The sequence below is a fragment of the Bradyrhizobium sp. CB3481 genome (assembly GCF_029714305.1).
Classification (GTDB): domain Bacteria; phylum Pseudomonadota; class Alphaproteobacteria; order Rhizobiales; family Xanthobacteraceae; genus Bradyrhizobium.
Window position 1 is genome coordinate 959350 of record NZ_CP121647.1, and the last position, 50651, is coordinate 1010000.

The following is a 50651-nucleotide window of genomic DNA, read 5'->3' on the forward strand; positions in this document are numbered from 1 at the left end:
CCCGTGAAAGAGATCAATGCCGCCACCCGTTTTCCGATTTGCCCCCAGTCCGAATGGCTACCTTCATCTCGGCCATGCCTATTCGGCGCTGCTCAACTTCGACCTCGCGCGCCAAACGGGCGGCCGTTTCCTGCTGCGGATCGAGGATATCGACGGCACAAGGTGCCGGCCGGAATTCGAGGCGGCGATTTACGAGGACCTCGCCTGGCTTGGGATCTCCTGGGAGATGCCGGTGCGGCGGCAATCGGAGCATTTTGCGCGCTACCGCGAGGCCGTCGAACAATTGTCCGCCATGGGCCTGGTCTATCCGAGTTTTGAGAGCCGCGCGGAAATCGCCCGCCTGATCGCGGCGCGCGAGACCGGCGCGCCCTGGCCGCGCGACCCTGACGGCGCGCCCCTCTATCCGGGCGCCGCGAAATCGCTGCCGGCGGAGGAGCGCAGCCGGCTGATCGGGCAGGGCGCGCCTTACGCGCTGCGGCTCGATATGGCGGCGGTCCTGGCCCGTGCGAATCACTTCACCTGGACCGAGCATGGCGAAGGCCCCGAAGGCGAGACCGGCGTGGTGAGTGCGCAGCCCGAGGCCTGGGGCGACGTCATCCTCGCCCGCAAGGAGACGCCGACGAGCTATCACCTCTCGGTCGTGATCGACGATGCCCTGCAGGGCGTCACCGATGTGGTGCGGGGCAGGGACCTGTTCTGGTCGACCAGCGTACATATCCTGTTGCAACATCTACTTGGTATCCCGCAACCGGTGTATCGGCATCACCGGCTCGTCGCGGATGCGTCGGGGCAGAAGCTGTCGAAGTCGACAAAGGCGGCGGGCTTGCGTGAACTGCGCAAGCAAGGCGTCCCGCCAGCGGGAATTCGCCGGCTCGTCGGCCTATCCGACTAATCGACCAATCCCGTAATTCTACTGGGAGTTGTTGAAAACGACTCCGTGACACCGGCCGCCATCGCGTGTCATGCTGGCGCGGCAGCGGAAGGGGATCAATGGCGGCGAAGCGTTCACGGCGCGTCACACGCCCAACAAAGAAGCGGCGAGCGAAGAAGCGCGTATCCAGCGCTTCGGCGACGGCGCGCGCCGCGCGCAAGTCTGCGGTCTCAGCCTCTGACACGGTCGAGGCCGCGCTGGCGGCCTTTGCGCACGAGGTTCGCACCCCGCTCACGGGCATTCTGGCGATCAGCAACCTCCTGGCGACATCCGAACTCAAGGAGCGCGAACGGCGCTGGGTCGACACCATCAAGGCCGGCGCGGAGCATCTGGCCAGCCTTGCCACGTTGTTCGTCGATGCGGCGCGCAGCAGCGGGCCGGGACTCGACGTGCGACAGGATTTCTTCGATCTGCGCACGCTCGCCCGCAATGCCGGTGATTCGCTGACCGGCCGCGCGGCGGCGAAGGGGCTGCAATCATCGGTGACCATTTCGGACAAGCTGCCCGGATTTGCGGTCGGTGATCCCGTCCGTCTGCGCGCGGCGGTGGAGAACCTGATCGACAATGCCGTGAAATTCACCGACCAGGGCAGTGTCGCGCTGCAGGTCACGCCGGTCCGCGGCACGAAGGACAAGGTCGGCGTCGCATTCGCGGTCTCCGACAGCGGCATCGGCCTGACATTGAGTGAGATCAAGCGGCTGTTCCGACCGTTCTCGCAGGCCAATGTCTCGATCGCATCGCGTTTCGGTGGCGCCGGGCTCGGCCTGTCATCGGTCAGGCAATTGGCGCGCGCGATGGGCGGCGACGTCACCGTGATGCCGCGGCGCGGCGGCGGCACCACCTTTACCCTCACCGTCGTGATGTCTTCCGCCCAAGGCCCGGTCGCCGCGCCGTCCGGCGCCGACGGCGAGGTCTCGACCGGGGCGCTGCGGTCCTTGCGCCTGCTTAGTGTCGAGGACAATCCGTTCGGCCGCGTCGTGCTCAATACGATCCTGACCGAACTCGGCCATCAGGCCGAATTCATCGGTCAGGGCGAGGCGGCGCCGGAGCGGCTCGCGCACGGCGCCTTCGACGCCGTGCTGATGGACATGGTGCTGCCGGGCATCGACGGCGTGGAGGCGATCAGGCGCATTCGCGCGCTGGAGGCGCCGCTCGGCGGCATTCCGATCATCGGCATCTCCGGCCGGAGCGAGGACGAGGCGGCCTCGCGGGCCGCCGGCGCCGATATCTTCCTGGTTAAGCCCGTGTCTCCCCGCGCTTTAGCGACTGCGCTGCATGAAGCGACAGCCCCTTCGGCAACTGCGACTTCATGATGGCCGCATTCAATTCGCCGCCATAGACGAAGATCGCGGAGATGAAATACAGGAACACCAGCGCGATGATGACCGAGGCGAGCCCCGCATACATCGTCACGTAATTGCTGGCGAAGCGCGCCAGATACTGGCCGAATACGATGCCCGAAATCAAAGATGCCACCATCGTGAAGACGATGCCGGGCAGGATCTGCAGGAAGCTTCGCCGTCCGCAGGGTAGCCATGCATGCAGCACGAACAGCGCCACGATCATCGCGCTGATGGTGATGCCGTAGCGGGCGAAAAACAGCACTCTTTCGTTGCTCTCGACGAAGAACGGAATATGGCGGCGCGCCGTTTCCAGGATCAGCGGGCCGAGCACGATCAGGAACGCCATCAGGAGCGACGTGATGGCGGCCACCAGCGTGTAGCCGATCGATTCCAGCCGCAGCCAGTACCAGGCCCGCGGCTCGACCACCGAATAGGCGCGGTTCAAGGCGACCCGCAGCGCCTCGACCCCGTTGGAGGCGAAATAGACCGCGAGCACTGCGCCGACCGTCAGGATATCGCCGCGCGTGGTGGTCAGGACGTCGTGGATTTCGCCCGACAGCGCGTCCGCGACCTGCTGCGGCCAGGTCTGCAGCAGCAGCCCGACGGCGCCGTCGGCGAGCTCCTTGGAGCCGAAAAAGCCGGCCAGCGAGGTCAGCACGATCAGGAACGGAAACAACGCCATCAACGTCGATAGCGCGATATGGCTCGCGATCGCCCAGCCGTCATCGGCGAGGAACGTGTAGAACGCCTCCATCACGACGAGGTAGACAAAGCGAATGAGCCTCACATCTCACCTCGATCAGGGCGATGGCGGTCGGTCCAAAGATATGGCCTCAAGACTTCGTCTCAAGACTCAAGATTTCGTCTCAAGATAGGGGCTAGCATCTGATATTACTGGCCTAAAAGCCAGATCGTCGAGCGGTTACGCGAGGGGTGTGAACGTGTGGAAGTCGGCGCTTCCCGGTGTTATGTAGCGCCAATGACATCTTTTCTGAGTTCAATCGTTCTTCCCATCGCGGTTGCGGCGGTGGCTATCGTGCTGCTGCTTGGCCTCGTCAACATGATGCGGGGCGGCTCGCCGAGCCGCTCGCAGAATTTGATGCGGCTTCGGGTATTGCTGCAGTTCATCGCCATCGTGATCACCATGGTGGTGGTTTGGGCGATCGGCCGCTGAAGGCAAGATCAAGATAGAGAGGGACGCGCCGATGGTCGTGCTCAACCGCATCTATACCAAAACCGGTGATGACGGCACCACCGCGCTCGGCAGTGGCGAGCGCCGTCCGAAATACGATCTGCGCATCAGCGCCTACGGCACCGTGGACGAGACCAACGCCGCCATCGGCGTGGTGCGGCTGCATCTTGGCGAAGCGCGCGACCTCGATGCGATGCTCGGCCGGATCCAGAACGATTTGTTCGATCTCGGGGCCGATCTCGCGGTGCCCCAGCGCGAGGGCAAGGCGGAACGCTTGCGGGTGCTGTCGAGCCAGGTCGAACGTCTCGAGCGCGACATCGATGCACTCAACGAGCACCTCGCGCCGCTGACCTCGTTTGTGCTGCCCGGCGGCACCCCTGCTGCCGCATACCTGCATCTCGCCCGCACCGTATGCCGCCGGGCGGAACGGATTATGGTGGAACTCGCGGCCAGCCCCGAGGAGCCGGTCAGCGGGGCTGCCATTCAATATATGAACCGCCTGTCGGATTTTCTGTTCGTCGCCAGCCGCGCCATGAACGATAATGGGGCGGCAGATGTGTTGTGGGTGCCGGGTCAGAACCGCTAAAGTAAGGCGTTTCCCGGGGCTGATTTTTGGCTTTCGCGCGTTGACCGGCGATAGCGGGGCCTTTAGGTTCCGCGCCCAAAGTCAATATAAGCTGATACCAAGCCAATTAACCCCAGAATTCAAGCGAAAGAGGATCGATGAAGGTTCTTGTGCCGGTAAAGCGGGTGGTCGATTACAACGTCAAGGTCCGCGTCAAGAGCGACGGAACGGGCGTGGAACTGGCCAACGTCAAGATGTCGATGAATCCGTTCGACGAAATCGCGGTCGAGGAAGCGCTGCGGCTGAAGGAGGCCGGCAAGGCGACCGAGGTCGTGGTGGTTTCGATCGGTCCGGCGCAGGCCTCCGAGACGATCCGGACCGGGCTTGCGATGGGCGCCGACCGCGGCATCCTCGTCAAGGCCGAAGGCAACGTCGAGCCCTTGGCGGTCGCCAAGCTTCTGAAGGGCGTGGCCGAGGCGGAGAAGCCCGGCCTGATCATTCTCGGCAAGCAAGCGATCGATGACGACTCTAACCAGACCGGCCAGATGCTGGCGGCGCTGCTCGGATGGTCGCAGGCGACCTTCGCCTCCAAGCTCGAAGTCGACGGTTCTGACTTCAAGGTCACGCGCGAGGTCGACGGCGGCCTGCAGACCGTGCAGCTCAAGGGACCAGCGATCGTCACCACGGACCTGCGCCTCAACGAGCCGCGCTATGCGTCGCTGCCCAATATCATGAAGGCGAAGAAGAAGCCGATCGACGACAAGAGCGCCGCCGACTACGGCGTCGATCTTTCGCCGCGTCTCGAAGTTCTTAGGACTGCCGAACCGGCGGGCCGCAAGGCAGGCGTCAAGGTCAAGGACGTCGCCGAGCTGGTATCCAAACTCAAGACCGAAGCCGGGGTGCTCTGATGACGACGCTTCTGATTGCCGAACACGACAATGCGTCGATCAAGGACGCCACCAACAAGGCGCTGACGGCAGCCGCTGCGCTCGGCGCCGACGTGCATGTGCTTGTCGCCGGCGGGAATGCCAAGGCGGCGGCCGATGCCGCTTCCAAGCTGGCCGGCGTCACAAAGGTGCTGCTTGCCGACAACGCGGCCTATGCGCATGACCTCGCCGAGCCGCTGGCCGCGCTGATTGTGTCGCTGGCTTCCGGCTATGACGCCTTCGTCGCGCCCGCGACCTCGCGCTTCAAGAACGTGATGCCGCGCGTCGCGGCCCTGCTCGACGTGATGCAGGTGTCCGAGATCACCAAGGTGGTCTCGCCTGACACGTTCGAGCGGCCGATCTATGCCGGCAACGCGATCCAGACAGTGAAGTCCAAGGATGCCAAGAAGGTCATCACGGTGCGCACCTCGACTTTCGCCGCGGCTGGCGAGGGCGGCAGTGCGCCGGTGGAGAATGCCGCCGCTGCGGCCGATCCGGGCCTTTCCAGCTTCGTCGGTGAGGAGGTCGCCAAGAGCGACCGTCCGGAGCTGACCTCGGCGAAGATCATCGTCTCTGGCGGGCGCGCGATGCAGAGCCGCGAGAATTTTGCCAAATATATCGAGCCGCTCGCCGACAAGCTCGGCGCAGGCGTCGGCGCCTCGCGCGCCGCGGTCGATGCCGGCTACGCGCCGAACGATTGGCAAGTTGGTCAGACCGGCAAGGTGGTCGCTCCGGAACTTTATGTCGCCATCGGCATATCGGGCGCAATCCAGCATCTCGCCGGCATGAAGGATTCCAAGGTGATCGTTGCGATCAACAAGGATGAAGACGCGCCGATCTTCCAGGTTGCCGATTATGGCTTGGTCGCCGACCTCTATCAGGCGGTTCCGGAGCTGACCGAGGCACTCGGCAAGCTCGGGAAATAAAAAGTCAGATCGGCCGGACGCGCAACGTCCGGCCGATTATTTACCTTAAGCGGTTGCGGGCGAAGTGGATTAAGCTTCGCGTGAAGATTACGTGCCAATGGTGGGACCGAAACCTCGGGTTCGATGGTATCGTATCTCAGGTTTGGAGATGAACAGGCGCGATATGCGCGCCGTTCCGGTGGATGACAAAATGGCGGTGACAATCAAGAAGGTCGGCGTGATCGGCTCGGGCCAGATGGGCAACGGGATCGCGCATGTGGCGGCGCTCGCCGGCTTCGACGTGGTGCTCAACGACGTCTCCGACGAACGGCTGAAGTCGGCGATGGCAACCATTAACGGTCATCTGTCGCGCCAGGTCGCCAAGCAGACCATTACCGACGACGCCCGCAAGCAGGCGCTGGCTCGGATCTCCTCGACCGAGTCGCTGGATGGCCTCGCCGATTGCGATCTCGTGATCGAGACCGCGGTCGAGAAGGAAGAGGTCAAGCGCAAGATCTTTCACGAACTCTGTACGGTGCTGAAGCCGGAGGCGATCGTCGCCACCAACTCGTCGTCGATCTCGATCACGCGCCTCGCCGCCTCGACCGATCGTCCCGAGCGCTTCATCGGTATTCATTTCATGAATCCGGTGCCGGCAATGGAACTGGTCGAACTGATCCGCGGCATCGCCACCGACGACACCACCTTCGACACATCAAAGGAGTTTGTCGGCAAGCTCGGCAAGCAGGTCGCGGTATCCGAGGATTTCCCGGCCTTCATCGTCAACCGCATCCTGCTGCCGATGATCAACGAGGCGATCTACACGCTCTATGAGGGCGTCGGAAACGTTGAGGCGATCGATGCGGCGATGAAGCTCGGCGCGCATCACCCGATGGGGCCGCTGGAACTGGCCGACTTCATCGGCCTCGACACCTGTCTCTCCATCATGCAGGTGCTGCATGAGGGGCTCGCCGATTCGAAATACCGGCCGTGCCCGCTGCTGGTGAAATACGTCGAGGCCGGCTGGCTCGGCCGCAAGACGCAGCGCGGTTTCTACGATTATCGCGGCGACAAGCCGGTTCCGACGCGCTAACGGCGGCGCTCCCCGGATGCTGCGCAGCACGAAGTGATGCGCTGCTGATCCGGGGTCCGCCACATATTTTATTTCCATCCAGCCGCATATGGATCCCGGCTCAGCGGAGCAGCGTTGCACGCTGCTCCGCGTCCGGGACACGATGGAAGACGCACCGCGGCTCCACGAGTTTTTGGTTGTACTTGGTCCGCCTCTCTACCGCGCACTACCGCGCACGATCTCCAAGCATTCGTTAACCGGTGCCGGGGTAGGGTGCACTCGCGTTTAAGGAGTGCTGCGTATGGATATGATGGCTATGGTTTCAAGCATGCTCGCCATGCAATCGGCGGGCACGCAGCAGCAGATCCAGACCTCGATCATCAAGCAGAATGCGGACGCGGAGAAAGCCGCGGTCCAGACGCTGCTCGGCATCCCCTCGACCGCCAATCTCGCCCCCGGCGTCGGCGGCAATCTGAACGTTACGGCCTGAAATTCCTGTTCGACCCTCATGGTGAGGAGGCGCAAAGCGCCGTCTCGAACCATGCGGCCCGGCTCGTGCCATTCATCCTGCGAGACGCGCGAAGACGCGCTCCTCAGGACGAGGTCTGACGGTCGGGATTCGATAAGGGCGGGGCGATCGACCCGCGGTCGCTATGACCCCGCCTTCATCGGCTGCATCGCGGCCTTGATCAGCTTGATCGCATCGTCGCTGGCCCATTCGGCGGGACCGGCGAGGTTGGCGATCTCGCAGCCCTGGGCGTCGACCAGCACCGAGGTCGGCATGCCCAGCGCCTTGCCTATGCTTTTAAGGTCCTGAAAAACCTTGGCTTTTGAGTCGGCGAAGTAGCCGAGCCGGGTCAGGTTGGCCTCTTTCAGGAAGTTTTTCGGCTTCTCGGGGTCGCGGGTGTCGATATTGATGGCGATCACTTCGAAATCCTTAGCCCCGAGCTTGGCCTGAAGAGCATCCAGCGCCGGCATCTCCTTGCGGCACGGCACGCACCAGGTGGCCCAGAGGTTCACCAGCACGGTCTTGCCGCGCCATTCCGACAGTTTCCGCGGCTTGCCCTCGGCATCCTCGAAGGCGAGGTCGGGCAGCTTCAGTGGGCTTGTCGCCATGGTCAGCGCCGCCACCTCGCCGTGGGCCAGCGGCGATATCTTGCGGGCCAGTTCGACCGCGGCCGTGCAGGAGGGATCGCCACCCGTGCCGCGCTTGAGGCCGCCGAGCCCGTAAAATGCGCCGAGGCCGACGACGCCCGCGGCCACCACCGCGCCGATGGCGATCGGGAGCCGGCGCGAGGCCGGGCGGGGCGGGGGTATTTCGGGCATATCGTTTGTCATCCTGGGTCAGATATGGCTATGCAGGGCGCAAGATTACGGTGGAGTTACGGTCGAAACCGGCGCGGCGTTTCGCCGGGGCGATGTACGGCCGGACGATATAGATGACAGGGCTTGGGAAGTCATGAGCAACAAGATGTGGGGCGGCCGGTTCACCGAACGCCCCGATGCGATCATGGAGGAAATCAACGTCTCGATCGACGTCGACCGTCACCTCTTTGCCCAGGACATCACCGCGTCCAAGGCCCACGCGGCCATGCTGGCCGCACAAGGCATTATCACCGCGAGTGATGCGAAAAATATCGGCAAGGGTCTAGACACGATTTTGTCAGAAATCGGCAAAGGCTCGTTCGATTTCAAGAGCGCGCTCGAAGACATCCATATGAACGTCGAGAGCCGGCTGTCCGAGCTGATCGGGCCGGCGGCAGGCCGGCTGCACACCGCGCGCTCGCGCAACGACCAGGTGGCGACCGATTTCCGCCTCTTCGTCCGCGACACGATCGACGAAACGGACGCCGCGCTCGCCGCCTTCCAGCATGCGCTGGCTAGCCGTGCGCTGGAACATGCCGCAACCGTGATGCCCGGCTTCACCCATCTGCAGACCGCCCAGCCGGTGACGTTCGGCCACCATCTGCTCGCCTATGTCGAGATGGCCGCGCGCGACCGCGGCCGGTTTGCTGACGCGCGCAAGCGGCTGAACGAATCGCCGCTCGGGGCCGCGGCGCTGGCCGGAACCTCGTTTCCGATCGATCGCCATGCGACCGCCAAGGCGCTCGGCTTCGACCGACCGATGGCCAATTCGCTGGATGCGGTCTCGGACCGCGATTTCGTGCTGGAGACCCTGTCGGCGGCGTCGATCGCGGCCGTGCACATGTCGCGCTTTGCCGAGGAGATCGTGATCTGGACCTCGCCCTTGGTCGGCCTCGTGCGGCTCTCCGACAAGTTCACCACCGGCTCTTCGATCATGCCACAAAAGCGCAATCCGGACGCCGCCGAGCTGGTGCGCGCCAAGACCGGCCGGGTGATCGGCGCGCTCAACGGTCTCTTGATCGTGATGAAGGGCCTGCCGCTCGCCTATCAAAAGGACATGCAGGAGGACAAGCAGGGGGCGATGGAGGCGTTTGCCGCGCTCTCGCTGGCGATACGTGCCATGACGGGCATGGTCCTCGACCTCGTGCCCGACGAGGGCAGGATGAAGGCCGCCGCCGGCGAGGGCTATGCCACCGCCACCGACCTCGCCGACTGGCTGGTGCGGACGCTGAAAATGCCCTTCCGCGACGCCCACCACGTCACCGGGCGCATCGTTGGCCTCGCGTCGAAGCAGGGTATCGCCCTGCACGAGCTGCCGCTCAAGGCGATGCAGGAGGTCGAGCCAAAAATCACCGCTGACGCCCTGAGCGTGCTGGCGGTCGAAGCCTCCGTCAAAAGCCGAACCAGCTATGGCGGCACCGCGCCGAAGAACGTCACTTCCCAAGCCAAGGCCTGGCTGAAACGGCTCGAAAAAGAGCAAAAATAGGCCTGACGAGAAAAATTTCGCTGCAATTTCATGGTTGTCCGTGGCGCTTCGGCACTCGCCATACCCTGGCAATCTTTGTATGGTGCGCCGCGCATTGGGGATTTCGTCGTGATCAGTAACTTCCGCCCGTCATCGTCGGGATGGGCCATTATCCTGCTCAGCGTCACCGCGCTCGCGCTTGGCGGCTGCGGACGCAAGGGCGGGCTCGATCTGCCGCCGACCGCGGCGGCGCCGCAGGCCGGGGTCACGTCGGATACCGATACCGAGCGCGCGGCGCAGCCTGGCGTCTTCAACCCGACCTACGGCGCCGACGCAGGCCCGTCTGCCCCCAAGGGCAACAAGAAGAAATTCGTGCTCGATCCGCTGCTGGACTAGAGTCTTATTTTGACGCGTTTTCTTGACGCGAACCGGTATCCATCCCCGGACCAAGTCCGAGGACATGCTTCGCTTGAAAACGCTATGAGCGCGCCATGAATCACTTCGATTATCGCAACGGCGTGCTGCACGCCGAGGCCGTCAACCTGTCCGAACTGGCCGACGCCGTCGGCACGCCGTTCTATTGCTATTCGACCGCGACGCTGGAGCGTCACTACCGCGTCTTCTCCGAGGCCTTTGCCGGCGAGAAGACGCTGGTGTGCTACGCCATGAAGGCGAATTCGAACCAGTCGGTGCTGCGCACGCTGGCCAAGCTCGGCGCCGGGGCGGATGTGGTCTCGGGCGGCGAACTCAAGCGCGCGCTGGCGGCGGGAATCCCGCCGAGCAAGATCTTGTTTTCCGGCGTCGGCAAGACGGAAGCCGAGCTGCGCGCGGCGCTCGCCGCCAACATTCTCTGCATCAACGTCGAATCCGAGCCCGAACTGGAATTGCTGTCGAAGCTCGCGGTCGAAACCGGCCGCACCGCGCGGATTTCGCTGCGCGTCAATCCGGACGTCGACGCCGGCACCCATGCCAAGATCGCCACCGGCAAGTCCGAGAACAAGTTCGGCATTCCGATCGCGCGCGCCCGCGAGGTCTATGCCCGCGCCGCAAAGCTCCCGGGCATCGAGGTGACCGGCACCGATATGCATATCGGCAGCCAGATCACTGATCTCAGCAAGATGGAAGCCGCGTTCCGGATTCTGTCCGATTTCGTGCAGGTGCTGCGCGCCGACGGCCATACCATCGAGCACATCGATTTCGGCGGCGGGCTCGGCATTCCCTACCACGCCGACCGCGAAGCGCCGCCGCTGCCGTCGGTCTATGCGGCGATGGTCAAGCGCGTCACGCACAATCTCGGCTGCACGCTGATGTTCGAGCCGGGCCGCATGATCGTCGGCAATGCCGGCATCCTGGTTTCCCGCGTCATCTACGTGAAGCCGGGCGAGGCCAAGAACTTCGTCATCATCGACGCCGCGATGAACGACCTGATCCGCCCGACGCTCTATGAGGCGCACCACGACATCCTGCCCGTGCGCGAGCCGGCCAAGGGCACGCTGACGATCACCGCCGACGTGGTCGGCCCGGTCTGCGAGACCGGCGACTATCTCGCGCTCGACCGCAACCTGCCCGAGCCGAAGGCCGGCGATCTCCTCGCCATCATGACATCAGGCGCCTATGGCGCGGTGCAGTCCGGCTTCTACAACACAAGGCCGCTGGTGCCGGAAGTCCTGGTCAAGGACGACCAGTACGCCGTGGTCCGCCCGCGCATCGAGGTCGACGAGCTGATCGCGATGGATCGGCCTGCGCCTTGGTTGTGATCAATATGCTGCCCAGTCTCAGGTGGTATCGTAACGTCTGCTTCAAGGCTGAGTCCGCGCTACTTCCATACCGAAAACGTTTTGAGCGGATGTAAACTAATTCATATACGGCACAGCGCCATCGCAGTACGCTTTGATCCGCTACCGCGTCGGTCCCGCAGCGGCTTTTGAAGCCGTGCAATGTACTCAAGCCGGTTCGAACCCGTGCTGCGATGACCCCAGACGCCAATTTTGAATGGCAGGCTTGCCTGCTGTGAAACAGCAGGCGAATCATACTGAAGCAATTGTCGGATCGCCTTGGCGCGCGCAATCGCATGCGCAGGTAGGTCGCTATGGACCGAACTGCTGACAAGGAAAGCGGGTACGCCATATCGCATCGCTCGATGCGAAGACAAAGTGGCGATTCTTTCATTGCGATGCTCTTCACCGCATGCATCGTCTTCTTCGCGAGCGAAGCCGGTGCTCAATGCACAGCCCGAGCCGTCTTGCAGAACCGTTTGACGTTCAAGGCTGCTCCCTCCGTTACACCGCCGGCTCCGATCAAATCCGTCTTCGCGGTTCCGGTATGGCGAACGATTACAGTCGGGACCTTTGCAAATTCTTTTGCGCTGCTTAACGCGTTGGACGCAGCGGGCTGTGGCATCGGCGGCCTCGCTGAGGAAATTCTCGCTCGGCCGGCCTTTAATGTCGGCACTAAGAAAACCAGCGTGGAATTATTTGCGGTGTCGGCCGCCGAACTCGGCTTTCCACCCGATACCGTTCGGCTGGCGGACGTTTATGCGCGCGCTCAACAATTGGGTTTCGGACTGGCGGCGGCAGAGGTCGGTCCGCAACTGAGGCTGCAATACTTCGATCAGCCGATGGGCGAATTTCTCATTGCAATGGAGCCGATCAAAACGTGGAAGGGAGAGCCTGTCATTCTCGCCGTAGCTAATGGCGGAGCGGGATTGGTCCTCCTCGGCCGAGATGGCAGTGCCGATGCAGAAATATCTGCAGCGTCTCGCTTCCTGTTCGTGCGGTCCAACGAAGCCGCATTGGCCAAGGCGGTCCGCGGGATTGAGGAGGCTGCAGGGCTCGGCCGTCGCTGAGTTTCTGAACCGAACGCCCCGGGGCGACAGTTCCTGATCTGAAGAGCAACCGAGCGTCCGCGGGACGACAGACGAGGAGCAGCGATCATGGAATCAATTCCGCGTAAGCCACTCCGAACGGCTTGTCTTTGCGGCTTGGCGCTTCTGAGCGTGACGTGCTCGCCAGGCCCGGCCCATGCTCGTCCGATGCTGTTGCCATCGGAGCAGTTTCCCGGCCCCTGGCTGGAAATTACGCAAGAGATCAGAGACCCCCTTACGCTCAACGGGGTCTCTGCCTGTAGTCAGGCAGCGGGCCGCGAATCGTCGCGCAATCCCGGCGAATATCTCTTGTACTGCACATCGGACGAGAAGCTTTGGACAAGCTGGCGCGTCCAACCTGCGGCGCGCATTGTTCGCGGTCCGGGTCGGCTCTTCCGGGGCATCGGACCGCCGGACGGATACTAAGACCAGCCAAGCGGGGGGTAGGGCGCAGAAACGGGTTCACCAGCTCTGAAAAGGACCGCCAAAAGGCGAGCGCCAGAAAGGTGTGCCGCGTGGGTAGGGATAGCGGAATTCGCTTGGCGTACTGCGCCGCCGCTTCTTGATGCCGCCTTGCGGCTCGCCGCTGAGCAGCACCACGAATTCCGTCCCTTTTCCGGTTTCAGCGCTCAACGGTTCGTCTGTGACGATCAGGGAGGATCGCGGCGCGATGGCCGTGATGCGATCCAGCGCGTCCTGCGCAATGGTGATGCGGTCGAGCGCGGCCTTTGCAGCGTTCAAATCCGTCGGTGCTGGCTCGAGGTCTCGGCTGCTGCTTGCGCGCGCCCGGTCGTGCGCCGCGGCAGTCTCCGCATGCTTGCTGCTCAATAACGACACCACGTTCCAGCGCAAGTGGTCGTCGGACGTACGCTCTGCGGCGGTAAAGACATGTGTTCCGATGGGACGATCGGGATCGGCGATCGTGACGGGACTTTCAAAGACCGCCTCGAATGCTTGCCGGACATAAAGCTTCTGAGTCTTGCGGCTGATCAGCACCGACATCGGCTGCAGTTCGCGCGCGATCTTGCGGGCGGCCTCGGCGGCCAGGTATCGCGCGGCCTCCGCTGCTGCGGCGGCTTCACGCGCCGACGCGACAGCGTCCAGCTTCTGTTGCAGATCGGCTTTGGCGGCCTCCCATTGCGTCTGCATCTCCGCGAGCTTGGCGGCAGCCTGCGCCTTGGCGCTTTCGGCCTGCTCCTTTTCCTCCGCTGACTTGGCAGAGCCGAGCGCAGCCTCGGCGGCGGCCAATTGCGCCGCGGCCTTGAGCTTCAGATTTTCTACCGTGCGCATCGGCGCCGTGGCCGCCGTGACCTCCCGCGACGCCGTCGCCACGGCGAGCTTCACATTGGCCGCTTTCTTCGCCGCCTCTTGCGCCTCGGCCGCGCGGGCGGCGGCGAGGGCAACGGCGCCGGGCTTGGGCTGGAACAGAAGCGGATGGGCGATCTCGACCGGCGCCACGTCGGTCGGCGCCACGATCACCCGCATGCCTATCTTGGTCTCGCCGAACAGGCGTTCGGCGAAGTCGTAGGGCAGGCGCACGCAGCCGTGCGACGCCGGACGTCCCGGCAGGACCCCGCCATGAAGAGCGATGCCCGACCAGGTGATCCGCTGCATGTGCGGCATGAAGGCATCGTCATAGAGGTTGGAGTAGTGCTCCTCCACCTTCTGGATGATGCTGAAGATGCCCGCGGGCGTCTCGCGTCCCTTGGTGCCGCTCGACACCGGCGCCCGCAGGATCCATCCCTTGGCGTCGTAGACGGTGATGCGCTGGTTGTGGAGCGAGACGATGGCCATGATCGGATCGCCGGCGCTGCGCGACTGAACGGTCTCGACCGGGCGTTCGCTCCGGCCGCTTCTGGCGGCGGCATCGTTTCCCGCTGCGACAAGGGCGAGAAGACCGGCAACAGCAGCACAGGCGGCCTGTAGCCGCCTTCGCCAAAACTTCGAACTCACGCAACGAGACGGCATGCGCGTCCCACTGATCAATCGAATCAACGGCCAGCTTTGCACTCAAATATGTTGCAAACCTAGCGCCACTCGGTCGCGTTTGCCAACCTGGAACTGCGCTACTTCGCCGCGTGGCCGCCCTTCGCCCCGCCGACCACGACGCCCGCCGCCTTCTCGATCGGCTTGATGGCGACCGTAAAGTCCGACTCGGCGCCCTCGTCGCGGATGATGACTTCCCAGAGCCGGCCGACCGCTTCGGCGACCTCCATCGACAGTCCCAGCGATTTCATCTCTTCCAGCGCGAGCCGCACATCCTTCACCATCAATCCGGTGGCGAAGCCGAAATCGAAGCTGCGCGGCAAGACCGAGCGCGGAAACTTGTCACGGCTCGCCGTGTTGAGCCCGGAGCCGGCATTGATGACGTCGATCATCACGGACGGATCGAGCCCGGCCTTGACGCCCATCACAACCGCTTCGGACGTTGCGACCATCGCGGTGGCCGAGAGGAAATTATTGGCCAGCTTCATCGTCTGCGCCGCGCCGGGTTTTTCGCCGATGAAGAACAGTTTTCCGATCAGGCCGAGCGCCGGCTTGATTGTCTCGTAATCGGCGCGCGGGCCGGAGACCATCACCGCCAGCGTGCCCTTTTCGGCGCCGCCGACGCCGCCGCTGACCGGGCTGTCGATCTGCACGATGTTCTGCTTGGCCAGCAGGCCGTGAATCTTCGCAGCCATCTGCGAGCCGACGGTGGAGAGATCGACGAAGCGCCTGACGCGCTTGCCCTCGATCACGCCGCCTGAACCGGTCGCAACCTCGAGCGAAGCCTGCAGCGACGGCAGGCTCGCCAGCACGGTCTCGCAGCGGTCGGCGACGTCCTTCGGCGAGGATGCGGCCTGCGCCCCGAGCGCGATCAGTTTGTCGGTGGCTTCCTTGCGCGCATCGAATACGGTGAGCTGATGCCCGGCCTCGATCAGCCGGCGCGCCATCGGAAAACCCATGTTCCCGAGGCCGATGAATCCGATTTCCACGGTGTCTCCTCAAATTTTCATGTCGCGTGAAGCGGCTCGTCCGCCGAAGCCCGGCGAAGGCGGAAAGCAATCCACGCCACCTCGTATTTTTACGGTTCGGCGCAGAAATTACGGGCTCAAGGCGGCATAGTCACGCCTTCGTGTTATGCGTATTTCCGGGTGTGGGTTACCCGCGGAACAGGTGCCTCATTGCCGCCGTTGTGCTAGGCTGACTTGTCGGCAACCCGGAGAGATTGTTGAACGGCGTTTTCCCTGACCCCGCTAATAACCCCGCGCGCGAGCCGGATAGCGCTGCGCGGCTGCAGCTGACGCAGGCCCTGCAACGGGCTCAGTATGCGATCGCGTGGGAACGCGCCTGGCCGGGGTTTGCCCGGCTTTTGAGCGTCATCGGATTGTTTCTGGTGGTGTCGTGGGCTGGCCTGTGGCTGGCGCTGCCGTTCGTTGCGCGCGCCATCGGCATCGCTCTGTTCGTCGTGCTGGCGCTCGCGGCCGCGCTGCCCCTGCTGCGGTTTCGCTGGCCGACCCGTGAAGAGAGTTTGAGCCGGCTCGATCGCGGCACCGGCATCCGCCATCGCCCGGCCACCGCGCTCACCGATACGCTGCAATCCAAGGACCCGATCGCGCAGGCTTTGTGGCGCGAGCAGCGCGAGCGCACGCTGGCCTCGATCAAGCGCATCCGCGCTGGCCTGCCGTCGCCACGGCTCGCGATCCACGATCCCCGGGCGCTGCGTGCGCTGGTTGTGGTGATGCTGGTGGCCGCCTATGTCGCCGCTGGCGACGAGCGCGCGCTGCGTATTGCTGCGGCGTTCGACTGGAACGGCGTGCTGGCGCCTGCCAACGTCCGGGTCGATGCCTGGGTGACGCCGCCGAACTACACCGGCAAGCCGCCGATCATTCTGTCCGCTGCCAACAAGGACGCGGCCTCGCCCGAGAGCGGGCCGCTGTCGGTTCCCTCGGGCAGCACGCTCCTGGTGCGTTCCAGCGGCGGCACCATCGACGTCGTGGTCGGCGGCGGGGTAACCGAGATCGCGCCGAGCGAACAGGCGCCGAAGGGCACCAACGAACGGCATTTCAAGATCGCATCCGACGGCACCGCGCATGTCCGTGCGCCCTCCGGCCAGCCGCTGTGGCGTTTCGCCGCGACGGCCGACCGGGCGCCGACCATCTCGCTGGCCAAGGATCCGGAACGGCAGGCCCGCGGCTCGCTGCAGATGTCCTACAAGCTCGAGGACGATTACGGCGTCACCGAAGCCCGCGCGCAATTTGCCGCCCGCGCGCCGGATGCGGCGAAGGAAGGCAATAAGGACAGTAACAAGGAAGCCAGCAAGGACGGCGACAAGGCTGGGCCGCGGCCGCTGTTCGAGCCGCCGCAGTTTCCGCTGGTGCTGCCCAATGCGCGCACCCGCAACGGTGTCGGGCAGACGGTGAAGGACCTCAGCGAGGACCCCTATGCCGGCGCCGACGTCACGCTGACGCTGACGGCCAAGGACGAGGCCGGCAATGAGGGCAAGAGCGAGCCGCACAACATGCGGCTGCCGGAGCGGCTGTTCACCAAGCCGCTCGCCCGCGCGCTAATCGAGCAGCGCCGTATCCTGGCGCTCGACGCCAACCAGAATTCGCAGGTCTATACCGCGCTCGATGCGCTGATGATCGCGCCTGAGCTGTTCACGCCGGAGGCCGGCCACTATCTCGGTCTCTACAGCGTGGCGCGGCAGCTCGAAGCGGCGCGCACCGACGATGCGCTGCGCGAAGTCGTCGCCAGCCTGTGGGCACTCGCCGTCACCATCGAGGACGGCAATATCACCGATGTCGACAAGGCCCTGCGCGCGGCGCAGGAGGCGCTCAAGCAGGCGCTGGAGCGCGGCGCCAGCGATGAGGAGATCAAGAAGCTCACCGACAATCTGCGCGCCGCGCTGGATAATTTCCTGCGTCAGCTCGCCGAGCAGTTCCGCAACAATCCCCAGCAACGGGATCGCCCGCTCGATCCCAACACCAAGATGCTGAGCCAGCAGGATCTCAAGAGCATGCTCGACCGGCTGGAGCGGATGTCGCGCTCCGGCGACAAGGAGGCTGCCAGGCAGCTTCTGGAACAGTTGCAGCAGATGCTGGAAAACCTGCAGATGGCGCAGCCCGGCCAGGGCGACTCCGAGATGGAGCAGGCGCTCAACGAGCTCGGCGACATGATCCGCAAGCAGCAGCAGCTCCGCGACAAGACCTACAAGCAGGGTCAGGACCAGCGCCGCGACCGCTCGCGCGGCAAGCAGGGCGACCAGAGCATGGGCGACCTGCAGCAGGACCAGCAAGGCCTGCGCGACCGGCTGAAGAAATTGCAGGAAGAGCTCGCCAAGCGCGGCATGGGCCCGGGACAGCGCGGCCAGCAGGGCCAGCGCGGCGACCAGCAAGGACAACAAGGCCAACAAGGTCAGGGCCAGCAGGGCCAGGGCGGCGATCAGGGTGACGGCGAGGATGGGCTCGATCAGGCCGATTCGGCGATGGGCGACGCCACCGGCCGCCTCGGCGAAGGCAATGCCGATGGTGCCGTCGATTCGCAGGGGCGGGCGCTGGAGGCGCTGCGCAAGGGCGCCCAGAGTCTTGCCGAAGCGATGCAGCAGGGCGACGGCGACCAGCCGGGTGACGGCCCCGGCAATCCCCGGGGCCGCCAGCAGGGCGCGGCCAACTCGACCGATCCGCTCGGACGGCCGATGCGCCACAACGAGTTCACTGACGATTATACGGTGAAGATCCCCGGCGAGATCGACGTGCAGCGCGTGCGTCGCATCCTCGAAGAACTGCGCCGCCGCCTCGCCGATCCGTCCCGCCCGCAGATCGAACTCGATTACATCGAGCGGCTGTTGAAGGATTATTGATTTCGCTCGATGCCGTAGGGTGGGCAAAGCGCAGCGTGCCCACCATTCAAGCCAACACGTGCGGAAAGATGGTGGGCACGCTTCGCGCTGCCCACCCTACGCCTCCTCATCGCTCAACTGTCGTCACCCGCGAAGGCGCGAAGGTGGGTGACCCAGTATTCCAGAGACGTCAGTAGTTGAATCGAGAAGCCGCGGCGTACTGGGTCCCCCGCTTTCGCGGAGGACGACAACGGTGAATGTGGTTTCAACCGTTCTTCCTCGCCGCCAGCGCATCCGCCACCGCGGTGCGGATGTCGTGCACCGAAAACGGCTTCGTCACCACGTCGTGCACGATGGCGTTGAGGCCGGAGGCGCGTTCGCGCTGATCGGCAAAGCCGGTCATCAAGAGAATCTTCAGGTCAGGAAAATCGCGCGCCGCCGTCAGCGCCAGTGCGATGCCGTCCATGACAGGCATCTGGATGTCGGTCAGCAGCAGGTCGAACGCGCCCTGTTCGCGGGTCAGGATATCGAGCGCTTCGGCGCCGTCCTCGGCGGTGAGGATCTCGTGGCCGTCCATCGCGATGGCGCGTGCGACCAGCGTGCGCATGGAATCTTCGTCGTCGGCGATCAGCACGCGTGGCATGAAGTCGTGTCTCTTGAGCCTTGGTAGGACAAGGCGGCCCGTTCAGGCGTGGCCGGCCAGGTCCCGCTTGTGGAAAAAGCGTACGTCGATATTGCGGCCTTCGGGCGGCGGCGAGGCCAGGCGCGACTTGAAATAGGCGCGCTCGCCGGGCTTGAGCACCGGCTGCTCGAGCACCGCATTCCAGGCGTAGATCTCCGCGCCCTGCGCGTCGCGAACGGAGAAGCGCAGGCGCGGCAGTTCGACCGCTTTCATGGTTTCGCCGATGATCACGCCCTCGATGACCAGCACCGGCTTGCCGTCGACGGTCTCGTTGGTGATCTTGATGTCCTTGAACGCCAGTCCGCGCAGGTTCACTTCCAGCCCGACCAGCTTGTAGAAGGTCGCGGTCTGCGGTAGCAGCCGCACGACGTCGGCCCGCCAGATCGTCAGCGCCAGAATCAGCGCGCCCATGGCGGCGCAGGCGGTCGGCAGGCCAATGGACGGCATAAAGGGAATGCGGGGCAGGGAAGGCAGCCGGAACAGGCGGGCCAGCCGCTGGCGGTGTGTGGTGACCGGCATTTCCTCATGATCTTCTGCCGCCTGTCGGGCGGCCGACGGCCAGTCGCTGTCGCCGCCAGTCTGCGAAGCCTCGCCCTCGGCCGGCCAGCCGGCCGAAATCGAGGGGCTGTCGACCACGGGGGTATCCTGCTCCGCTTCGGCGCGCGCCATTGCCTCCCATTCGGCGGCGGCATCATCGGCGGCCGGCGGGCTCGATGGCGCCTGATTTGGCATGGCTGCCGGCGCGGCGGCGGCCAGTTCGATCGCGTCCTCGGGCCGGGCCAGCCAGGTTTCCTTGCAGCGGGAGCAGCGGACGGTGCGTCCGGTGGTGCCCAAGGTACCCGGATTGATGGCGTAAGATGTTGTACAATGGGGGCAAATGATATGCATGGAGCCCAGCTCACCAGTGTCGTCGTCCGGATGCTACATAGCGACCGTTAACGAATCGGAAACCATAACGGTCGCACAACCGTTTTGTCCGGTTAGTACCCAAACCAACGGGGCCGGCGTCCCGGGTTCGGGCTCGTCCCCCGGTTCAGGTTCAAGGCCGGGATTTCGGGTCGCGGCTCATGTCGAGCGGAGCTGAGCTTTGGTTCGGTTCGAAAATGTCGGTTTGCGGTACGGGCTCGGCCCGGAGATTCTGCGCGACCTCTCCTTCATGATTCCGGCCCATTCGTTCCAATTCCTCACCGGACCCTCGGGCGCGGGCAAGACCTCGCTGCTGCGGCTGTTGTTCCTGTCGCTGCGGCCGACCCGCGGTCTCGTCAATATTTTCGGCCAGGATGTCTCGTTGGCCGGCAAGGACCAGATCGCCGACATGCGCCAGAAGATCGGCATCGTGCTGCAGGATTTCCGCCTGCTCGATCACATGACCACCTACGAGAACGTGGCGCTGCCGTTCCGCGTGATGGGCCGCGAGGAATCCAGCTATCGCCGCGAGGTGATCGACCTCCTGAAATGGGTGGGGCTCGGCGAGCGCATGGATGCGCTGCCGCCGATCCTGTCGGGCGGTGAGAAGCAGCGAGCGGCCATCGCGCGCGCGGTGATCTCGCGGCCGCAATTGCTGCTGGCGGACGAGCCGACCGGCAGCGTCGATCCGACGCTCGGCCGGCGCCTGCTGCGGCTGTTCATCGAACTGAACCGGCTCGGCACCGCCGTGATCATCGCAACCCATGACATCACGCTGATGGACCAGTATGAGGCACGGCGGATGGTGCTGCACCAGGGACGGTTGCATATCTATGAGTAGGGTCGGTGACGAGCATGGGCCGCTGGTGGACCTCGGCACCGAACGCCCGCAGGTGCCGGCCCGCGCGCGCAACATGTCGCCGATCGTGCCGCGGGCCTCGATCTCCGGCCGCGCGCTGGTCGCCGTCGTGGCCATCATGACGTTCCTCGCCTCGATCACCACGGGCACGGTGTTCCTGGTCAGCGCCTCGGCGGCCGAATGGCAGTCGGAAGTCGCGAGCGAAATCACCGTCCAGGTGCGCCCCGCGGCCGGGCGAGATCTCGAGCGCGACGTGACCGCGGCGGCAGAGGCGATGCGGACCCAGCCCGGCATTGTTCAGGTCAAGCCGTTCAGCAAGGATGATTCGGCGAAACTCCTGGAGCCGTGGCTCGGCAGCGGGCTGTCGATCGAGCAGCTGCCGGTACCGCGCGTCGTCGTCGCGCGGGTCCAGCCTGGCACGACGCTGGATCTGGCTGCCCTGCGCCGCGCCGTCACGCAGGCGGCGCCGTCGGCGAGCGTCGACGACCATCGCGCCTGGATTGAGCGCATGCGCTCGATGACCGGGGCGACCGTGTTCGCCGGCATCGGCATCCTCGTGCTGGTGATCGCGGCGACCATCATTTCGGTGTCATTTGCGACCCGCGGCGCGATGGCGGCGAACCGCCCGATCGTCGAGGTCCTGCACTTCGTCGGCGCCGGCGACCGCTATATCGCCAACCATTTCCTGCGGCATTTCCTCCGGCTCGGCCTCGAGGGCGGGGTGATCGGCGGCGGCGCCGCGATGCTGGGATTCGGCTTCTCCGAATCGATCGCCGGCTGGTTTTCGGGCACCCCGGTCGGCGATCAGTTCGCCGCGCTGCTCGGCACGTTTTCGCTGCCGCCCTCGGGCTATCTGGCGCTCGCGGTGCAGGCGGTGGCGATTGCGGCCATTACCGCCTGGGCCTCGCGGCGCACGCTGTTCGCCACGCTGGATGACATCGATTGACGGTGGCGGCGTGTTGCCGTGAAGCAAGTCACGGACCAGGACTCCACTTCGCGTCAAAACGTTCTAGAATTGTACAGGAAACGGACAGCCGGATCAGATGGACTTGCAGGACGACGATAGCACGCCGAGAACGCGGGCCAGGCCGCCGCGCGGATGGCTGCGCGCGACCATCGTCGGCGGCATGGCAGTCCTGTTCGTCGGCGCGGCGGTCGGCTTCATCGCGTTTCTCTCGCAACTACGCGGCGTCGAGATCAAGCCGGCGCGCAACGCCGACGGCATCGTGGTGTTCACCGGCGGCTCGTCGCGGGTGTCGGATGCGATGGAATTGCTGGCCGCCGGCTACGGCAAGCGGCTGTTGATCTCGGGCGTGCATCCGACCAACGCGGTCAGCGACATCTCGCGCTCGCTGCCGGACAACCATGCGCTGCTGCGCTGTTGCGTCGATCTCGACCGTTCCGCCGCCAACACGCGCGGCAATGCTGCGGAGACCCGGCGCTGGGCCCGCGAGCGCGGCTTCACGTCGCTGATCGTGGTGACGTCGAACTACCACATGCCGCGCGCCATCCTGGAATTGTCGCATGCGATGCCTGACGTGACGCTGATTCCGTTCGCCGTGATCGGCGACCGCTGGCGCGACGAGCCGTGGTGGACCAGCGGCGCGACGCTGCGCCTTCTGTTGTCGGAATACGCGAAATATGTCGCCGCCGAAGTGCGCGTGCGGCTGGCCGATGTCGGCATCGAGGTGATGCCGGAAGCCTCCGACCAGCCTGTTCAGGCGCCGCGCCGTCCGGCGACCGCGCAGGCTAATTAGGGCGCGTACATCAACAGCGAAAGGTGCGTCCGGCTTTATTTCGGCTTCGTCCGCAAAGCGGACATCAGTCAAAGGCGTCGGGCCAAAGGTGGAATCGGCTTCTCAACGCGTCTGGCTTCCAAATATCCTGCCGAGGACATCGTTGGCGTGACATTCGAAACACCGGCCATGGCTGAGCACAATGTGCTCCGGTTGCCAAGAATGGATCTTTGCGAATGCTGCTTTAGCCCTTCGCGGCTGCAGCAATAGCGCCAGCCGCATGCCAAAGAATATTTGCCCATAGGGATGGTACATCCCGCTTAGCTTTGTCGCCGTTCGGCACGGCTCCGGCATCTTATCGAGCTCGATGTTGATAATCGTGTCCGTGAGGACCAGCGTCTTCGATTTCTTGTGAAAGAAAATGAACTCTTTGAAGTACCCACCGGGAAATAGCGTTTGGTCGATGTCTTGCCGCCATTCTTCTGGCGGAACGAAGCCGAGGTCTCGCGCAAACGATACATCGACGCGCCGAGCGCGCGCTCTTTGCCGCACACGCGGTGAAGCCCATGTAATCGCGTGGGGAAAGGCTCTCGACCACTCCCCGATATGGGCATAATGAAACTGGTTAGGTGAAACCAGATGTCGGATTGCTCCAATCCGCTGCAGCTCACTCGCTAGCGACTGATCAAATTTGATCGGCGAGTGCAGGAATAGATCACCATTCGAAAGACGCACGACCGTCATCCGTGTAGTGAACGGCAGTGGCAACCTGACGCCTCCCGCAGTCAAGTACTCGAGTGGCCCATCGACTATGCCGATGTCCGGCCCCATCGGCTTGAGTACGTTGATTGGCTCGTAGAGCGAGGCTCGCAAGGATCACATTCTCGATAGCTTGTTGCAGAAGTATCGCTGATCGCAAGAACTCTGCAACGGGTTAAAGGCGGTCCCCATGGTAGGACAAGCGCTGCGTCGGGAAGCCATCTGATCGCGCCATGACGCAGTGCGCATCACCCGGTCGATCCCATCGTTCGATGAGCAGTTCGTTTGCGCGGCTGTCGATAGTGGGCGCAAGAGCAAGGGAGGCTGCCATGTAAGGCAGCCTCTTTCTAGCTTGATGATATTTCCGCACTCCGTCGCGAGCCCGTCATGGGGACACATCCCAACGTGGAGATGAGGCAAGGCTCACGCCGATCTCGGCGTCGCGTGTGGGCTTCCGATCAGTCTCGAACAACCATTGTGAGGCCTCGATATTCGTGGCGCAGCGTTCGAGCCAGCGAGCCACGAGAAAATCAACCCGTGTGGCAAATCGCACTCGGACTGCTTTCAGCCTCGCATGCAGGCTGTGATCGAATGGTTTCTTGACATCATTGCGGGCGCTCATCTTGCCCTCCTGCCGGTCCGGCGGAGGGGAGACCCTGCGCCGGGAGTTATGCGCTTGCTTTGCGGATCAGCCCCGCCTGGAGCTGAAAATTCGGACCCTGTGCCACCACAGACATGCACGACCCATCGGCCGGCCAAATAAGCGGCCGGACACGGGCGGCAGTTTCCGCGATGTCTGTGCGTGCGTTGCGCATTAGGGTCCTCAAGCGTACAGGCATTTCACCCGCGGCGAATGTCATGATCTAAACGCAGAGAAAATTCAGCGCGTCAATATCCAGCTTCACAAGGCGCGGGGATTTGTTGAGTGCCAGTAATTTTAGAACACGGGCGCGGCCGGCCGTGTTCGAAAATTTCAGGTAGCAGGGCTGGGTTTTATATCAGCTTGACGCAGGTCAATATGCCCCTAGGTCACCGGTCCCTGTCCTCCGGGGAAGCAGCACCGCATGCTGGTCGTGCAGCATCGCCGCGAGCCGGTGAAGTTGCGAGTCTCGAAAGCCTTCGGCCTCGATCGCCTTCACGGTGGCGAGCACATAATCGCGATTGACGCCGGATTGGCCGTGGCCTTGCAGCACGTGGCGCAGTTGTTCGGCAAGCGACAGCCGTCCAGCATATTGCACATGGCCGCGGTCGACCACGTAGACCAGCGCGCTGACGCGTTCACGCGCCTCGTTCTCCAGCCATACCGATCGTTTCACCTCGCGATAGACCGAGGTGACCTGCTCGCGCTCGCGCAAATAGGCGACGGTGGCGTCGCGATTCTTTTCCGCGACACGGAACGCGATGCCGCGGCAGGCGCCTCCGCGATCGAGCCCGAGCACCAGGCCGGGCTTTTCGGGCGTGCCGCGATGGACGAAGGAATAGACGCAGAGCGCGCGGTGTTCGCCGATCAGCCGCGCCGGCAACCGTTCGGTGAATTCAAAGCCGGGCCGCCACATCAGGGAGCCGTAGCCGAACACCCAGAGGTCGTCCGCGGAGAATTTCGTATCGTTCAGCGTATTTGCCGCCATGCTGACCGCAGCGCTAGCAGAACGGAACGGCAAAGCGAAGCGAATTCAATGCCTTTCGTTGTGGAAAGCGGATGCTTACATTCGCCCCAATCGCTAGCCAAAGGACGCCGCATGCCTGACATGACCCCCGCGCCGCGCCGGCGCCCGCTGTGGCGCCTCTTCATCATGCCCGTCTTGCTTGCCGTTGCTGCCGCGGCCTGGAGCGCGTTCTGGTTCTATGCCGCCTCGGAAGTCGACGTGCGTGCCGATGCGTGGGCTGCACGCGAGGCACAGTCGGGCCGCGTCTATGCGTGCGGCAAGCGCTCGGTGGCCGGCTTCCCGTTCCGCTTCGAAGTCCGCTGCGAAGACGCCAGCGTGTCGCTGGTCTCGCAGACCGCGGGCGGGCAGGAGCGGTTCACCGCGCGGCTCGGCGAGATCATGGTGATCGCGCAAGTTTACCAGCCGAAATTGTTGATCGCCGAATTCAAGGCGCCGGCAACGCTTTCCGACAGCGGCCAGCCGCCCTCGATGAGGGTGAACTGGAGCCTCGGCCAAAGCAGCGTGGTCGGGCTGCCCGACAATCCGCAGCGCGCCTCCATCGTGTTCGACAATCCTTCGATCGATCGCATCAACGGCCCGGTCGCGACGCCGCTCGCCCGCGCCGGCCGCATCGAGCTGCACGGCCGCGTCGCCGACGGCTCGGTGAAGAACAATCCCGTGATCGACGCCGCATTCAAGATATCGGGCGGCAGCCTGCAGGAAGTTCATCCAGTGCTCGCAGCCACGTTCGATGCCGATGTCGAAACCAAGCTCACCGGCCTAAAGGATCTTACGCCAAAGCCGTGGCCCGAACGGTTCAGGGAGCTGCAGGCAGCGGGCGGCCATGTCGAGATCGTGCGTTCGCGGGTTCAGCAGGGCGATCTGGTCTCGGTGGCCGCCGGCACGCTGCGCCTCAACGAGCAGGGCCGGATCGACGGCGAACTGCAGATGACGGTCGCCGGGATCGAGAAGGTCGTTCCGTTGCTCGGCATCGAAAAGATGCTGGAGGAGGGCGTGCCGCAGGCCACCCTTGATCGCGTCGCGCCCGGCGTGAAGAGCAAGGACCTCAACAATCTCTTTGGCGCGCTCGACAGGGCGGTCCCTGGCCTTGGCAAGGTCGTCAAGCAGAATGCCAATGCCGGCGTCACCGCCGGGATCAATGCACTCGGCAAGGAGGCGGAGCTGGAAGGCAAGAAGGCCCGCGCCTTCCCGCTGCGCTTCGTTGACGGGGCGGTGTTTTTAGGGCCGATAAAGGTGGGCCAAGTGCCGCCGCTGTTCTGAAATAGTCGTGACGCGCCGGGATGAATGGCCTTGTCCACCTGTCATCGTCCGCCTTGTGCGCAATTGCGCACTGGGGCGGACGATCCACTATTCCAGAGGCGCTGGTGATCGAACGAAGGGGCTCGGCGTGCTGAATCCCCCGCCTTCGCGGGGGATGACGAGTTGTGCAATCTCGCTATCGCTTCGCTCGCAATGATGGTGATCGGCCTTCGCCCGTCCCAGTCGCACAGACCATCAAGTTCCGGTGCTTGCGGCCTCGTCGGGGGTCGCCGAAGCGTGATCGGTGGCTGCACTGTCACGGGAATGTTGCGGCCGAAATCCCACTCCTGTTCTCCGACGGCCCGCAGCGATGGGTCGATAATGAGGAGAACAAAATGTCTATGATCCGGTTTCTCGGCGCAACCACTGCACTGTCTTTGTTGGCCTTGTCGTCCGCGGCTTCGGCCCAGCCCGTAATCGACGAGCCGGGAATGTTCGCCTTCTTCCATCCCAACGGCGATCTCGGCATCGGAGCGGCGCGACCGCCGATTGAGGCGCAGGCAATGGCGCCGCGGATCGTGATGCGGCACCCGATCCATGCGCGGCCCATGAAGTTGCGGAAATGACTTACTGAGGCTTACTGGTCCGGGTATCCCTCAGCGTCATGTATGGAGCGAAGCGACGAAGCAATCCATCCATCCCCGTGCTGAAGTGTGGATTGCTTCGCGGAGCCTGTCATCGGCGTTCATTCGCGCGACCCGTTGGTTCGCAATGACGGCCGTGAGAGTCAGCCTCTTAATCCGCCTTCTTCAGCGGCGGATGTGGTCGGCCGAAATCGGCGGCGGCGGAATCCTGGCCGATCTCGACGATGCCGCGGCGGATGGCACGGGTGCGGGCGAAGTGGTCGAACAGCGCCGCGCCGTCGCCGCGCCGGATCGCGCGGGTGAGCTTTGACAGATCCTCGTTGAAGGTGCCGAGCATTTCCAGCACGGCCTCCTTGTTGTTCAAGAACACGTCGCGCCACATCGTGGGATCGGACGCCGCGATGCGGGTGAAATCGCGGAAGCCGCCGGCGGAGAATTTGATGACTTCCGACGACGTCACCTGCGCGAGCTCGTCCGCCGTGCCGACGATGGTGTAGGCGATCAGGTGCGGCAGATGGCTGGTGATCGCCAGCACCAGGTCGTGATGGTCCGGCGTCATGGTCTCGACCTTGGCGCCCATGCCGGCCCAGAACGCGCGCAGCGCCTCAACCGCCATCGGATCGGTGCCCTCGGGCGGGGTGAGGATGCACCAACGGTTGATGAAGAGCTCGGCGAAGCCGGAATCCGGCCCCGAATGTTCGGTGCCGGCGACGGGGTGCGCCGGAACGAAGTGGACGTTGGCAGGCAGATGCGGCGCCATCTCGCGGACGATCGCGCCCTTCACCGAACCGACGTCGGAGACGATCGCGCCGGCTTTCAGGTGCGGCGCGATTTCCTGCGCGACCGCGCCGCAGGCGCCGACGGGGATGCAGAGGATCACGAGGTCGGCGTCCTTGACGGCCTCCGCGTTGGTCTCCAGCACATGATCGACAATGCCGAGTTCAACCACCCGCGCGCGCGTCTTTTCCGAGCGCGCGGTGGTGACGATTTCGCTGGCGAGGGCTTGCGCCCGTGCCGCGCGCGCGATCGAGCCGCCGATCAGGCCGAAGCCGATCAGCGCGACGCGCCGAAAGATCGGTGCGGCGTTCATTTGGCCGCCACGAAGTCGCGCAAGGCATCGATAACGAGGCGGTTGGCCTCCTCGGTGCCGATGGTCATGCGCAAAGCGTGCGGCAGGCCGTAATTGTTGAGCGCCCGCAGCACGAGGCCCCGCTTGGTCAGGAACGCGTCGGCGTCGGCCGCGGTCTTACCCTTCTCATTGGGAAAGTGGATCAGCACGAAATTCGCCACGCTCGGCGTCACCTTCAGTCCGAGCTTGCCGATCTCCTCGGTCAGGACGTTGCGCCACTCCTCGGTGAACGCCTTGGATTTCTGGACATGCGCGGTGTCCTCGATCGCGGCGACCGCCGCCAGCATCGCCGGCGTCGAGACGTTGAAGGGGCCGCGGATCCGGTTGACGGCATCGACGATGTGCGCCGGGCCGAACATCCAGCCGATCCGCAGCGCCGCCAGCCCGTGGATCTTGGAGAAGGTGTGCGTCATCACGGTGTTGTCCGTGGTCGCCACCAGCTCCAGGCCGAGTTCGTAATCGTTGCGCGAGACGTAGTCGGAATAGGCGGCGTCGAGCACCAGCAGCACATGCCCCGGCAAACCGGCGCGCAGTCGCTTGACCTCGTCGAACGGCACATAGGTCCCGGTCGGATTGTTCGGGTTGGCCAGCCACACGAGCTTGGTCTTCGGCGTGACGCGCGCCAGGATCGCATCGACGTCGGCGGTGTAATTGGTCTCGGGCGCGACGACGTTCTTGGCGCCGTTGGCCATCGTCGCGATCGGGTACACCAGAAAACCGTGCGCGGTGGAGATCGCCTCATCGCCCTGGCTGAGATAGGTGTGCGCCAGGAGGTTGAGGATTTCATCCGAGCCGGCGCCGCAGATGATGCGGTTGGGGTCGAGCCCATAGGCACGGCCGATCGCCTCGCGCAGTACCCTCGAGGTTCCTTCCGGATAGTCCTCCAGATGCGCCACCGTCTCCTTGTAGACTTCCATCGCCTTCGGCGACGGCCCGAACGGGGTCTCGTTGGCGGACAGCTTGAACACCTTGCGACCCGGCTCCGGCACCGGGGACTTGCCGGGCGTGTAGGGCGCAATATCGAGAATGCCGGGATTCGGCACGGGGCGGTTCATCTTCAACTCCGGAAATGGCGGGGCGGTGACTTAAGGCTTGGCCGACCCATTCGCCGGCACCGTATAGCGCGTTGCGTGGCTGCCGACGAGGGCCGAAGAGCGCACCGAGGCGCCGGCCTGGATCAGGGCAGCCTTGATCTTCTCGAAACCGGTGCCGGCATCCGACACCAGGAGCGCCGCGCCGTCGAAGGCGGTATCGGGCACCGCGACGATCTCGGCGAGCGGCGCCACCGCGCGGGCGATGTCGGCGTTCCATCCGGAGACGCGCACGCTCCAGGTCTGCACTTCCGTCACCATGGCATCGTCGGCGACCCGCGAGATCACGAACACCGGCAGCGCGGCCGGATGATCGGCGCGCTCTAGGAACGGCAGCCGGGCGATGATCTTCGGCGCGCCTTCCGTCTCAAGCAGATTCCACCACGGCGTGCGGCTCGAAATCGCGGAGACCAGCGCCAGATCGCCTTTCGATTTCGCCACCGCCTCGACGGCGGCCTGGGCGCTGAAATGGCCGACATAGGGCACGACAAAGCCGAAGTGAAAGCGCGCCGAATCCCGCATCGCGGACTCGCCGACCGAGACGTCGGCATGCACCGCGAACGGCGCCTGGACATAGGTGAACGTCGAGATGATGACGCGCCAGATGCTCTCGATGGTGTCGAGCGGCAGGATGCCGCGATGACGCCGCACCAGCTCGCGCATCATGCTGGCCTCGCGCGCCGGCCGGAACGCGGAGCCGACCTCCTGGGTCTGCTTGACCTGGATCAGGCGGTCGATGATGTCGCCGCGCGCCATCAGCAGCCGATGGACCTGCTCGTCGATCGCATCGATCTCCTTGCGCAATTCCTGCAGCGAGGGCGGGGCCGGGGGAACGTTGGACATTTCGAAAACCTTCAGTGCCGGATCGATCCAAAATCGCCGGCAAGCCTGCTCATTGCTTAGAAAAGACGGCCACTGAAAGCAAAGAGAAACGGCAGGCCCGGCGCGAGCCGCAACCCGGTTAACCATGGGCGTGCCTTGACGAAAAGCCCGCCAGCGACTAATTTTAGGCTATTCCGTGGTCATTTGAGCCGGCCGGCTTGCAGCCACGTTAAACAACTCGCTAAACAGGCCGGGGACAGAGTTGATCCCGGCCGAACCTTTCGTTCAGGCCGGGTTTTTTATGGCCTGATTTCTGTCTGATAAGGGCCTCCGCGGGGAGGCGGATGGCACGTCATGGCAAACCTGCATTCGATACCAAGCCCGTCGATCCAGAGCGGGGACCGCGCGCACGAGGCCGATCATCCGACGTCGCTGCTGGCGGCGTTCGGCATGGAGCAGCCGCTGCGGCTCGACTGCGGCGTCGACCTTGCGCCGTTCCAGATCGCCTATCAGACCTATGGCGAGCTCAACGCCGACCGCTCCAACGCCATCCTGATCTGCCACGCGCTGACCCTCGATCAGCACGTCGCCAACGTGCATCCGCTGACCGGCAAAGCCGGCTGGTGGGAAATCATGGTCGGCCCCGGCCGCCCGCTCGATACCGAGAAATACTTCATCGTCTGTTCGAACGTGATCGGCGGCTGCATGGGCTCGACCGGCCCGGCCTCGACCAATCCGGCCACCGGCAAGGCGTGGGGGCTGGATTTTCCGCTCATCACAATACCCGACATGGTCCGTGCGCAGGCCATGCTGCTCGATCGTCTCGGCATCGAAACGCTGCTCTGCGTGATCGGCGGCTCGATGGGCGGCATGCAGGTGCTGCAATGGACGGCGGCCTATCCGGAGCGCGTGTTCTCCGCGATGCCGGTCGCCTGTGCGACGCGGCACTCGGCGCAGAACATCGCATTTCACGAGCTGGGCCGGCAGGCCGTGATGGCCGATCCGGACTGGCATCACGGGCGCTATTTCGAGCAGGACACCCAGCCGCATCGCGGACTCGCCGTCGCGCGGATGGCGGGACATATCACCTATCTCTCGGACGCCGCGCTGCATCGCAAGTTCGGCCGGCGCATGCAGGATCGCGAGCTGCCGACCTTTTCGTTCGACGCCGATTTTCAGGTTGAGAGCTATCTGCGGTACCAAGGCTCGTCCTTTGTCGAGCGCTTCGATGCCAACAGCTATCTCTATCTGACACGGGCGATGGATTATTTCGACATCGCCGCCGACCATGATGGTGTGCTGGCGAAGGCGTTTGCCGGCATCAAGACGCGGTTCTGCGTGATCTCGTTCACCTCGGACTGGCTGTTCCCGACCTCGGAATCGCGTGCCCTGGTGCATGCGCTGAACGCGTCCAGCGCGCGGGTGTCGTTTGCCGAGATCGAGACCGACCGTGGCCACGACGCCTTCCTGCTCGACGTGCCCGAATTCTTCGACATTTCGCGCGCCTTTTTGGAATCGGCCGGCACCGCGCGCGGCCTGAAAAACGGTGGTTGATATCATGGCGCTTCAGGACCAGACCCTGCCGCTGCCGGGCATCGTGCCCGACCGCACCGGCAGCGATCGCACCGATCATCTTTTGGTCGCTGGTATGGTTGAGCCAGGCTCGCGCGTGCTCGACGTCGGCTGCGGCGATGGCGAACTGTTGCAGCTCCTGGAAAGTCGCGGCATCGACGGCCGCGGCATCGAATTGTCGCGCGAGGGCGTCAATCGCTGCGTCGCCAAGGGCCTTGCGGTGGTGCAGGGCGACGCCGACACCGACCTCGTCAACTATCCCGACGACGCCTTCGACTACGTGATCCTGTCGCAAACGCTGCAGGCGACGCGGCAGCCGAGGGTGGTGCTGGAGAATCTGCTCCGCATCGGCCGGCGCGCGATCGTCTCGTTCCCGAATTTCGGCTTCTGGAAGATGCGGCTGCAGCTCCTGATCGGCGGCCACATGCCGCGCACGGAGAATCTGCCGGCGACCTGGTACGACACTGCTAACATCCACTTCTGCACCATCAAGGATTTCGTCGAGCTCTGCGACGAGATTAACGTCAAGATGGAGCGCGCGGTTGCGCTCGATCTCTACGGCCGCCCGGTGCCGCTGAACCTGCCCTGGTGGGTCTGGAACATGTTTGGCGAGCAGGGCGTGTTTTTGCTGAGCCGGGGCGGCAAGGGGAAGTAGAGAAAGCGTGCCGCAACGGCAGTCCACTCCCTCTCCCGCTTGCGGGGGAGGGCTGGGGTGGGGGTGCTTCCACATAACGCGCTCGTCGAGTGGAGAGAGCCCCCACCCGCCGCGCGCTTCGCGCGCGTCGACCTCCCCGCAAGCGGGAGAGGTGCACTACCGCTGACGCTAGACCACCGCCTTCACCATCGACCTCGGATCCCGCACAGGCCACCTCCCGGCCTCCACCAGTGCGATGAACCGCTCCACCATCTCGTTGAACAGCGCCGGCTCCTCCAAATTCAGCACGTGCCCTGACTTCGGAAAGAACGACAGCCCCGCCGCGGGGAGATGCTTCTTCAGGAACAGGCTCGGCCCGACGCAATTGTCGTCCTCGTCGCCGCACAGGATCAGCGTCGGCGTCGGCACTCTGCGGATCGCTTCCGTCATCGTGTAGATCGAGGGACGCTTGCCCTGGAAGCTGCGCATCGTGTTGGCCGAGCCTTTGGCGTCGTGCCGCGCCAGCGCGGCGTAGAAATCGGCATGGCCGCGCGGGTCCTTCAGCAGGAACGGAATCCGGCTCGGCGCCTCGCGCGTCACCTTGGCGACCTCGATCGAACCGATCGCCTCATACTGCTCGGCATTGGCGACGCATTGAGCGCGAAAGGCGCTGAGATTTTCCAGATCGGAGCCGGCGCCGACGGCCGCGAGCGTCATCGATAATGACCGCGCCGGCGCGTTGAGCGCGATCTGCAGCGAGGAATAGGAGCCCATCGAGAGGCCGACGAAATGCGCTTTGTTGATGCCGAGGTGATCGAGCACGGCGAGCGCGTCGGTATAGAAATAGTCGTAGGTGTAGACGTCGGCCGTATCAGGCACGTCGGAGGGCGCGTAGCCGCGCGCCGAATAGGCGATGCAGCGATGGCCGCGCGAGAAGTAGCGCATCTGCGGCTCCCAGTTGGTGTGGTCGGCCGCGAACTCGTGCAGGAAGATGATCGGCGTGCCGCTTCCGGCCTCTTCGAAATAGAGACGGACACCATCTTTGGCGATTGCGTGGGGCATTTCGTTTTCCTCATCATTTTCTTGTTTTTGCGCAACTTCATTACGCAGTGAGCGGTTCAAAATCGCAATTAATTTTCGGGGCTGCAATACGGCGGAAGCGATCCCTTTTCGCCATGGAATCCGCGCGGAATCACCTCGAAATTGTTATCCCGCCGCCACACGAAATCTTCCTCTCGTCACATCCCGCAATGCAAAACGCCGCCCGCGTTCGTTCGTAGACGAACGCAAGGGGAAGGTGGGGGTGCTAAAGAGGACCAAGTATGAGTCAGTTGTTTGCGTTTCGCCGGTCGGTTCGTTTCATCGCACTGGCGCTGTGTTCGGCTTCCATCTTCGTATTTGTCTCTCCGGCTTCAGCAAGACCACACCACGCAGGGCGACATGCCCGCGCCCATCACGCCGGCCACTACAAGCATCACGCCTATCGCCACCATCGCCATGCGCACAGGATGTCGCGCTGGGAGCGCGGCGCTGAGCAGAGGCAGGCCGGCGGCTTCGCCGAATTCAATCCGAGCTACATGCCGGGCGGCACCCCGATGACGGCGCCCACCGGCTTCGGTTCGCAAAGCGTCGCCGAGGCGGGCGCTGATCGCGCCAGCCGCCGTGCGAAGGCGCGGCACGAGGCGCGCCCATCGCGCTGGGAGCGCACCGTCGCGCAGATGAATGCGCGCGGGCTTGGCGATGCCAATGCCAGCGTCGCGCCGAATGCAACGGTGACGCCGGCTGGCGGCGCGATGGCCTCCGGCTACGGCGCCTCAGGTCTCGTCTCCGAAGCGCGAAAGTATCTCGGCGGCAATCCGACCGGACGCGGCAGCCTGTGGTGCGCGCGCTTCATGAACATGGTGCTGCAGCATTCCGGCTATCGCGGCACCGGCTCCGATATGGCGAACTCGTTCGCGAAATACGGCCAGCGCGTTTCCGGCCCGCAGGTCGGTGCCATCGCCGTGATGTCGCGCGGCCGCCGCGGCGGCCATGTCGGCATCATCACCGGCATCGACGCCAAGGGCAATCCGATCATGATCTCCGGCAATAACGGCAACCGCGTCCGCGAGGCGCCGGTCTCGCGCGGCCGGATCTACGCCTACGTCATGCCGACGAGCTAAGGCCATTCGATCGCGGGGTGGGCAAAGGCGCGCCAGCGCCGTGCCCACCATCGCCGATGGTTCGCCCGAATGTGCGCCCGATGACAGGTTCTTTGCCCGCGGGACGATGCGAGAGAGGCGCGCCGGCCGTTCGGATGATTCAGTCGGTGTTGGCTTGACCACCCGGCATCGGTTCATCGCGGACGACGTGCAACATGAACGGCTTTGGGGCGGGTCCATATCCACTGTCGGCTGCCATCAGTTTCCGTCGGCTCACCCGCTTTGGTCTCGGCGCAGCCTGGTTCTCGGAGGAACGAAACAGCGCGTAGTCGCGGCTGAACAGCCAGCACGAAATCTGGAAGACGCCGTGGGTGATGAACAACGCGGCCAGCACATCGATCGAATAGTGGTAATGGCCGAGTAGTACGACTGAACCGAAGAAGCCGGTCAGCGCAAGATAGAACATTCGCCAGAGCGGGATGTGCCAGAAGGCCAACGCTGCGAGCAACGGCAGACCCGTGTGGCCTGAGAAAAACAGATCGCTGCCGTAGAAAATCGAGTTGAAGAACGGCGCCGCCTTCTGCGGATCGATCGGCGATGGCGCCATGTGGGTGAGCGCCACGAATACGGCGCGGACCAGCAGGAAAAGCGCCGTGGCCTTCAGTGCGAATGGCAGCCGGTTCGGTCGCCAGGCCAGCAGGCCCGTCGTGATCACGAACGCCGCAAATGTCCCGTAAATGAACAGAAAGCGCACGTTGAAGGGACCAACCCGGCTCAGCACAAAATCGGTTACGTAGTTGCTGGCGTGGACCGTTGCATAGCTGACCGCGGCGAAGATCGCGATGGTGCTGGCGGCGAGAAACACAGTGCCCTCGCACAGCGAACGCACATACGCGCGATTGACGAGCAGCGCTCGGTAGAGCTGTACGGCATTTTCCATGACCGGTGCTTCTCCGTGCGCAGACTTCTGCTGGGGTTAAGCCAATCGTCCAACCGGGAGCGCGCTACTGTAATTCCAAGCGCGATGGCCGCGTGTGAAGCACGCCACAACTGCCTGCCGGGCTCTCAGTTCCGTGAAGATGTTTCATGCGGAGGCGGGGGACGCAGCAGACGAGCGGCGGCAATGAAGTCGTTTCTCAGCTCGACGAAGACGTCCTGAAACAGACCTATGGTTTAATCTCGTCACGCCACAACGGACGGCTGTTTTGAGACGTCATTTTATCAGCGTGATTTATTAGCTGCCGTGCGAGCGCTGTCCGAGCTTCTTGTCGTCGGGATTCAGGCTCACCGGAGATTTGCCTGATTGAGTCACAGGTGTCGTCATGCGCGAGGATATTACTTCTTACAGCTTTCTTGCCGTTATCGTGGTGGGTTTGATTGTCGTTTGTACGGGTCTTCTCGCGCTTGCAATCTGAAATCCAAAGCGAAGCGACCTGGACGGGACGGCCCGGCCGTGAGCGCTTTCTCACGCTTTCGCTGCGCCGACCGTGTCGGCCGTCTCGGCGTTGCGCGCCCCGAGCGGTTTAGGGCCACCTTCGGTCGTATCCTCGGCGGTCTGATGCTCGATCTCGGCGTTGAGTTCGGCGCCGAGCAGGATGACGATCGTCGACATCCACATCCACATCATCAGGCCGATCGCCGCGCCGAGCGAGCCGTACGTCGCGTCGTAGTGCGCGTAATTGGCGAGGTAGAACGAGAGCAGGGCGGAGCCGGCGAGCCAGGCTACCGTTGCGAATAGACTGCCGACGGTGATCCATTTCCACTGCGGCGCGCGGCGGCTGGGCGCGAAGCGATAGAGCACGGCCAGCGCCAGCAGCGTCAGGACGACGAGCAGCGGCCAGCGTCCATAGCGGATGATCGCGTCAGTCACGGCGCTGAGGCCGATCGCCGACAGGATGAGCGGCAGCGCGACGATGGCGCCGATCGCGACCAGCACCGCGACGAGGCCGCCGATGGTAAAGGTCAGCGAGACGGCGTTGAGCCTGAAGAAGCCGCGCTCCTCCTTCTCCTCATAGGCGACGTTGAGCGCATCGATCATCGCCTTCATGCCACCGTTGGCGCTCCAGAGCGCCAGCAGGAAGCTGAGGGCGAACGCGGCTCCGAGCTTGATGTCGCCCTTGGAAAGCACGCGATCGACCTGCTCCTTGACGATGTCCATCGCGCCGCCGGGCAACATCGACCCGAGCGAGGCGAGATGCTGGTTGACGGTACTGGCATCGGCAAGCAGCGCATAGCAGGAGACCAGGGCGGTGATCGCGGGGAACAGCGCCAGCAAGCCATAGAACACGACGCCGGCCGCCACTGCCAGCAGCCGGTCCTCGTTCATCTCCTGATAGGTGCGCAGCAGGATATCCTTCCATCCCTTCCACGGGATCTGCCAGGGCGTGAGGGCGTGCCGTCCGCGGTGGACAGCTTCCTGGTCACTTTCGGGGTGAATGGCCGTGGCAGGCTCGGACCCGGAAGCGTTGCGGGGATCTCGTCTTGGATCGATGTATCTCACATTGGGCATGGCGCCGCTCAGGATGTCATCGGTCAATCCGCACGGCCCGCTCCTGTTCCTCGACGAGAGATCTTCTTCGCCGCTTGGGCCCTGAAGGTATCAGCTTCCATCCACCCAGCTCTGTAGAGTGGGCAAAGGAGCACAAGCGACGTGCCCACCATCGATCACAGAGTGCGCCGCTTAATGGTGGGCACGCTGTCGCTTTGCCCACCCTACCGCATCTGCGCTCTGCGACTGCCCGACGGGCAAATCACTTCTGGTTTTCAGAAACAACGTCAAGTCGATAATTGCTGAAAATCAGAAATATTCCGCTTTCGTTTTCACCCAAATCAGCGGCATAAATACCGCCGTCTTACCGCGAGATGAGGGGCGTTGGCCATCGTCACTGACGCGCGGGGAGATGCGATGGACGCCGATGCCATGACAGACGAGTATGGCTGAGGCGTACGGCGAAGTCGTGTGGTTCTGGCGCCGTGGTGCTGGCGTTAAGCCCGAAGGTAGCGAAAGCCGCTCGCGGGCGACGGAGGCAAAAGAGCCGTTCTCCGGGAAGAGCACGAAGTAAGCCGTAGAGCCATTGCGCAGGGAAGGCCGGGATGCTTCCGCCGAACCTGTATGCTCGTGTGCACCTCTTGCTATGCGCATATTGGCACACGAGACCGCGGGTGCGGCGCGCACCCGGTCTTCCCTGCGCCCTCACAATGGAGGGGGCGGAAAGTTTCAGCAAAACCTCGGACAATTCATGTCGCGAGATCGTGGCCTCATATTCAGTTGTCATTCCCGCGAAAGCGGGGATCCAGTATCCCAGAGACGCCAGTGATTGAACCGAGAAGCCGCGGCGTACTGGATCCCCGCATGCGCGGGGATGACAGTCGTTGCGCCTACACCTACAACAGCGCCGCCTGTTCCGCTGCGATCGTGTCGCCCGCAGCAATCGTGCCGCCCGTCACCACCTCGGCGTAGATGCCGCAGTCGCCATGACCGAACCGGCGCTGCAGCGCCGGCGGGATGGCGAGGTCGCGCTGGGCCGTATCGGGATCGACGTTGACGGCGGCGCAGCGGACGATGCGCTTGACCACTTTCAGGCGGACATCGCCGATCGAAAGCGTCCGGTCGAGCAGGTCGAATTCGTGCCAGGCCGGCCAGCCCTCGACATAGAGGTTGGCGCGGAAGCGCAGCGGATTGACCGGGGCGCCGACGATATCCTCGATGGCGCGGACGCTGGCGAGGTTGATGATAGAAACGACCTTGCGGGCGACGTCCGAAAAACTGTGTCCGGGACTTTCCAGGAGCTTCGGCGGCCCCTTGATCTGGCCGGCAAAGGCGGTGGCAAAGAAGCTCTCGATTGCTGCCCGGCCCTCGGCCGTCGCCAGATTGCCCTGGGCGGCGACTTCGCCATTCCGGCGGATCGTCAGGACCTGGCTGGCGTCGTCATAATGGGTGCGCAGGCCGGCCAGCCATTCGTCCCGCATCAGCATCAGGAAATGCGGTTTCGCCAGCCATTTCGGCATTACAGGGTCGAAGCCGGACGGGCCGTTTTCGATGGCGTAGCGGCGGTCGGCCAGCAGGGTCTGGCCCGGCTTGAGTTCAGCCCGGGTCAGTTGTTCCGGGGTCAGGCCCTTGACGGGGTAGCGGTAGATTTCGGCGATCTTGGCGGGGGAGGTTTCAGGCATGCGGCTTCTTAAGGGATTCCCTAACGCTTCGCTAGCTTCGCGAAATTGCCGCGGCGCCTCTTCCGTTTCGGCCGGCAGTGCCCACATTTGCGTCAAGCCTGAAAACAGGGCGACGACCCGCGGCCGCTTGAGGAAAGTCAATGCGGTCCGCGTACCCCCCAATGAAGATGCCGCAATCATGCCTCAGGGGTGAGGGCGGTAGGCCGAGGGAATCAAAAAGATGAATATTGAAAAGTACACCGAGCGTGCGCGCGGCTTCATCCAGTCTGCGCAGTCGCTCGCGATCCGCGACGGACATCAGCAGTTCTCATCGCTGCATGTCCTCAAGGTTTTGCTTGATGACAGTGAGGGACTGGCCGGAGGTCTGATCGACCGCGCCAGCGGCAACTCCCGCGCCATCCTCAAGGCGACCGAGGACGCGCTGAAGAAATTGCCGAAAGTCTCGGGCAGCGGCGCCGGGCAGATCTATCTCGCCCCCGACATGGCGCGCGCCTTCGACGCGGCGGAAAAGGCCGCCGAGAAGGCCGGCGACAGCTTCGTCACGGTCGAGCGGCTGCTGCTCGGCCTGACGCTGGAGAAGAACGGCGAGGCCGGCAATATCCTGAGCAAAGGCGGCGTCACACCACAAAATCTCAACGCGGCGATCGAGTCGCTGCGCAAGGGCCGTACGGCCGACAGCGCATCGGCCGAAAACGCCTACGACGCGCTAAAGAAATATGCCCGCGACCTCACCCAGGCGGCGCGCGACGGCAAGCTCGATCCGGTGATCGGGCGCGACGAGGAAATCCGGCGCACCATCCAGGTGCTGTCCCGCCGCACGAAGAACAATCCGGTGCTGATCGGCGAGCCCGGCGTCGGCAAGACCGCCATCGTCGAGGGCCTGGCGCTGCGCATCCTCAATGGCGACGTGCCGGAAAGCCTGAAGGACAAGAAGCTGCTCTCGCTCGACATGGGCGCGCTGATTGCGGGCGCGAAGTACCGCGGCGAGTTCGAGGAGCGGCTCAAGGCCGTGCTGCAGGAAGTCACCGCGGCCGAAGGCTCGATCATCCTGTTCATCGACGAGATGCACACGCTGGTCGGCGCCGGCAAGGCCGATGGCGCGATGGATGCGTCCAACCTGCTCAAGCCCGCGCTGGCGCGCGGCGAGCTGCATTGCATCGGCGCGACCACGCTCGACGAATACCGCAAGCATGTCGAGAAGGATGCCGCGCTGGCGCGGCGCTTCCAGCCGATCTTCGTCTCCGAGCCGACGGTCGAGGACACCATCTCGATCCTGCGCGGCCTGAAGGACAAGTATGAGCAGCACCACGGCGTCCGCATCACGGACTCCGCGCTGGTTGGTGCCACCACGCTCTCGAACCGCTACATTACCGACCGCTTCCTGCCCGACAAGGCCATTGACCTGGTGGACGAGGCGGCAGCGCGGCTGAAGATGCAGGTCGATTCCAAGCCGGAAGAGCTCGACCTGATGGACCGGGAAATCATCCGGCTCAAGATCGAGCAGGAGGCGCTGAAGAAGGAAACTGACCTCGGCTCCAAGAGCCGGCTGCAGACGCTGGAAAAGGAGCTCGCCGATCTCGAGGAGAAATCGGCGGCGCTGACGGCGCGCTGGAGCGCGGAGAAGAACAAGCTCTCCGACGCACAGAAGCTGAAGAGCGAGCTCGATACCTTGCGCATCGAACTCGCCAACGCCCAGCGGCGCGGCGAATTCCAGCGCGCGGGCGAGCTCGCCTATGGCAAGATTCCCGAGCTGGAAAAGCGGCTCGCCGATATCGAAGCCAAGGAGGATGCCGGCGAGATGATGGAAGAGGCGGTCACCGCCAACCACATCGCGCAGGTAGTGTCGCGCTGGACCGGCGTGCCCGTCGACAAGATGCTCGAGGGCGAAAAGGACAAGCTCCTGAAAATGGAGAACCAGCTCGGCAAGCGCGTCGTCGGCCAGGCCGAAGCCGTTCACGCGGTCGCGACCGCGGTACGGCGTTCGCGTGCCGGCCTGCAGGACCCGAACCGCCCGATGGGCTCGTTCATGTTCTTAGGGCCTACCGGCGTCGGCAAGACCGAGCTGACGAAAGCCCTCGCGGAATACCTGTTCAATGACGAGACCGCGATGGTCCGCCTCGATATGTCCGAGTTCATGGAAAAGCACTCGGTGTCGCGGCTGATCGGCGCGCCTCCCGGTTATGTCGGCTACGACGAGGGCGGGGCGCTCACCGAGGCGGTGCGGCGGCGGCCCTATCAGGTCGTACTGTTCGACGAGATCGAAAAGGCGCATCCGGACGTCTTCAACGTGCTGCTGCAGGTGCTCGACGACGGCCGCCTGACCGACGGCCAGGGCCGCACGGTCGACTTCCGCAACACGCTGATCATCATGACCTCGAACCTTGGTTCGGAATTTTTGGTGAACCAGCCGGAGGGCCAGGATACCTCAGCGGTGCGTGAGCAGGTGATGGGAATGGTGAGGGCGCACTTCCGGCCCGAATTCCTCAACCGCGTCGACGAGATCATCCTGTTCCACCGTCTGCAGAAGAGCGAGATGGGCCGGATCGTCGAGATCCAGTTCGCCCGGCTGCAGCGGCTGCTCGAGGATCGCAAGATCAGCCTCACGCTCGATAGCGCGGCGCGCGACTGGCTGGCCGCCAAGGGCTGGGATCCGGCTTACGGCGCACGTCCCCTGAAGCGGGTGATCCAGCGCAATGTGCAGGACCCGCTCGCGGAGATGATCCTCTCCGGCGACGTCGCCGACGGCGATGGCGTCGTGATCTCCTCGGAGGGCAACGTGCTGACCTTCAACGGCAAGGCGGCGCAAACCGCCGAGATCGCGCAGTTCGAGGCGCCGGTGCCGAAGCGTAAGCTGAACTGATCCAAATGATCTGCTCCGGCGCCGTGCGCGCCGGGGCATCTTACCCCTGATCCATGGGAGCAGCGGGAGCTCCCCGGCCATCATCGTCATCGTCGGGCTCGAGGTCTGACAGGATATCGACGAGCTCACGAACCCGCCCTGTCGCCAGCGGCCTGCCTGCATTCATCATCGGCTCGTCATTAGCCATCCAAGCCAGCGCCTCGGCGAGTTCGTCCGGCGTTGCACCGGTTGCGATGATGTTGGCAATGGTCACGTCATCGGCTTCGCTGATCGCCTTGATGACATCGTCCCGGGTGATGCGCTCGGATCCCGGCATGTTCGCCATGACATTCCTCCATCGAGGGTTTGCCGATCCACAATCCAATTGCCGCTCCCCATTCAGGTTCCGCGGCGATCAATGAAAGTTGGTGGAGGGAGAAGGATTTGCTGCCGAGTTCATGCGCCCGGCGCTGGGCAGATTGGCCCAACGCCGGGGCCGGCTTATCCCAAAAATTCGCCTCAGCGGCCTGTCGTCAGCCGAGGCGGGATCTGAGACATCATCCAGAGTTCGATCACCGCCAGGATCGCCACGGCCGCGCCGATCACCACATGCACGGTCATTGCGTTGGTTCCCTGGAAACCCAGGACCCACGGCGAAACCAGCGCCCAAAGTCCGACGACGAGGTTCAGCCACTCCTCCCAGACCGCAAATGCCGCCAGTGCCGCAATCGCAAGAGCTGCGATAACGACGCCGGTAATCATGGCATTGACAGTGATCTTTCCGGTGTCAAATCCGAACAGCCAAGGTGAAAGCAACAGAATCACGCCAAGGACCAGGTTTGCAACGTCACAGAATTTTGCGTTCGTCCAGTTTTCCATGACACCCTCCATTGGAGGTTTCCCTATGCAAATCAATCGGATGACCGCGTACTGGTTCCATCGCCCGCCGGAAAATCTAACGAAACTGGCGTGGCTACGGTCGGTTCATGACTGAGCGGGAGCGCGCCTCAGCAGGAACCCTGCAAGAAGTCCTCAGGCGAGGCGGCGTCGTTAGCGCATTACTTCCTCACTGCCTTATAGATCGCGTTTTCCAGATCCGATGAGAAGTAGATCACCCCGGTCGCTCCAACACCAACGCCGGTCGGGATGTTGCTCGGCAGCCCGCCCGGCGCCGCCGGCAAACCGATCGGCAAGTTGGCGGCGATCTCGGTGATGGCGCCGTCCTTCGGGTCGATCGATACGATCCGCTTGGCGCCGACCTCCGCCACGATCAGCTTGCCGTCGGGGGCCACCGCGATGCCTTCCGGCATCTTGAGGTCCTTGGCGATCACGGTCTTTTCGCCATTGGTCTCGACCTTCGAGACCAGTCCGGCGAACGCTTCGGTCAGATAGACGGTGTCGCCCGATCCGGCGGCGAGGCCGACCGGACCCTCGAGGCCGCCGATCACGGCGGTGCGGTCCTTGCCGTGCTCGCCGCTGGCGCGGATCAGGGACTTGGTACCGAGCTCGGCGACCAGAATGGAGCCGTCGCTGAGCTTGACGGCGTCGTGCGGCGCCTTGAAGTCGTGCAGCATCTCACGGGTTTTGCCGGTCTTGCGGTCGATCAGTTGCACCGTACCGGTGAACCAGCTCGACAGCAGCACGTCGTCGCCCCTCGCGGTCGCGCTCATTGGATATTCCAGTGTCACGCCGTCGGCATGCATCCGGGCCGGCTCGGCGACTTCGCCGGTCGAACCGTCCACCGTGCGGTAGGCAAAGACGTCGGCGACATAGATTGTGTCTTTGCCGCCGTCGGAGACCACGCCGATGCCGCCGGGCAGCGCCAGCTTGCCTGATATGATCTGCTTCGCGTTACCGGTCTCGGGATCGACCTCCTGGATGCCGTTGTCGGCCATATTGGAGACGAAGATGCGGTCCTTGTCGTCGATCGCGAGATTGTCGAGCGAGGGTTTTAGTTGCGCGACCATCTTCTTGGCGCCGCTCTTCGGATCGACCCGCACCAATTGGCCGAGCGCGGTGTCGACCACCCAGAGATTGCCCTTGGAATCGAAGTTGACCGCGGCCGGAATCTTGAAGCCGTCGGCGACCACGGAGAGCTCGGCCTTGTCGACGTCGACCCGGGCGACCTGGCCCTTGAACCAGAGCGGGCCGTACAATTTGTCGTCCGGTCCGAATTCGAAGCCGTTGAGCCCGCCCATCTTTTCCATGATCTTGCGCGGCGGCTTATTGCCCTCGACGTCGATCTCATAGAGCGCGTCGCCGAGGAAAACCTGCGTCGCATAGAGCCGTCCGTCCTTGCGGAACGCCAGCGAGTTGATGCCGGGCAGGCCGGAGGCAAGCTTCTTCACCGGACCATCGCCCTTGCGCGAATAGAGGTCGCCGGTGAGGAACGCGGTCCAGGCCATGGTGCCGTCGGGGGCAAACGCGATATCGTCGGACATGCCTTCGGGCGAGGGGACGGCAATCTTGGCCGTGCCGTTGTCGCGATCGACCTCGTAAAGCGCGGCGCCCGCGACGCTGCCGGCGAACAGGCGGCCTGACTTGTCGATGCCGAGGCCGTGCACGCCATGAAACGCCGAGCCCGGCACCAGCTTGGTGACCTCGTAGGTCTGCGCCGAGGCGCCGGCCGCATGTCCAAGAACGATTGCCGCAACGCTCGTTGCAAGTGCAAGCCTGCTCGTCATGACGCTACCTCCCGCGTGTTTTTATAGGAGGCAGTATTTGTCGCGGCGGGCGGTTTGGCAAACGAAACTGTCGGTTGTGGTGGGTGCTGGAAATCTGACTTCCGGCCCGGGAAGCCGTGTCCTACAGGAAATATCCTATCGAGCGCGCTGCGGCCGCGGCTTGGCGCCCGCCCTTATCGGCTGACTTTAACGGCTCACTTGGCGCGTCTGCGGCGTCGTGCCGGTGACTTCGGAAACCCGTGCCGAGTTACCGCGGCTGTTCATCTGGGCATCGAGCCGGTCGCGCTCTTTTTCGAAGCTTGCCAGCATTGGGCCTTCGAGCGAGCGGCCGCGGGGCAGCTTGACGCGCATCGGGTCGACGAAGCGGTTGTTGACGATGATTTCGTAGTGGACGTGGGCACCGGTCGACATGCCCGTCGATCCGACGAAGCCGATCACCTGGCCCTGGCGCACACGCTTGCCGGGCTCAAGGCCCTTGGCAAAGGCCGACATGTGGCCATAGGCGGTCTCGTAACCGTTGTTGTGCTTCAGGCGGACGTATTTGCCGTAGCCACCTTCCCAGCCCGCCTTTTCGACCACGCCGTTGCCAGAGGCGAAGATCGGCGTGCCGTAGGGGGTCGCCCAGTCGACGCCGGTGTGCATCTTGGCATAACCCAGGATCGGGTGGCGACGGCCGCCGAAGCCCGAACGCATGATCGCGTTATTGACGGGCTTGCGGACCAGGAACTTTTTCGCGCTCTTGCCGGTCTCGTCGTAGAAGTCGACGACGGAATCGTCGGGGGTCTGGAAGCGGTAGTATTTCTTGGTCTCGCCGCCGACCGTCAGCGAAGCGAACAGCACCTCGGTCTTTTCGCTGTTGCTGGTGCCCTCGTCCTCGCCGGCGAAGTAGACGTCGAAGGAGTCGCCCGGCTGCACCTTGCGCTGGAAGTCGACGTCGTAGGAATAGATCCGGACCATATCTTCGATGACAGCGGCTGGCACCTTGTTGCGCAGCGCCGTCTCGTAGATGCTCTGGTAGAGGCGGACGCCGCTGCCGTCATCCTCCTCGTCGTCGTCATCGTCCTTGCTGGTCGTGGCTTCAGCGACGGTATTCATGCTCTGCACGTCGACCGCGACATATTTGCCGACATCCGACAGCGCAGCGACGGCTTCGACCGTGGATTCGTTGGCGACGACCACGCGGTAGGGCTGCAGCCGGGCGCCGGGGCCAGGGCTGGAGGGGGCCATCAGGATGCGGATCTTCTGACCTTCCTTCAGGCCGCCATCGCGGCCGCGGGGCCCGAGGGTCAGCGCGACAGCCCGGGCCTCGTCGGGAGTCGCACCGAGATCGCGCAGGATCGAGGCGATGGTATCGCCCTTCTTCACGGTGTGAACGCGCTCGCCGGACGGGTTGCCGCCGGTGATCTGGTCCTTGGTCTTCGGCAGCATGGTGACGTTTTCCGGCACTACGCGGGTCTCGAAGCCCGCATAGGGATCGGAAACGTTGCCTTCGGTGGCATAGGCGAGCTTGAGGTCGGACTGGGCGCCGCTAGCGTCGGCGGCGGCATTGGCGAGCGCCGTGTATCGGACACCGCCCGAGCCGCGCCAGTTCGCGGCGTCCCGCACCCGCATCAGGACTTCATCGAGCGCGACCACGGCGGCCAGTTTCGCCTTCGGCAGCACCGTTGCGAGGTCCTTGGTCACGAAGGAAACCTCGGCGTCGGGCTCGACGGCCTCGGGATTGTTCGGATCCTCTGCGGCGGCCTGGGTCGTGGTGCCGACGTCGGTCAAGAGGCGCTGGGCATTATACGGCGGGATCTTGGAGCTCAGGTCGCTCGTCGTCATCGACAGATTGCCGGAAATGCGGATGAACGGCCGCACCCGCATCACATCGCGGTTTCCAACGCGCGTGGCGGTGGAAACCCGCACCACGCTACGCGAAGCCGTGGATTCGCCGGGCGGCGGCAGGCGGTCGCTCTTGTGGAGTGTGGCGGTGCGATCATTGGCGCCGAACGCCCCACGCAAGGCGCCTTCGACGCGCTCCGGCACCTTGGCAAAGGTCATCTCGCCGTCGAGCGACGCAAAAACGGCGCCGCCGATGAGGGCCGCGCCGCACAGACCGGTCAGGATGGTGCCGCTAAACCATTGTACGGAGACACGGCGGCGATCGATCACCGCAGCCTCGGAGCCATCGACGGAGAGCGGCGGCTCGTGACCGAGATCGATGATCCCGGTCTCGCGTCCATAGCCGCTGCCGCGTGGCGCCTTCTGGCTCAACCCTGTGTCCCCCCAAATTCCATCAACATCCGAAAAGACCTTCGCCCGATCCAGAACCCAGGTTTCCGCCCTTTTGAAGGAAGGAGCGGTTCCGGAACGTGGCATGCCGCACGCATAGAAATTCGGGAATCAGAGGCCAGAAGAAGACCGGCCGGAATCTCGAACGTCAATGGTGTGCAGATCTCTCGAAAGCTTCTCGGCCGCTTGGGAAAGGCGACGGGTTCGTCAAAAATCGCCTGTCCCGGGTAGATGACCACCGGCAGCCCCCACTGGCATTCGGTGATTCATTGCATAGCTTGTAGTCAGAACGTCGCAGGATTGTGGCTCAAGTGCGGCCAAAGGCCCGAAATATAGGGACTTCTTGGCGTCGCAAAAAACTTCGAGGTGATGCGACAATTTCTTGACGAAGGGCGTTGACAACCCCGATCGGGCGGGCCTATAACCCGGCCACTGAGCGCGGCGATGCATTGGCCACGAGGCCAAGGCATCTATTCGCGCCCCGGTAAGCTCCTCATTACGATGAGTGACTCAACAGCCGATCCCAATCGGTTGTTATTTGTCGTCGAGTGAGGTGTGCGGGAACCCTCCCTGAGGGAGGATTGGGGTCTTCGTGATCCCGGGCTGTTTGACAAGTGAAGATGAAGAAAGAGAAACGTGGACGGCGGAGTCCTTGCGTGGTCTCGAATGCCTGAAAACTTCGGTTTTCATCCTTCGGGGCCTGGACGAAAGACTTCGGCGGTACACGTTTTAAAGGTTACACCATCGTTGCCAGCGATGTGAATCGCGGGCAACTCGTCGACTTCGGTCGGCGAAGAATGGTGGGACCTCGTCAAACGTTGTGATCAGCCGGTTCAAGGTTTCAAGTCCAACTTGAGAGTTTGATCCTGGCTCAGAGCGAACGCTGGCGGCAGGCTTAACACATGCAAGTCGAGCGGGCGTAGCAATACGTCAGCGGCAGACGGGTGAGTAACGCGTGGGAACGTACCTTTTGGTTCGGAACAACCCAGGGAAACTTGGGCTAATACCGGATAAGCCCTTACGGGGAAAGATTTATCGCCGAAAGATCGGCCCGCGTCTGATTAGCTAGTTGGTGAGGTAATGGCTCACCAAGGCGACGATCAGTAGCTGGTCTGAGAGGATGATCAGCCACATTGGGACTGAGACACGGCCCAAACTCCTACGGGAGGCAGCAGTGGGGAATATTGGACAATGGGCGCAAGCCTGATCCAGCCATGCCGCGTGAGTGATGAAGGCCCTAGGGTTGTAAAGCTCTTTTGTGCGGGAAGATAATGACGGTACCGCAAGAATAAGCCCCGGCTAACTTCGTGCCAGCAGCCGCGGTAATACGAAGGGGGCTAGCGTTGCTCGGAATCACTGGGCGTAAAGGGTGCGTAGGCGGGTCTTTAAGTCAGGGGTGAAATCCTGGAGCTCAACTCCAGAACTGCCTTTGATACTGAAGATCTTGAGTTCGGGAGAGGTGAGTGGAACTGCGAGTGTAGAGGTGAAATTCGTAGATATTCGCAAGAACACCAGTGGCGAAGGCGGCTCACTGGCCCGATACTGACGCTGAGGCACGAAAGCGTGGGGAGCAAACAGGATTAGATACCCTGGTAGTCCACGCCGTAAACGATGAATGCCAGCCGTTAGTGGGTTTACTCACTAGTGGCGCAGCTAACGCTTTAAGCATTCCGCCTGGGGAGTACGGTCGCAAGATTAAAACTCAAAGGAATTGACGGGGGCCCGCACAAGCGGTGGAGCATGTGGTTTAATTCGACGCAACGCGCAGAACCTTACCAGCCCTTGACATCCCGGTCGCGGACTCCGGAGACGGAGTTCTTCAGTTCGGCTGGACCGGAGACAGGTGCTGCATGGCTGTCGTCAGCTCGTGTCGTGAGATGTTGGGTTAAGTCCCGCAACGAGCGCAACCCCCGTCCTTAGTTGCTACCATTTAGTTGAGCACTCTAAGGAGACTGCCGGTGATAAGCCGCGAGGAAGGTGGGGATGACGTCAAGTCCTCATGGCCCTTACGGGCTGGGCTACACACGTGCTACAATGGCGGTGACAATGGGATGCTAAGGGGCGACCCTTCGCAAATCTCAAAAAGCCGTCTCAGTTCGGATTGGGCTCTGCAACTCGAGCCCATGAAGTTGGAATCGCTAGTAATCGTGGATCAGCACGCCACGGTGAATACGTTCCCGGGCCTTGTACACACCGCCCGTCACACCATGGGAGTTGGTTTTACCTGAAGACGGTGCGCTAACCGAAAGGGGGCAGCCGGCCACGGTAGGGTCAGCGACTGGGGTGAAGTCGTAACAAGGTAGCCGTAGGGGAACCTGCGGCTGGATCACCTCCTTTCTAAGGATGATCCTTCAGCTTAGCTTCGGCTAACTATCGGATCGTTTTAGAAACATCAGTGGCCAACAATCGTCAGGATTGTTGAGCTGCATTGGCGGGATTTCGCCGTCTTCGTTTCTCTTTCTTCGCGGACGAACACGCGCCAGGGGCTTAGCGCTGTGCGAAGGTTTGGCGCTGTGCGACGCATCGGCGCTGGGCTGATTGCGCGCGAGTATGCCCCTGATCCTCAACTGAGGACAGCGTTAGGGCTTGTAGCTCAGTTGGTTAGAGCGCGCGCTTGATAAGCGTGAGGTCGGAAGTTCAAGTCTTCCCAGGCCCACCACTTTGATCGAGTGCGGAGCATTCGTCTTCTGGTTACGGGGCCATAGCTCAGCTGGGAGAGCGCGTGCTTTGCAAGCATGAGGTCGTCGGTTCGATCCCGTCTGGCTCCACCAGATGAAATCGAAGATCGAGCATGCCTCGAATAATCGTCCGCGAAACATCACTTCGCACGCGCTTGTCCGGATGGACTGCGACGTGCGTGATATCTGACATCGTAAAGAGGAGATCGATCCGAGTTTGGATCAAGCGAAGCAATTCGCCTGATTCAATCACTATCTCCGGGATCATTTCGGCGCTCGCCCATCGCAAGATGAGTGAGTTGTAAATGGTCCTCGTTAGCGAAGCTTGACCGCCTCGCTATCGGTTCGATCTTACGAAGCAAGCTGGTCTTTCTAGTCAATGTCCGGCTGCGACAATCGCATTCATCGAGGATGCGTGCCTTCAATGGCAGTTGCGCAGGCAACATTCTGCCGAGTGTGTGGACATTGATAATGAGAGCAATCAAGTGCCTTAAGGGTGTTCGGTGGATGCCTTGGCGCTGAGAGGCGATGAAGGACGTGCTACGCTGCGATAAGCCGTGGGGAGCTGCGAAGAAGCTTTGATCCACGGATTTCCGAATGGGGAAACCCACCTTCGATAGCTGGAACTCCAAGATCTCGTATCTTGGGGTTCGGACAGCAATGTCTGAGACCAAGCCGCGAGGTTTTGGATTTCCAGTTATCAAGTGAAGGTATGAGACTTCCGAATAAAATAGGAGGTTTTAAGCGAACCCAGGGAACTGAAACATCTAAGTACCTGGAGGAAAGGACATCAATCGAGACTCCGTTAGTAGTGGCGAGCGAACGCGGACCAGGCCAGTGATACATCAAAGACAACCGGAACCTGTCAGGAAAGCAGGGCCTCAGAGGGTGATAGCCCCGTACGGGTAATGCGATGATGTATCCACGAGTAAGGCGGGACACGTGTAATCCTGTCTGAACATGGGGGGACCACCCTCCAAGCCTAAGTACTCCTCAGCGACCGATAGTGAACCAGTACCGTGAGGGAAAGGTGAAAAGCACCCCGACGAGGGGAGTGAAATAGACCTGAAACCGGACACCTACAAACAGACGGAGCCCAAGATACGTTCTGGGTGACGTCGTACCTTTTGTATTATGGGCCAGCGACTTAATTTAACGAGCAAGCTTAAGCCGATAGGCGTATGCGCAGCGAAAGCGAGTCTGAATAGGGCGCTAAGTTCGTTGTATTAGACCCGAAACCTAGTGATCTAGCCATGAGCAGGTTGAAGGTGAGGTAACACTCACTGGAGGACCGAACGGGTGCCTGTTGAAAAAGGCTCCGATGACTTGTGGTTAGGGGTGAAAGGCCAATCAAACTGGGAAATAGCTGGTTCTCCGCGAAAGATATTTAGGTATCGCCTCGCACGAATGCTTCGGGGGGTAGAGCACTGGATGGGCTAGGGGGACTTACCGTCTTACCAAACCCAACCAAACTCCGAATACCCGAAAGCAATATGCGGGAGTCACACGGCGGGTGCTAACGTCCGTCGTGGAGAGGGAAACAACCCGGACCTACAGCTAAGGCCCCTAATTCGTGGCTAAGTGGGAAAGGATGTGGAAATCCCAAAACAACCAGGAGGTTGGCTTAGAAGCAGCCATCCTTTAAAGAAAGCGTAACAGCTCACTGGTCTAAATAAG

At 63.2% G+C, this 50651-nt stretch carries 42 protein-coding genes, 2 tRNA genes, 2 rRNA genes and 1 riboswitch (1 of these 47 running past the window's edge); of the genes, 26 read left to right on the forward strand and 20 right to left on the reverse strand.

Annotation, left to right across the window (positions count from 1 at the left end; all coding sequences use genetic code 11):
* The first annotated feature begins 16 nt into the window (after positions 1–16).
* A complete protein-coding gene (gene gluQRS, locus QA643_RS04595; protein WP_283032021.1) occupies positions 17–892 on the forward strand; it encodes a tRNA glutamyl-Q(34) synthetase GluQRS in 876 nt (291 codons plus the stop codon).
* 98 nt (positions 893–990) lie between these two features.
* Entirely contained in the window at positions 991–2244 is a 1254-nt protein-coding gene (locus QA643_RS04600; RefSeq protein WP_283032022.1) for an ATP-binding protein, read from the forward strand.
* Here the strand turns inward: QA643_RS04600 and QA643_RS04605 are convergent.
* On the reverse strand, positions 2168–3061 hold the full coding sequence (locus tag QA643_RS04605; protein ID WP_283032023.1) for a YihY/virulence factor BrkB family protein: 894 nt from the start codon (positions 3059–3061) through the stop codon (positions 2168–2170). The genes QA643_RS04600 and QA643_RS04605 overlap by 77 nt on opposite strands.
* A 192-nt stretch (positions 3062–3253) precedes the next feature.
* Between QA643_RS04605 and QA643_RS04610 the strand changes: the two genes are divergently transcribed.
* The 6 genes from QA643_RS04610 to QA643_RS04635 all read left to right on the forward strand — a co-directional run bounded on the left by QA643_RS04610 (position 3254) and on the right by QA643_RS04635 (position 7424).
* A complete protein-coding gene (locus QA643_RS04610) occupies positions 3254–3448 on the forward strand; it encodes a twin transmembrane helix small protein (RefSeq protein WP_283032024.1) in 195 nt (64 codons plus the stop codon).
* 31 nt (positions 3449–3479) lie between these two features.
* Entirely contained in the window at positions 3480–4052 is a 573-nt protein-coding gene (locus QA643_RS04615; RefSeq protein WP_283032025.1) for a cob(I)yrinic acid a,c-diamide adenosyltransferase, read from the forward strand.
* Positions 4053–4189: 137 nt separating this feature from the next.
* Positions 4190–4939 carry an electron transfer flavoprotein subunit beta/FixA family protein gene (locus tag QA643_RS04620; RefSeq protein ID WP_283032026.1) on the forward strand — a complete coding sequence of 250 codons (750 nt, stop codon included), beginning with the start codon at positions 4190–4192 and terminating at the stop codon, positions 4937–4939.
* The gene (locus QA643_RS04625) at positions 4939–5883 is read left to right on the forward strand and encodes an FAD-binding protein (protein ID WP_283032027.1); all 945 of its coding nucleotides are present in this window, start codon (positions 4939–4941) and stop codon (positions 5881–5883) included. The genes QA643_RS04620 and QA643_RS04625 overlap by 1 nt, the downstream gene beginning before the upstream one ends.
* A gap of 190 nt (positions 5884–6073) precedes the next feature.
* Positions 6074–6955: a 3-hydroxybutyryl-CoA dehydrogenase gene (locus QA643_RS04630; RefSeq protein ID WP_283032028.1), complete on the forward strand. Its 882-nt coding sequence runs from the start codon at positions 6074–6076 to the stop codon at positions 6953–6955.
* 280 nt (positions 6956–7235) lie between these two features.
* A complete protein-coding gene (locus tag QA643_RS04635) occupies positions 7236–7424 on the forward strand; it encodes a putative motility protein (protein ID WP_283032029.1) in 189 nt (62 codons plus the stop codon).
* 161 nt (positions 7425–7585) lie between these two features.
* Here the strand turns inward: QA643_RS04635 and QA643_RS04640 are convergent, their stop codons facing one another.
* Positions 7586–8260: a TlpA disulfide reductase family protein gene (locus QA643_RS04640; protein WP_283032030.1), complete on the reverse strand. Its 675-nt coding sequence runs from the start codon at positions 8258–8260 to the stop codon at positions 7586–7588.
* A gap of 133 nt (positions 8261–8393) precedes the next feature.
* On the opposite strand from QA643_RS04640, the gene argH reads away from it, so the two are divergent.
* The 4 genes from argH to QA643_RS04660 all read left to right on the forward strand — a co-directional run bounded on the left by argH (position 8394) and on the right by QA643_RS04660 (position 12609).
* The gene (gene argH / locus QA643_RS04645) at positions 8394–9785 is read left to right on the forward strand and encodes an argininosuccinate lyase (RefSeq protein ID WP_283032031.1); all 1392 of its coding nucleotides are present in this window, start codon (positions 8394–8396) and stop codon (positions 9783–9785) included.
* 108 nt (positions 9786–9893) lie between these two features.
* Complete coding sequence (locus QA643_RS04650; protein WP_283032032.1) at positions 9894–10160, forward strand: lipoprotein; 267 nt, start codon at positions 9894–9896, stop codon at positions 10158–10160.
* A 95-nt stretch (positions 10161–10255) separates the two neighbouring features.
* Positions 10256–11521, forward strand: a complete 1266-nt coding sequence (lysA, locus tag QA643_RS04655; RefSeq protein ID WP_283032033.1) for a diaminopimelate decarboxylase — start codon at positions 10256–10258, stop codon at positions 11519–11521.
* Positions 11522–11853: 332 nt separating this feature from the next.
* Positions 11854–12609, forward strand: coding sequence for a hypothetical protein (locus tag QA643_RS04660; protein WP_283032034.1), 756 nt, complete (start codon positions 11854–11856; stop codon positions 12607–12609).
* A gap of 480 nt (positions 12610–13089) precedes the next feature.
* On the opposite strand, the gene QA643_RS04665 is transcribed toward QA643_RS04660, so the two are convergent.
* Together QA643_RS04665 and QA643_RS04670 are read right to left on the reverse strand one after the other, a co-directional pair.
* On the reverse strand, positions 13090–14595 hold the full coding sequence (locus tag QA643_RS04665) for a L,D-transpeptidase family protein (RefSeq protein ID WP_283032035.1): 1506 nt from the start codon (positions 14593–14595) through the stop codon (positions 13090–13092).
* A gap of 98 nt (positions 14596–14693) precedes the next feature.
* Positions 14694–15602, reverse strand: coding sequence for an NAD(P)-dependent oxidoreductase (locus tag QA643_RS04670; protein ID WP_283032036.1), 909 nt, complete (start codon positions 15600–15602; stop codon positions 14694–14696).
* Between the two features lie 236 nt (positions 15603–15838).
* Between QA643_RS04670 and QA643_RS04675 the strand changes: the two genes are divergently transcribed.
* Entirely contained in the window at positions 15839–18469 is a 2631-nt protein-coding gene (locus QA643_RS04675) for a TIGR02302 family protein (RefSeq protein ID WP_283032037.1), read from the forward strand.
* 244 nt (positions 18470–18713) lie between these two features.
* On the opposite strand, the gene QA643_RS04680 is transcribed toward QA643_RS04675, so the two are convergent.
* Positions 18714–19091 (reverse strand): response regulator, encoded by a 378-nt coding sequence (locus tag QA643_RS04680; RefSeq protein ID WP_283032038.1) that lies wholly within the window; start codon positions 19089–19091, stop codon positions 18714–18716.
* 42 nt (positions 19092–19133) lie between these two features.
* Positions 19134–20018: an MJ0042-type zinc finger domain-containing protein gene (locus tag QA643_RS04685; RefSeq protein ID WP_283032039.1), complete on the reverse strand. Its 885-nt coding sequence runs from the start codon at positions 20016–20018 to the stop codon at positions 19134–19136.
* A 199-nt stretch (positions 20019–20217) separates the two neighbouring features.
* On the opposite strand from QA643_RS04685, the gene ftsE reads away from it, so the two are divergent.
* The 3 genes from ftsE (at position 20218) to QA643_RS04700 (ending at position 22652) form a co-directional block, all read left to right on the forward strand.
* Positions 20218–20877: a cell division ATP-binding protein FtsE gene (gene ftsE, locus QA643_RS04690; protein ID WP_283032040.1), complete on the forward strand. Its 660-nt coding sequence runs from the start codon at positions 20218–20220 to the stop codon at positions 20875–20877.
* Positions 20870–21841, forward strand: a complete 972-nt coding sequence (locus QA643_RS04695; RefSeq protein WP_283032041.1) for an ABC transporter permease — start codon at positions 20870–20872, stop codon at positions 21839–21841. The genes ftsE and QA643_RS04695 overlap by 8 nt, the downstream gene beginning before the upstream one ends.
* Before the next feature lie 97 nt (positions 21842–21938).
* Positions 21939–22652: a YdcF family protein gene (locus tag QA643_RS04700; RefSeq protein ID WP_283032042.1), complete on the forward strand. Its 714-nt coding sequence runs from the start codon at positions 21939–21941 to the stop codon at positions 22650–22652.
* A 102-nt stretch (positions 22653–22754) separates the two neighbouring features.
* On the opposite strand, the gene QA643_RS04705 is transcribed toward QA643_RS04700, so the two are convergent.
* The 3 genes from QA643_RS04705 to QA643_RS04715 form a co-directional block, all read right to left on the reverse strand.
* On the reverse strand, positions 22755–23399 hold the full coding sequence (locus QA643_RS04705) for a DUF4336 domain-containing protein (protein WP_283032043.1): 645 nt from the start codon (positions 23397–23399) through the stop codon (positions 22755–22757).
* A gap of 376 nt (positions 23400–23775) precedes the next feature.
* On the reverse strand, positions 23776–24012 hold the full coding sequence (locus tag QA643_RS04710; protein ID WP_283032044.1) for a hypothetical protein: 237 nt from the start codon (positions 24010–24012) through the stop codon (positions 23776–23778).
* A 391-nt stretch (positions 24013–24403) separates the two neighbouring features.
* Positions 24404–25018 (reverse strand): gamma-glutamylcyclotransferase, encoded by a 615-nt coding sequence (locus tag QA643_RS04715; protein ID WP_283032045.1) that lies wholly within the window; start codon positions 25016–25018, stop codon positions 24404–24406.
* Between the two features lie 111 nt (positions 25019–25129).
* Here QA643_RS04715 and QA643_RS04720 point away from each other — a divergent pair, with 111 nt between their 5' ends.
* Positions 25130–26317 (forward strand): DUF2125 domain-containing protein, encoded by a 1188-nt coding sequence (locus QA643_RS04720; protein WP_283032046.1) that lies wholly within the window; start codon positions 25130–25132, stop codon positions 26315–26317.
* A 374-nt stretch (positions 26318–26691) separates the two neighbouring features.
* Positions 26692–26922, forward strand: coding sequence for a hypothetical protein (locus QA643_RS04725; protein WP_283032047.1), 231 nt, complete (start codon positions 26692–26694; stop codon positions 26920–26922).
* A gap of 169 nt (positions 26923–27091) precedes the next feature.
* On the opposite strand, the gene QA643_RS04730 is transcribed toward QA643_RS04725, so the two are convergent.
* Genes QA643_RS04730 through QA643_RS04740 form a run of 3 tightly spaced genes read right to left on the reverse strand, consistent with a single transcriptional unit; the run spans position 27092 to position 30003 of the window.
* Entirely contained in the window at positions 27092–28030 is a 939-nt protein-coding gene (locus QA643_RS04730; protein WP_283032048.1) for a prephenate/arogenate dehydrogenase family protein, read from the reverse strand.
* Positions 28027–29124 (reverse strand): histidinol-phosphate transaminase, encoded by a 1098-nt coding sequence (gene hisC, locus QA643_RS04735; protein WP_283032049.1) that lies wholly within the window; start codon positions 29122–29124, stop codon positions 28027–28029. Before hisC ends, QA643_RS04730 begins: the two co-directional genes overlap by 4 nt.
* 30 nt (positions 29125–29154) lie before the next feature.
* Positions 29155–30003 carry a chorismate mutase gene (locus QA643_RS04740; protein WP_283032050.1) on the reverse strand — a complete coding sequence of 283 codons (849 nt, stop codon included), beginning with the start codon at positions 30001–30003 and terminating at the stop codon, positions 29155–29157.
* Between the two features lie 165 nt (positions 30004–30168).
* Positions 30169–30248: riboswitch (SAM riboswitch) on the forward strand.
* 88 nt (positions 30249–30336) lie between these two features.
* On the opposite strand from QA643_RS04740, the gene QA643_RS04745 reads away from it, so the two are divergent.
* Complete coding sequence (locus tag QA643_RS04745) at positions 30337–31536, forward strand: homoserine O-acetyltransferase (protein WP_283032051.1); 1200 nt, start codon at positions 30337–30339, stop codon at positions 31534–31536.
* 4 nt (positions 31537–31540) lie between these two features.
* The gene (metW, locus tag QA643_RS04750) at positions 31541–32209 is read left to right on the forward strand and encodes a methionine biosynthesis protein MetW (protein ID WP_283032052.1); all 669 of its coding nucleotides are present in this window, start codon (positions 31541–31543) and stop codon (positions 32207–32209) included.
* A 168-nt stretch (positions 32210–32377) separates the two neighbouring features.
* Here metW and QA643_RS04755 read toward each other — a convergent pair whose 3' ends face one another.
* Complete coding sequence (locus tag QA643_RS04755) at positions 32378–33250, reverse strand: alpha/beta hydrolase (RefSeq protein ID WP_283032053.1); 873 nt, start codon at positions 33248–33250, stop codon at positions 32378–32380.
* Positions 33251–33510: 260 nt separating this feature from the next.
* Between QA643_RS04755 and QA643_RS04760 the strand changes: the two genes are divergently transcribed.
* The gene (locus tag QA643_RS04760; RefSeq protein ID WP_283032054.1) at positions 33511–34350 is read left to right on the forward strand and encodes a TIGR02594 family protein; all 840 of its coding nucleotides are present in this window, start codon (positions 33511–33513) and stop codon (positions 34348–34350) included.
* A gap of 139 nt (positions 34351–34489) precedes the next feature.
* Here QA643_RS04760 and QA643_RS04765 read toward each other — a convergent pair whose 3' ends face one another.
* The 3 genes from QA643_RS04765 to QA643_RS04775 form a co-directional block, all read right to left on the reverse strand.
* Positions 34490–35269 carry a phosphatase PAP2-related protein gene (locus QA643_RS04765; protein ID WP_283032055.1) on the reverse strand — a complete coding sequence of 260 codons (780 nt, stop codon included), beginning with the start codon at positions 35267–35269 and terminating at the stop codon, positions 34490–34492.
* A 525-nt stretch (positions 35270–35794) separates the two neighbouring features.
* Entirely contained in the window at positions 35795–36838 is a 1044-nt protein-coding gene (locus QA643_RS04770; RefSeq protein WP_283032056.1) for a YihY/virulence factor BrkB family protein, read from the reverse strand.
* A gap of 875 nt (positions 36839–37713) precedes the next feature.
* Positions 37714–38499, reverse strand: coding sequence for an MOSC domain-containing protein (locus QA643_RS04775; RefSeq protein ID WP_283032057.1), 786 nt, complete (start codon positions 38497–38499; stop codon positions 37714–37716).
* Positions 38500–38719: 220 nt separating this feature from the next.
* Between QA643_RS04775 and clpB the strand changes: the two genes are divergently transcribed.
* A complete protein-coding gene (gene clpB, locus QA643_RS04780) occupies positions 38720–41359 on the forward strand; it encodes an ATP-dependent chaperone ClpB (RefSeq protein WP_283032058.1) in 2640 nt (879 codons plus the stop codon).
* Between the two features lie 40 nt (positions 41360–41399).
* Here the strand turns inward: clpB and QA643_RS04785 are convergent, their stop codons facing one another.
* The 4 genes from QA643_RS04785 to QA643_RS04800 all read right to left on the reverse strand — a co-directional run bounded on the left by QA643_RS04785 (position 41400) and on the right by QA643_RS04800 (position 46278).
* Entirely contained in the window at positions 41400–41684 is a 285-nt protein-coding gene (locus QA643_RS04785; RefSeq protein ID WP_349253256.1) for a hypothetical protein, read from the reverse strand.
* Between the two features lie 173 nt (positions 41685–41857).
* Positions 41858–42217 carry an SPW repeat protein gene (locus QA643_RS04790; protein WP_283032059.1) on the reverse strand — a complete coding sequence of 120 codons (360 nt, stop codon included), beginning with the start codon at positions 42215–42217 and terminating at the stop codon, positions 41858–41860.
* A gap of 179 nt (positions 42218–42396) precedes the next feature.
* Positions 42397–44022, reverse strand: a complete 1626-nt coding sequence (locus tag QA643_RS04795) for a hypothetical protein (RefSeq protein WP_283032060.1) — start codon at positions 44020–44022, stop codon at positions 42397–42399.
* 186 nt (positions 44023–44208) lie between these two features.
* Positions 44209–46278: a M23 family metallopeptidase gene (locus tag QA643_RS04800; protein ID WP_283032061.1), complete on the reverse strand. Its 2070-nt coding sequence runs from the start codon at positions 46276–46278 to the stop codon at positions 44209–44211.
* 866 nt (positions 46279–47144) lie between these two features.
* Here QA643_RS04800 and QA643_RS04805 point away from each other — a divergent pair.
* From QA643_RS04805 to QA643_RS04820, 4 genes are all read left to right on the forward strand, one after another.
* Positions 47145–48633: ribosomal RNA gene (locus tag QA643_RS04805) — 16S ribosomal RNA — on the forward strand.
* A gap of 245 nt (positions 48634–48878) precedes the next feature.
* A tRNA-Ile gene (locus QA643_RS04810) sits at positions 48879–48955 on the forward strand.
* A 36-nt stretch (positions 48956–48991) separates the two neighbouring features.
* Positions 48992–49067 (forward strand) — tRNA-Ala (locus QA643_RS04815).
* A 386-nt stretch (positions 49068–49453) separates the two neighbouring features.
* A 23S ribosomal RNA gene (locus tag QA643_RS04820) occupies positions 49454–50651 on the forward strand (it continues 1648 nt past the right edge of the window).
* Together the 16S and 23S rRNA genes with 2 tRNA genes alongside form the textbook arrangement of a ribosomal RNA operon.

Bases quoted from the DNA above. Each gene is read 5' to 3' on its own strand.
- gluQRS (WP_283032021.1), top strand. From the start codon at position 17: ATGCCGCCACCCGTTTTCCGATTTGCCCCCAGTCCGAATGGCTACCTT.
- QA643_RS04600 (WP_283032022.1), top strand. From the start codon at position 991: ATGGCGGCGAAGCGTTCACGGCGCGTCACACGCCCAACAAAGAAGCGG.
- QA643_RS04610 (WP_283032024.1), top strand. From the start codon at position 3,254: ATGACATCTTTTCTGAGTTCAATCGTTCTTCCCATCGCGGTTGCGGCG.
- QA643_RS04615 (WP_283032025.1), top strand. From the start codon at position 3,480: ATGGTCGTGCTCAACCGCATCTATACCAAAACCGGTGATGACGGCACC.
- QA643_RS04620 (WP_283032026.1), top strand. From the start codon at position 4,190: ATGAAGGTTCTTGTGCCGGTAAAGCGGGTGGTCGATTACAACGTCAAG.
- QA643_RS04625 (WP_283032027.1), top strand. From the start codon at position 4,939: ATGACGACGCTTCTGATTGCCGAACACGACAATGCGTCGATCAAGGAC.
- QA643_RS04630 (WP_283032028.1), top strand. From the start codon at position 6,074: ATGGCGGTGACAATCAAGAAGGTCGGCGTGATCGGCTCGGGCCAGATG.
- QA643_RS04635 (WP_283032029.1), top strand. From the start codon at position 7,236: ATGGATATGATGGCTATGGTTTCAAGCATGCTCGCCATGCAATCGGCG.
- QA643_RS04640 (WP_283032030.1), bottom strand. From the start codon at position 8,260: ATGCCCGAAATACCCCCGCCCCGCCCGGCCTCGCGCCGGCTCCCGATC.
- argH (WP_283032031.1), top strand. From the start codon at position 8,394: ATGAGCAACAAGATGTGGGGCGGCCGGTTCACCGAACGCCCCGATGCG.
- lysA (WP_283032033.1), top strand. From the start codon at position 10,256: ATGAATCACTTCGATTATCGCAACGGCGTGCTGCACGCCGAGGCCGTC.
- QA643_RS04660 (WP_283032034.1), top strand. From the start codon at position 11,854: ATGGACCGAACTGCTGACAAGGAAAGCGGGTACGCCATATCGCATCGC.
- QA643_RS04665 (WP_283032035.1), bottom strand. From the start codon at position 14,595: ATGCCGTCTCGTTGCGTGAGTTCGAAGTTTTGGCGAAGGCGGCTACAG.
- QA643_RS04680 (WP_283032038.1), bottom strand. From the start codon at position 19,091: ATGCCACGCGTGCTGATCGCCGACGACGAAGATTCCATGCGCACGCTG.
- QA643_RS04685 (WP_283032039.1), bottom strand. From the start codon at position 20,018: ATGCATATCATTTGCCCCCATTGTACAACATCTTACGCCATCAATCCG.
- QA643_RS04695 (WP_283032041.1), top strand. From the start codon at position 20,870: ATGAGTAGGGTCGGTGACGAGCATGGGCCGCTGGTGGACCTCGGCACC.
- QA643_RS04700 (WP_283032042.1), top strand. From the start codon at position 21,939: ATGGACTTGCAGGACGACGATAGCACGCCGAGAACGCGGGCCAGGCCG.
- QA643_RS04710 (WP_283032044.1), bottom strand. From the start codon at position 24,012: ATGAGCGCCCGCAATGATGTCAAGAAACCATTCGATCACAGCCTGCAT.
- QA643_RS04715 (WP_283032045.1), bottom strand. From the start codon at position 25,018: ATGGCGGCAAATACGCTGAACGATACGAAATTCTCCGCGGACGACCTC.
- QA643_RS04720 (WP_283032046.1), top strand. From the start codon at position 25,130: ATGCCTGACATGACCCCCGCGCCGCGCCGGCGCCCGCTGTGGCGCCTC.
- QA643_RS04725 (WP_283032047.1), top strand. From the start codon at position 26,692: ATGTCTATGATCCGGTTTCTCGGCGCAACCACTGCACTGTCTTTGTTG.
- QA643_RS04730 (WP_283032048.1), bottom strand. From the start codon at position 28,030: ATGAACGCCGCACCGATCTTTCGGCGCGTCGCGCTGATCGGCTTCGGC.
- hisC (WP_283032049.1), bottom strand. From the start codon at position 29,124: ATGAACCGCCCCGTGCCGAATCCCGGCATTCTCGATATTGCGCCCTAC.
- QA643_RS04740 (WP_283032050.1), bottom strand. From the start codon at position 30,003: ATGTCCAACGTTCCCCCGGCCCCGCCCTCGCTGCAGGAATTGCGCAAG.
- QA643_RS04745 (WP_283032051.1), top strand. From the start codon at position 30,337: ATGGCAAACCTGCATTCGATACCAAGCCCGTCGATCCAGAGCGGGGAC.
- metW (WP_283032052.1), top strand. From the start codon at position 31,541: ATGGCGCTTCAGGACCAGACCCTGCCGCTGCCGGGCATCGTGCCCGAC.
- QA643_RS04755 (WP_283032053.1), bottom strand. From the start codon at position 33,250: ATGCCCCACGCAATCGCCAAAGATGGTGTCCGTCTCTATTTCGAAGAG.
- QA643_RS04760 (WP_283032054.1), top strand. From the start codon at position 33,511: ATGAGTCAGTTGTTTGCGTTTCGCCGGTCGGTTCGTTTCATCGCACTG.
- QA643_RS04765 (WP_283032055.1), bottom strand. From the start codon at position 35,269: ATGGAAAATGCCGTACAGCTCTACCGAGCGCTGCTCGTCAATCGCGCG.
- QA643_RS04770 (WP_283032056.1), bottom strand. From the start codon at position 36,838: ATGCCCAATGTGAGATACATCGATCCAAGACGAGATCCCCGCAACGCT.
- QA643_RS04775 (WP_283032057.1), bottom strand. From the start codon at position 38,499: ATGCCTGAAACCTCCCCCGCCAAGATCGCCGAAATCTACCGCTACCCC.
- clpB (WP_283032058.1), top strand. From the start codon at position 38,720: ATGAATATTGAAAAGTACACCGAGCGTGCGCGCGGCTTCATCCAGTCT.
- QA643_RS04785 (WP_349253256.1), bottom strand. From the start codon at position 41,684: ATGGCGAACATGCCGGGATCCGAGCGCATCACCCGGGACGATGTCATC.
- QA643_RS04790 (WP_283032059.1), bottom strand. From the start codon at position 42,217: ATGGAAAACTGGACGAACGCAAAATTCTGTGACGTTGCAAACCTGGTC.
- QA643_RS04795 (WP_283032060.1), bottom strand. From the start codon at position 44,022: ATGACGAGCAGGCTTGCACTTGCAACGAGCGTTGCGGCAATCGTTCTT.